Source organism: Mesorhizobium sp. WSM4842, assembly GCF_055901575.1.
The window spans coordinates 171755-228893 of record NZ_CM148372.1 but is presented as its reverse complement, the minus strand read 5'-3'; the positions used below and the strand labels follow the sequence as shown (position 1 = coordinate 228893).

51 protein-coding genes, 1 tRNA gene, 1 other RNA gene and 1 pseudogene (2 of these 54 cut by a window edge) are annotated in these 57139 nt (G+C 62.4%); 33 read left to right on the top strand and 21 right to left on the bottom strand.

What is annotated here, in order from left to right:
* On the bottom strand, positions 1-983 hold the 5' portion of the coding sequence (locus tag AC0NIE_RS01045; RefSeq protein WP_473484022.1) for a trimethylamine methyltransferase family protein. Its footprint begins 607 nt before the window's first position; the window shows 983 of its 1590 coding nt (coding positions 1-983); it begins with the start codon at positions 981-983; its stop codon lies beyond the left edge, outside the window.
* Between the two features lie 196 nt (positions 984-1179).
* Positions 1180-2673 (bottom strand): MocR-like pyridoxine biosynthesis transcription factor PdxR, encoded by a 1494-nt coding sequence (gene pdxR, locus AC0NIE_RS01040; protein ID WP_352958566.1) that lies wholly within the window; start codon positions 2671-2673, stop codon positions 1180-1182.
* A gap of 320 nt (positions 2674-2993) precedes the next feature.
* Here pdxR and pgi point away from each other — a divergent pair, with 320 nt between their 5' ends.
* Both pgi and AC0NIE_RS01030 read left to right on the top strand, forming a co-directional pair.
* Positions 2994-4637 carry a glucose-6-phosphate isomerase gene (gene pgi / locus AC0NIE_RS01035; protein WP_473484019.1) on the top strand — a complete coding sequence of 548 codons (1644 nt, stop codon included), beginning with the start codon at positions 2994-2996 and terminating at the stop codon, positions 4635-4637.
* 5 nt (positions 4638-4642) lie between these two features.
* Positions 4643-5365 carry an HAD family hydrolase gene (locus AC0NIE_RS01030; protein ID WP_135933569.1) on the top strand — a complete coding sequence of 241 codons (723 nt, stop codon included), beginning with the start codon at positions 4643-4645 and terminating at the stop codon, positions 5363-5365.
* Here AC0NIE_RS01030 and AC0NIE_RS01025 read toward each other — a convergent pair.
* From AC0NIE_RS01025 to AC0NIE_RS01015, 3 genes are all read right to left on the bottom strand, one after another.
* Positions 5349-6113, bottom strand: a complete 765-nt coding sequence (locus AC0NIE_RS01025; protein ID WP_473484017.1) for a class I SAM-dependent methyltransferase — start codon at positions 6111-6113, stop codon at positions 5349-5351. The genes AC0NIE_RS01030 and AC0NIE_RS01025 overlap by 17 nt on opposite strands.
* 7 nt (positions 6114-6120) lie before the next feature.
* Positions 6121-7983 (bottom strand): long-chain-fatty-acid--CoA ligase, encoded by a 1863-nt coding sequence (locus AC0NIE_RS01020; protein ID WP_473484014.1) that lies wholly within the window; start codon positions 7981-7983, stop codon positions 6121-6123.
* Positions 7984-8105: 122 nt separating this feature from the next.
* Positions 8106-8264, bottom strand: a complete 159-nt coding sequence (locus AC0NIE_RS01015) for a hypothetical protein (protein WP_473484011.1) — start codon at positions 8262-8264, stop codon at positions 8106-8108.
* 149 nt (positions 8265-8413) lie between these two features.
* On the opposite strand from AC0NIE_RS01015, the gene AC0NIE_RS01010 reads away from it, so the two are divergent.
* The 6 genes and pseudogenes from AC0NIE_RS01010 to AC0NIE_RS00985 all read left to right on the top strand — a co-directional run.
* Entirely contained in the window at positions 8414-10006 is a 1593-nt protein-coding gene (locus AC0NIE_RS01010; RefSeq protein WP_473484009.1) for an ABC transporter substrate-binding protein, read from the top strand.
* A gap of 58 nt (positions 10007-10064) precedes the next feature.
* Positions 10065-11072: an ABC transporter permease subunit gene (locus AC0NIE_RS01005; RefSeq protein ID WP_192357740.1), complete on the top strand. Its 1008-nt coding sequence runs from the start codon at positions 10065-10067 to the stop codon at positions 11070-11072.
* 1 nt (position 11073) lies between these two features.
* The gene (locus tag AC0NIE_RS01000) at positions 11074-11991 is read left to right on the top strand and encodes an ABC transporter permease subunit (RefSeq protein ID WP_473484007.1); all 918 of its coding nucleotides are present in this window, start codon (positions 11074-11076) and stop codon (positions 11989-11991) included.
* Positions 11992-11993: 2 nt separating this feature from the next.
* The gene (locus AC0NIE_RS00995; protein WP_473484005.1) at positions 11994-12887 is read left to right on the top strand and encodes an ABC transporter ATP-binding protein; all 894 of its coding nucleotides are present in this window, start codon (positions 11994-11996) and stop codon (positions 12885-12887) included.
* Complete coding sequence (locus AC0NIE_RS00990; RefSeq protein WP_473484003.1) at positions 12884-13714, top strand: dipeptide ABC transporter ATP-binding protein; 831 nt, start codon at positions 12884-12886, stop codon at positions 13712-13714. The genes AC0NIE_RS00995 and AC0NIE_RS00990 overlap by 4 nt, the downstream gene beginning before the upstream one ends.
* Positions 13715-13752: 38 nt before the next feature.
* A pseudogene (locus AC0NIE_RS00985) lies at positions 13753-13986 on the top strand (hypothetical protein); the annotation flags it as partial.
* Positions 13987-14053: 67 nt separating this feature from the next.
* Here AC0NIE_RS00985 and AC0NIE_RS00980 read toward each other — a convergent pair.
* The 3 genes from AC0NIE_RS00980 to AC0NIE_RS00970 all read right to left on the bottom strand — a co-directional run bounded on the left by AC0NIE_RS00980 (position 14054) and on the right by AC0NIE_RS00970 (position 15532).
* Positions 14054-14587 carry a DUF2380 domain-containing protein gene (locus AC0NIE_RS00980; protein WP_473484001.1) on the bottom strand — a complete coding sequence of 178 codons (534 nt, stop codon included), beginning with the start codon at positions 14585-14587 and terminating at the stop codon, positions 14054-14056.
* A gap of 127 nt (positions 14588-14714) precedes the next feature.
* Positions 14715-15041: a hypothetical protein gene (locus tag AC0NIE_RS00975; protein WP_473483999.1), complete on the bottom strand. Its 327-nt coding sequence runs from the start codon at positions 15039-15041 to the stop codon at positions 14715-14717.
* A gap of 65 nt (positions 15042-15106) precedes the next feature.
* A complete protein-coding gene (locus AC0NIE_RS00970; RefSeq protein WP_473483997.1) occupies positions 15107-15532 on the bottom strand; it encodes a globin family protein in 426 nt (141 codons plus the stop codon).
* 305 nt (positions 15533-15837) lie between these two features.
* On the opposite strand from AC0NIE_RS00970, the gene AC0NIE_RS00965 reads away from it, so the two are divergent.
* The 10 genes from AC0NIE_RS00965 to AC0NIE_RS00920 all read left to right on the top strand — a co-directional run bounded on the left by AC0NIE_RS00965 (position 15838) and on the right by AC0NIE_RS00920 (position 27396).
* Positions 15838-16959, top strand: a complete 1122-nt coding sequence (locus AC0NIE_RS00965; RefSeq protein ID WP_473483995.1) for a PQQ-dependent sugar dehydrogenase — start codon at positions 15838-15840, stop codon at positions 16957-16959.
* 899 nt (positions 16960-17858) lie between these two features.
* Entirely contained in the window at positions 17859-18785 is a 927-nt protein-coding gene (cpaB, locus tag AC0NIE_RS00960) for a Flp pilus assembly protein CpaB (protein ID WP_473483993.1), read from the top strand.
* Positions 18786-18825: 40 nt separating this feature from the next.
* Complete coding sequence (locus AC0NIE_RS00955; RefSeq protein ID WP_473483991.1) at positions 18826-20262, top strand: type II and III secretion system protein family protein; 1437 nt, start codon at positions 18826-18828, stop codon at positions 20260-20262.
* A gap of 17 nt (positions 20263-20279) precedes the next feature.
* Positions 20280-20528 (top strand): hypothetical protein, encoded by a 249-nt coding sequence (locus AC0NIE_RS00950; protein ID WP_473483989.1) that lies wholly within the window; start codon positions 20280-20282, stop codon positions 20526-20528.
* Between the two features lie 29 nt (positions 20529-20557).
* A complete protein-coding gene (locus AC0NIE_RS00945; RefSeq protein WP_473483986.1) occupies positions 20558-21769 on the top strand; it encodes a CpaE/TadZ family protein in 1212 nt (403 codons plus the stop codon).
* On the top strand, positions 21766-23184 hold the full coding sequence (locus AC0NIE_RS00940; protein WP_473483984.1) for a CpaF family protein: 1419 nt from the start codon (positions 21766-21768) through the stop codon (positions 23182-23184). The genes AC0NIE_RS00945 and AC0NIE_RS00940 overlap by 4 nt, the downstream gene beginning before the upstream one ends.
* A gap of 3 nt (positions 23185-23187) precedes the next feature.
* Complete coding sequence (locus AC0NIE_RS00935) at positions 23188-24153, top strand: type II secretion system F family protein (protein ID WP_473483982.1); 966 nt, start codon at positions 23188-23190, stop codon at positions 24151-24153.
* A 1-nt stretch (position 24154) separates the two neighbouring features.
* Positions 24155-25114 (top strand): type II secretion system F family protein, encoded by a 960-nt coding sequence (locus tag AC0NIE_RS00930; protein ID WP_473483980.1) that lies wholly within the window; start codon positions 24155-24157, stop codon positions 25112-25114.
* A gap of 134 nt (positions 25115-25248) precedes the next feature.
* The gene (locus tag AC0NIE_RS00925; protein WP_473483977.1) at positions 25249-25719 is read left to right on the top strand and encodes a tetratricopeptide repeat protein; all 471 of its coding nucleotides are present in this window, start codon (positions 25249-25251) and stop codon (positions 25717-25719) included.
* Between the two features lie 447 nt (positions 25720-26166).
* Positions 26167-27396, top strand: a complete 1230-nt coding sequence (locus AC0NIE_RS00920) for a TadE/TadG family type IV pilus assembly protein (protein ID WP_473483974.1) — start codon at positions 26167-26169, stop codon at positions 27394-27396.
* Between the two features lie 134 nt (positions 27397-27530).
* Here AC0NIE_RS00920 and AC0NIE_RS00915 read toward each other — a convergent pair.
* Positions 27531-27606, bottom strand: a tRNA-Thr gene (locus tag AC0NIE_RS00915).
* Between the two features lie 339 nt (positions 27607-27945).
* On the opposite strand from AC0NIE_RS00915, the gene AC0NIE_RS00910 reads away from it, so the two are divergent.
* The gene (locus AC0NIE_RS00910; protein WP_473483972.1) at positions 27946-29154 is read left to right on the top strand and encodes a hypothetical protein; all 1209 of its coding nucleotides are present in this window, start codon (positions 27946-27948) and stop codon (positions 29152-29154) included.
* A 144-nt stretch (positions 29155-29298) separates the two neighbouring features.
* On the opposite strand, the gene AC0NIE_RS00905 is transcribed toward AC0NIE_RS00910, so the two are convergent.
* Positions 29299-30897, bottom strand: coding sequence for a cisplatin damage response ATP-dependent DNA ligase (locus AC0NIE_RS00905; RefSeq protein WP_473484523.1), 1599 nt, complete (start codon positions 30895-30897; stop codon positions 29299-29301).
* 223 nt (positions 30898-31120) lie between these two features.
* Entirely contained in the window at positions 31121-32131 is a 1011-nt protein-coding gene (locus AC0NIE_RS00900; protein WP_473483969.1) for a ligase-associated DNA damage response exonuclease, read from the bottom strand.
* Between the two features lie 217 nt (positions 32132-32348).
* Between AC0NIE_RS00900 and AC0NIE_RS00895 the strand changes: the two genes are divergently transcribed.
* Positions 32349-32681, top strand: a complete 333-nt coding sequence (locus AC0NIE_RS00895; RefSeq protein ID WP_473483966.1) for a hypothetical protein — start codon at positions 32349-32351, stop codon at positions 32679-32681.
* On the opposite strand, the gene AC0NIE_RS00890 is transcribed toward AC0NIE_RS00895, so the two are convergent.
* The 7 genes from AC0NIE_RS00890 to AC0NIE_RS00860 form a co-directional block, all read right to left on the bottom strand.
* Positions 32678-33619, bottom strand: coding sequence for a 2-hydroxyacid dehydrogenase (locus AC0NIE_RS00890; protein ID WP_473483963.1), 942 nt, complete (start codon positions 33617-33619; stop codon positions 32678-32680). The two genes, AC0NIE_RS00895 and AC0NIE_RS00890, sit on opposite strands and share 4 nt — an antisense overlap.
* A gap of 33 nt (positions 33620-33652) precedes the next feature.
* The gene (locus AC0NIE_RS00885; RefSeq protein ID WP_473483960.1) at positions 33653-35284 is read right to left on the bottom strand and encodes an ABC transporter ATP-binding protein; all 1632 of its coding nucleotides are present in this window, start codon (positions 35282-35284) and stop codon (positions 33653-33655) included.
* Positions 35281-36420 carry an ABC transporter permease gene (locus AC0NIE_RS00880; protein ID WP_473483957.1) on the bottom strand — a complete coding sequence of 380 codons (1140 nt, stop codon included), beginning with the start codon at positions 36418-36420 and terminating at the stop codon, positions 35281-35283. Before AC0NIE_RS00880 ends, AC0NIE_RS00885 begins: the two co-directional genes overlap by 4 nt.
* Positions 36420-37514, bottom strand: coding sequence for a microcin C ABC transporter permease YejB (locus AC0NIE_RS00875; RefSeq protein ID WP_473483954.1), 1095 nt, complete (start codon positions 37512-37514; stop codon positions 36420-36422). The genes AC0NIE_RS00880 and AC0NIE_RS00875 overlap by 1 nt, the downstream gene beginning before the upstream one ends.
* Before the next feature lie 30 nt (positions 37515-37544).
* A complete protein-coding gene (locus AC0NIE_RS00870) occupies positions 37545-39431 on the bottom strand; it encodes an extracellular solute-binding protein (protein WP_473483951.1) in 1887 nt (628 codons plus the stop codon).
* The gene (locus AC0NIE_RS00865) at positions 39431-41308 is read right to left on the bottom strand and encodes an extracellular solute-binding protein (RefSeq protein ID WP_473483948.1); all 1878 of its coding nucleotides are present in this window, start codon (positions 41306-41308) and stop codon (positions 39431-39433) included. The genes AC0NIE_RS00870 and AC0NIE_RS00865 overlap by 1 nt, the downstream gene beginning before the upstream one ends.
* A gap of 159 nt (positions 41309-41467) precedes the next feature.
* The gene (locus AC0NIE_RS00860; protein WP_473483945.1) at positions 41468-42133 is read right to left on the bottom strand and encodes a c-type cytochrome; all 666 of its coding nucleotides are present in this window, start codon (positions 42131-42133) and stop codon (positions 41468-41470) included.
* Positions 42134-42326: 193 nt separating this feature from the next.
* Between AC0NIE_RS00860 and AC0NIE_RS00855 the strand changes: the two genes are divergently transcribed.
* From AC0NIE_RS00855 to AC0NIE_RS00840, 4 genes are all read left to right on the top strand, one after another.
* On the top strand, positions 42327-43055 hold the full coding sequence (locus AC0NIE_RS00855) for a 3-deoxy-manno-octulosonate cytidylyltransferase (RefSeq protein WP_473483942.1): 729 nt from the start codon (positions 42327-42329) through the stop codon (positions 43053-43055).
* Between the two features lie 28 nt (positions 43056-43083).
* Complete coding sequence (locus tag AC0NIE_RS00850; protein ID WP_473483939.1) at positions 43084-43947, top strand: prephenate dehydratase; 864 nt, start codon at positions 43084-43086, stop codon at positions 43945-43947.
* 44 nt (positions 43948-43991) lie between these two features.
* Entirely contained in the window at positions 43992-44792 is an 801-nt protein-coding gene (locus AC0NIE_RS00845; protein WP_473483936.1) for an alpha/beta hydrolase, read from the top strand.
* A gap of 144 nt (positions 44793-44936) precedes the next feature.
* Positions 44937-45590, top strand: a complete 654-nt coding sequence (locus AC0NIE_RS00840) for a glutathione S-transferase family protein (RefSeq protein ID WP_473484521.1) — start codon at positions 44937-44939, stop codon at positions 45588-45590.
* A gap of 53 nt (positions 45591-45643) precedes the next feature.
* On the opposite strand, the gene AC0NIE_RS00835 is transcribed toward AC0NIE_RS00840, so the two are convergent.
* Genes AC0NIE_RS00835 through AC0NIE_RS00825 form a run of 3 tightly spaced genes read right to left on the bottom strand, consistent with a single transcriptional unit; the run spans position 45644 to position 47351 of the window.
* Positions 45644-45937: a Dabb family protein gene (locus AC0NIE_RS00835; RefSeq protein WP_473483933.1), complete on the bottom strand. Its 294-nt coding sequence runs from the start codon at positions 45935-45937 to the stop codon at positions 45644-45646.
* Positions 45938-45955: 18 nt separating this feature from the next.
* Positions 45956-46897 (bottom strand): NAD(+) diphosphatase, encoded by a 942-nt coding sequence (nudC, locus tag AC0NIE_RS00830; protein ID WP_473483930.1) that lies wholly within the window; start codon positions 46895-46897, stop codon positions 45956-45958.
* 34 nt (positions 46898-46931) lie between these two features.
* Positions 46932-47351 (bottom strand): HIT domain-containing protein, encoded by a 420-nt coding sequence (locus tag AC0NIE_RS00825; protein WP_123146493.1) that lies wholly within the window; start codon positions 47349-47351, stop codon positions 46932-46934.
* 249 nt (positions 47352-47600) lie between these two features.
* Between AC0NIE_RS00825 and ffs the strand changes: the two genes are divergently transcribed.
* From ffs to nikC, 9 genes are all read left to right on the top strand, one after another.
* Positions 47601-47697: signal recognition particle sRNA small type (ffs, locus tag AC0NIE_RS00820), an RNA gene on the top strand.
* Positions 47698-47802: 105 nt separating this feature from the next.
* Positions 47803-49650, top strand: coding sequence for a DNA polymerase III subunit gamma/tau (locus AC0NIE_RS00815; RefSeq protein WP_473483928.1), 1848 nt, complete (start codon positions 47803-47805; stop codon positions 49648-49650).
* 83 nt (positions 49651-49733) lie between these two features.
* On the top strand, positions 49734-50057 hold the full coding sequence (locus tag AC0NIE_RS00810; RefSeq protein WP_023802083.1) for a YbaB/EbfC family nucleoid-associated protein: 324 nt from the start codon (positions 49734-49736) through the stop codon (positions 50055-50057).
* Between the two features lie 261 nt (positions 50058-50318).
* Positions 50319-51209 (top strand): cell wall hydrolase, encoded by an 891-nt coding sequence (locus AC0NIE_RS00805; RefSeq protein WP_473483926.1) that lies wholly within the window; start codon positions 50319-50321, stop codon positions 51207-51209.
* 83 nt (positions 51210-51292) lie between these two features.
* Entirely contained in the window at positions 51293-51898 is a 606-nt protein-coding gene (gene recR, locus AC0NIE_RS00800; protein WP_473483924.1) for a recombination mediator RecR, read from the top strand.
* Positions 51899-52067: 169 nt separating this feature from the next.
* Positions 52068-53345 (top strand): lytic murein transglycosylase, encoded by a 1278-nt coding sequence (locus tag AC0NIE_RS00795; RefSeq protein ID WP_473483921.1) that lies wholly within the window; start codon positions 52068-52070, stop codon positions 53343-53345.
* 224 nt (positions 53346-53569) lie between these two features.
* Complete coding sequence (locus AC0NIE_RS00790; RefSeq protein ID WP_473483918.1) at positions 53570-55213, top strand: ABC transporter substrate-binding protein; 1644 nt, start codon at positions 53570-53572, stop codon at positions 55211-55213.
* Between the two features lie 18 nt (positions 55214-55231).
* A complete protein-coding gene (locus tag AC0NIE_RS00785; protein ID WP_473483915.1) occupies positions 55232-56299 on the top strand; it encodes an ABC transporter permease in 1068 nt (355 codons plus the stop codon).
* A protein-coding gene (gene nikC / locus AC0NIE_RS00780; RefSeq protein ID WP_473483912.1) for a nickel transporter permease crosses the window boundary here: on the top strand, positions 56296-57139 show its 5' portion. Its footprint extends 77 nt past the window's final position; 844 of the gene's 921 nt are visible here — the first part of the coding sequence; the start codon lies at positions 56296-56298; its stop codon lies off the right edge, out of view. The genes AC0NIE_RS00785 and nikC overlap by 4 nt, the downstream gene beginning before the upstream one ends.

Genomic DNA, 57139 nt, shown 5'->3' with positions numbered 1-57139 from the left:
CCGGTCCTGAGGTCCGAGACGAACGGCCAGGTGCCGAAGATCGCCGGATGCCCGAGTTTGATGGCGTTGACGTAGACGAGGCCGGCGAGCACCTCGGCCACCGCTTGCACCACCGCACCGGCGATCGCCGCCGGCGCCGTCGCACCCGCCTGGCCGGCCGACAGCAATAGGATTGGAATGCCGCCTTCGACGCAGGCCTCGAGTACGCCGCAGGCGTCCTCGGCGAATTTCATCGGTGGCACGACAAAACAGTTCGAATTGGAGACGAAAGGCCGCGCGCGAAAATTCTCTTCGCCGCCGGCAATCGCATAGAGCATGTCGAGCGCCGGCTTGACGTTCTCGCGTACCGTGAAGGACGTGCCGACATGCTTCGACGTGCCCATCACGCAGGCGTAGAGCGTGTTGAAATCCATGTCGAGCGGATCGGGAATGTCGCGCGGCACCATCGGCCGCTGGAAGAAATGGATGTTGTCGAGCCCTTCGACGATGCGGGCGGCGTCGTAGATGTCCTGCAGCAGCGACTCGCGATAACAGCGCTTCTCGACGTCGACCAGATGCACCGCGGCGCCCGCCGTGCCGTAATGCACGCGCTTGCCCTGGATCAGCATGTCGTGCTTGGGATCCTGGCCATGCAGCGTGAAATGGCGTGCGGCCTTCTTGATGGTATCGAGGACGAGCGCGCGCGGAAAACGGATGCGGCCGTCCTCGCCGAGCGTGGCGCCGGCCTTGGTCAGCGCCTCGATGCAGGATGGGATGGCATTGGCGAAGCCGACCGTTTCAAGCAGCGTCAGCACCGCTTCGTGAATGCGCTCGCGGTCGTTTCCGTTGAGCGGCCCGTAGCTCCCGCCTTCGAGGCCGGCGCGCACCGGCTTGATGTCGTCGGCAAGTGGTGCCGCCCGCATGGCGCGGCGCGCTTCGCGCCCGCCGGAACGCCGCGAACGTTGGTCCGAGGGCGTATCCGGCTTCTCAACAGCCACTGACATGGGAGGCACTCCACCTTTAGCTGCGAAGCGGGCGGCGGTGGTTGGTCCACCAGGTGGTTGGTCCACCATCGGCCCGCTTCGTCCCCTTATGCTTCGAACTATGCCGTCGGCATTGGCACAGCCTATGAGCCAGACGGTCCCGTCGCATATGCCAGAGCGCTAAAGAACGGTGGCCGGTCCCGGCCCGGACGAGGCATCAAGCCGCCGCCGGTCTGCGCCCGGCCGCCGTCGCCAGTTCTCGGATGCCGGGCTCGATGTGCTGCAGCGCGATCGAGGAGATGCCCAGCCGCATGAAGCGTGACGGCTTTTCGGTGCGGTCGAAGAAGCGGTCGCCGGGCTCGATGATGACACTGCGCGAGGCGGCGGCCTCGGCTAGCCCGCGCGAATCGGTGCCGCGCGGCCCTTCGAGCCAGAGCGACGCGCCACCGGCGGAATCGGTCGAGCGCCACTCAGGCAGGAAGGCGGAAATCGCATGGATCAGACGCTTGCGCCGTTCGTCGAAGGCACTCGACAGCCGCCGCACCAGCGCCTCGTGATGGCCAAGCGACAGGAACAGCGCGACCGCGCGCTGGTTGTTGGCCGGCGGATGACGCAGCATGAAGCGGCGCAGCGCGCGAAGCTCGGAGATCAGCCCGGCCGAGGCGACGATGTAGCCGAGCCGCAGACCCGGAGCCAGCGTCTTCGACATCGAGCCGACATAGATGACGCGGCCGGAACGGTCGAGGCTCTTCAGCGCCTGCTGCGGCGCCTCGTCCAGAAGCTGGCTGTCATAGCCGTCCTCGATGATGATCTGGTTGTGGCGATTGGCGCGCGCCAGCAAATCCTGCCGGCGCTCCGCCGATAGCGGCACCATGGTCGGGCAATGGTGGCTGGGCGTCACGAAGACGAAGCCGGAATCGTTGGGAATAGAAGCGGTTACAATGCCGGAATGGTCGACCGGAACCGGCGTGACGTCGGCACCCGCCAACCGGAAGATCGAGCGTGCGTCGGGATAGCCGGGGTCTTCCATGGCCACCTTGGAGCCCTTGGTCATCAGCAGCGTCGCCAGCATGTAGAGCGCGTTCTGCGCGCCGAGCGTGACGATGATCTCATCGGGATTGGCGAAGATGCCGCGCCGCGGCAACAGCCGCGCCTGGATCTGCTCGATCAGCAGCGGATCGTCGCGGTCGACCATGTCGGACGCCCAGTTGCGGATCTCGAGCACGGCGAGGGCCATGCGGTTGCACTCGCGCCACTCGGCGGTCGGGAACAGCGCCGGATCGAACTGGCCATAGACGAAGGGGTAGGACGACTTGATCCAGTTGTCGTGCTTGGCTGGCGGCGGCATGTCGCTGGCCGCGATCTGCCGGCGCGCCTTCCAATCGATCTCATTGGCTTGGTCGGGCGCCTTCTGATGCGGTTTGGCCGGCGTCGCCAGCACGTCCGGATTGACGAAATGGCCGCGCCGTTCGCGCGCCACCAGGAAACCCTGGTCGACGAGCTGCTGGAAGGCCAGCACCACGGTGCCGCGCGCCACGCCGAGTTTCTCGGCCAGGATCCGGCAGGACGGAAGCGGCATCGAGGCGGCGATTTGCCGGTCGAGGATGGCGGCGACGATCGCTTGACGGATCTGCGCCTGCAGGGTCTGGCCGGATTCCGCCGAAATCCGGAACAGGCCGGACCATATGGCCGTGTCGTTTCGCTGTGGCATGGAAGGTGTTCCTCGATGGCCAGCTTTTTTCACTTGGCTGGACCAGTCGAATGTACCGGTGGCACAAGCTGTTGCGCCAATCAATTTTTCTGATCGCTGGGATTTACGCCAGTGATCCTTCCCCCGCGTGACGCAACGCGTCATCGCTGCCTGACGCCGTGCATCATCCCAGCGTGACGCAACGCGTCATCGCGGCCTGACGCAGTGCGTCATCGCTGCGCATTGAAACCAGTGGATTTCGGCTAGATAGTTTGGACGCGACGACACGCGCCGGAAACATCCGGTCTGTTATGTTGGCATCTCAAGCTCGGAGTGAGGCAGTGGATCAATCGTCCTTTCAGAAACAGCTCGACGCCCTGCGCGATCACCGCGCGGCCAAATCGGGCAGCATGCGCGAGGCTTTCGCTGCCGATCCGCAGCGCTTCGAAAAATTCTCCGCCACCGACGGCGACCTGCTGCTCGACTGGTCGAAATGCGCGGTCGATGCGCAGACGATGGATCTGCTGGAGAAGCTGGCGGGAGCCGCCGATCTCGAAGGCCGGCGCGCCGCGATGTTCTCGGGCAAGAGGATCAACGTCACCGAAGGCCGCGCCGTGCTGCACACCGCGCTGCGCAACCTGAACGGCAAGGGCATCGTGCTCGACGGCCAGGACGTGAAGGCGGAGGTTGTTGCCGTGCTCGATGCGATGGGCGCCTTCGCCGATGCCGTGCGCTCTGGCAAGGCCGCCGGCGCCACCGGCAAGAAGATCACCGACATCGTCAACATCGGCATCGGCGGGTCCGACCTTGGCCCGGCCATGGCGACGCTGGCGCTGGCGCCCTATCACGACGGGCCGCGCACGCATTACGTGTCCAACATCGACGGCGCCCATATCCACGACACGCTGAAGGGCCTTTCCGCCGAAACCACACTGTTCATCGTCGCCTCGAAGACCTTCACCACCATCGAGACGATGACCAATGCCGAGACGGCGCGCGAATGGGTGCGGAAGGCGCTGGGCAAGGAAGCGGTCGGTAAGCATTTCGCCGCCGTCTCGACGGCCCTGGACCTGGTGGCCAAATTCGGCATCGCGTCCGACCGCGTCTTCGGCTTCTGGGACTGGGTCGGTGGACGCTACTCAGTCTGGGGCGCGATCGGCCTGCCGGTGATGATCGCCGTCGGCCCGAAGAATTTTCGCGCCTTTCTCGATGGCGCGCACGCGATGGACGAACATTTCCAGACGGCGCCGCTGGCCAGGAACCTGCCGGCGCTGATGGGATTGATCGGCTGGTGGCATCGGGTGATCTGCCAATACCCCGCCCGCGCCGTCATTCCCTATGATCAGCGCCTGTCCAGGCTGCCGGCCTATCTGCAGCAGCTCGACATGGAATCGAACGGCAAGAGCGTAACCCTCGACGGCGGCACTGTGACCACGCCGACCGGCCCACTGGTCTGGGGCGAGCCCGGCACCAATGGCCAGCACGCCTTCTTCCAGCTGCTCCACCAGGGCACCGATTTCATTCCAGTCGAATTCCTCGCCGCGGCCATCGGCCATGAGCCGGATCTCAAGCATCACCACAATCTGCTGCTCGCCAACTGCCTGGCGCAGTCGGAGGCCTTCATGAAGGGCCGCACGCTGGAGGAAGCGCGCGCGCAGATGCTGGCAAAGGGCATGGCGCCCGCCGAAGTCGACAGGATCGCCCCGCACCGCGTCTTCTCCGGCAACCGGCCCTCAGTGACGATCCTCTACAGACAACTCGATCCGCATACGTTCGGACGGCTGATCGCGCTTTATGAGCACCGCGTCTTCGTCGAAGGCACGCTCTTCAACATCAATTCCTTCGACCAGTGGGGCGTCGAGCTCGGCAAGGAACTGGCGACCGGCCTGCTGCCTGTCGTGGAGGGCAAGGAGAATGCCGCAAAGCGGGACGCTTCGACCGCCGGACTGGTGGGACACATCCACCGATTGCGCGGATCGGAGTAAGCGGCTTGGCCGAGATCAAGGGAATATTGTTCGACAAGGACGGCACGCTTGTCGACTTCAATGCGACATGGCTCGGCGTTGCCGATTTCATGGCGATGGATGCGTCGGAGGGCGACCGCTGGAAGGCCGACAGGCTGCTAGCGGCGGCGGGCTACGATTTCGCCACCAAACGCTTCAAGCCCGATTCCATCTTTGCCTCCGGCACCAACATGGATGTCGTCGAGCTTTGGTTTCCGCGACTGTCCGACGAAGACCAGATGCTTGCCGTCGCTCGCTTCAACGAGATCACGTCGGTGCAGGGCTCGGCGATGGCGGTGGCGCTGCCGGGCATCGTCGAGACGCTTGGCGTTCTTCACAGGAAATCCTACCGGCTCGGCGTCGCCACCAACGATTCGACCACCGGCGCTGAAAAGACGTTGCTGACGCTGGGCGTCGCGCAGCTGTTCGACGCCGCCTATGGTTATGACGCGGTGGCCAATCCGAAACCGGCGCCCGATACGATCCTCGCCTTCTCGGACCTGACCGGCCTGAGGCCGGCCGCGATCGCCATGGTCGGCGACAATCGCCACGATCTGGAGATGGCGCGGGCCGGCGGCTGCGGTCTGGCGATCGGCGTGCTCTCCGGCACCGGCACGCGGGAATCGCTGTCGCAGATCGCCGACGTCATTCTGGATTCGGTTGCCGACCTGCCCGACTTTCTTTCGGCAAGAGTCAAGGAGACGACCTGAACTCGCAGGGCTGCTCCGGCTCGAACGAGAAGACGCCGCTCAGCTTCGTTGCCGCATCTTTTGCCTCGCCGACATCCGGCACCTGGTATTCGGCCAGCAGGCGAAGCCGCGAGCGGGGCAGGTAGGCCCGGCCCGGGTCGCCGATCAGCACATTGATGCCGGCGGCCAGGCAGCGATCGAGGAAGGAGATGACCCGGTCGGCGAGATCTTGCCCGTAAAACAAGTCGCCGGCCGCCACGACATCCACCGGCGGCGGCGGACCAGCGGTGATATCCTCGCCGACCACCGTGATCGCAACACCGTTCGCCACCGCATTGAGACCGAGCGCGGCGACCCCGTTGCGGTCGATCTCGGACGCGATCACTTGTCTGGCGCCGGCCTTTGCCGCGGCGATGCCGACGAGGCCCGAGCCGGCGCCGAGGTCGAGCACGCGAAGCCCGGCCACGGACTCCGGCCGATCGAGGATGTAGCGGGCAAGCACCGCGCCGCCCGCCCAGGCATAGGCCCAGTAAGGTGGCTGCGGCTCGGGCCCGTACTCGTCGGCTTCGGTTTCTTCTCCTTCCGGCTCGGCTGCTTGTCCTTCTTGATGCGTGAGCCGCCACAAACCGCTCGCTGGATGGGCTGCATAAAGCCGGATTTCGGGAAGCTCGGGAACAGGGGCGATACGCATGTTCGCCTTGATGAATGCCAGCGGATCGGGACGGGAAAGCGCGTCCGCCGCGTCGTCGGCAGTAAGGCAATCGCGCAAAATATCCCTATCCCCGTAGTGCCCGCCGCAGGATCTTGCCCACCGGCGTCTTCGGCAGTTCGGTCCGAAACTCGATGTATTTTGGCCGCTTGTAGCCGGTCAGGTTATCCCGGCAATAGACGGTCAGCACCTCAGCGGTCAGCAATGGGTCCTTCTTGACGACGAACAGCTTTGGCACTTCGCCTGAATGCTCGTCCGGCACGCCGATCGCCGCCACTTCGAGCACGCCCGGATGCAGGGCCACCACTTCCTCGAGTTCGTTCGGATAGACGTTGAAGCCGGACACAAGGATCATGTCTTTCTTGCGGTCCACGATCTTGGTGTAGCCGCGCTCGTCCATAAAGCCCATGTCGCCGGATTTGAAGAAACCATCCTTGGTCATCACCTTGGCGGTCTCATCCGGCCGGTTCCAGTAGCCGGCCATCACCTGCGGTCCGCGGATGCAGATCTCGCCGACTTCGCCGGGCGGCAAATCGTTGCCGTCGTCGTCGCGGATGGCGATCTCGGTCGAGGGCAGCGGCAGGCCGATCGTGCCGGTGAAGTTGCCATTGCTGAATGTGTTGGCGGTGGCCACCGGCGAAGTTTCCGAAAGCCCGTAACCCTCGGTGACCGGGCAGCCGGTCAACGCCTTCCAGCGTTCGGCGACACCCTTCTGCACCGCCATGCCGCCACCAAGCGTCAGGATCAGCGGCTTGAAGTCGAGCTTGCGGAAATCCTCATTGTTGAGCAGCGCGTTGAACAGCGTGTTGAGGCCCGGAAAGATGTGGATCGGGTATTTGCCGAGTTGCTTGACGAACCCGGGAATGTCGCGCGGATTGGGAATGAGTATGTTCTGGCCACCCAGTTGCATGCCCATCAGTGCGTTCACCGTCAGCGCGAAGATATGATAGAGCGGCAGCGCGCAGATGAAGTTGAGATGCGCCGGCTTCGGCTTGACCGTGAAGGCGTCCTCGATCCAGAGCGCATTCTGTGCGACGTTGGCCAGCACATTTCTGTGCAGCAGTACCGCACCCTTCGAGATGCCGGTGGTGCCGCCGGTATATTGAAGGAAGGCGACGTCGTCGGCAGCGACATGCACCGGCTTGAAATTCATGCCGGCGCCTGCCGTCAACGCGGCGTTGAACTTGACATGGCCCGGCAGCGACCAGGCCGGCACCATCTTCTTCACGCGGCGCACGACGAGATTGACGATCGTCCCTTTCAGGCCGCCAAGCATGTCGCCCATCGCCGCGACCACGACATGCTTGATCGCCGTCTTGGCGATCACCGCCTGCAAGGTGTTGGCGAAATTCTCGAGAATGACGATGGCTTGCGCACCTGAATCCTTGAGCTGATGTTCCAACTCGCGCGGCGTGTAGAGCGGGTTGATATTGACCACGATATAGCCGGCGCGCAGCACTGCCATCATCGCCACCGGATATTGCAGCACGTTCGGCATCATCAGCGCCACGCGTGCGCCTTTCTGCAGTCCCGTCGACTGCAGATAGGCGCCGAAGGCGGCCGATTGCCGCTCGACTTCCGCATAGGTGATGGTCTTGCCCATGCAGGTGAAGGCCGGCCGGCTGGCATACTGCTTGCAGGCGTCGGCGAGCAGATCGCCGATGGAGCCGAAGGGCAGGGCGCCGATCTCGGCCGGAACGACCTTCGGATAGCTCTTGAGCCAAGGCTTTTCCGGCGGTCCGGCGCCAACCGCTTTCGGCAATCTCGTGGCCGGACCCGGCTTCGGCGCCGATGAAACCGTTGTCGGGGCCGCTTTCGGCTTGGCAGCGGCGTCGGCCGTCGGCGCCTTTGGCTTGTCGGAGCTGGCCGGTTTTGCGGCAGTTTGGGCCTTCGCTTTCGCTGGGGCCGTTGTCCTTGGTGCTTTTGCCACCTGTCCCTCCGTCGGTTGTTCTTATTGTCTCTGCTTGCCCGCCGCGTTGCCTCCGAATGCCAGAGACGTCCTCCGCTGCTGCCGGCATCCAGGAAATCCAGCCTGCCATCTATGTATTGCGACTATCGGCAGCCGTGCAAGTCTGCCCCCGCGGCAAGACGGGAAAGAAAATCTTCCGCGCCGACGACAAGCGGAAGGTCGCAGTTGCTCACCAACGCCGGGTTGAAGATCAATAAAAAAATGCAGTCGTTAACAATCCCGTGATAGGCAGTAATTGACATTTCCTTCTCCTTTTTGGCGAGTGCGCAGAAATAAATTCTGCTTCCCATGGGGTAGGCAAACGGGGTGTTCCAAAGCCGGAAAAACGGTGCTTATATGCGCGCTTCGCGAGCCTGATAGAGGGGCTTGGAAGAACATCAGGGAGTCCTCCATGAAAAAGAAACTGACTTTTGCGGCCGCGTTGCTGGCCGCAAGCGTCCTCGGCGGCATGGCCAATGCGAAACAGCTGGTCTACTGCTCGGAGGCGTCGCCGGCCGGCTTCGACCCATCGCCGTGGAGCGGTGGCAACGACTTCGACGCGTCGTCACGCACCATCTATTCGCGCCTGGTCGAGTTCGAACACGGCAAGACCACCATCACGCCTGGCCTCGCCGAGAGCTGGACGGTTTCCGACGACGGTCTCGAATACACGTTCAAGCTTCGGCCGGGTGTGAAGTTCCAGACCACGGACTACTTCACGCCGACGCGCGATCTCAACGCCGACGACGTGATCTTCTCCTTCGAACGCCAGTGGAAGAAGGAAAACCCGTGGTTCGATTATCTGGCAGGCACCGGCTGGGAATATTTTGCCGGCATGGGCTTCCCGGATCTTCTCAAGGAAATCGTCAAGGTCGACGACCTGACGGTGAAATTCGTGCTGAACAAGCCTGAAGTCGCTTTCCTGCCGGACCTCGGCATGGATTTCGCTTCGATCGTCTCCAAGGAATATGCCGATCAGCTCGACAAGGCCGGCACCAGGCAGCAATTCACCCAGAAGCCGATCGGCACCGGTCCGTTCCAGTTCGTCGACTACCAGGTCGATGCGGTCATCCGCTATGCGGCATGGGACGGCTACTATGGCGGCCGCCAGAAGATCGACGATCTGATCTTTGCCATCACGACCGATCCGGCCGTGCGCGCGCAGAAGCTGAAGGCAGGCGAGTGCGATATCATGTCGTACCCGGCGCCGGCCGACATCGCCGGCCTGCAGGCTGACCCAAACCTCAAGGTCGACGAGCAGGAAGGCCTGAACATCGGCTACATGGCCTACAACACGACGCAGGCGCCTTTCGACAAGGTCGAGGTCCGCAAAGCGCTCAACATGGCCGTCAACAAGCAGGCCATTCTCGATGCGGTCTATCAGGGCGCTGGCCAGGCGGCCATAAACCCGATCCCGCCGACGATGTGGTCCTACAACAAGGATATCAAGGACGATCCATACGATCCGGACGCGGCCAAAAAGATGCTGGCCGACGCCGGCGTCAAGGACCTGTCGATGAAGATCTGGGCAATGCCGGTCAGCCGCCCGTACAATCCGAACGCCAAAAGGGTCGCGGAACTGATCCAGGCCGACTATGCCAAGATCGGCGTGAAGGCCGAGATCGTCAGCTACGAGTGGACCGAGTATCGCGAACGCGGCAAGCAGAAGGATCGTGACGGTGCCTTCCAATTGGGCTGGACCGGCGACAATGGCGATCCGGACAACTTCCTGTTCCTGCTCGGCTGCGATGCCATCGGCCAGTCCAACTATGCGATCTGGTGCAACCAGGAGTTCGAAGCCCTGCTGCAGAAGGGCAAGGCGACCACTGATGTCGCCGAGCGCACCAAGATCTACGAAGAAGCTCAGGTCGTGTTCAAGCGTGAGGCCCCGTGGCTGACCATCGCCCATTCCAAGGTCTTCATGCCGATGAACAAGAAGGTTTCTGGCTTCGTCATGGACCCGCTCGGCATTCATCGGTTTGACGGCGTCGACGTCACCGAATAACCCCTGAGAGATTGGACGGCGGCGCTGGACTTCCGGCGCCGCCGTTCTATGAAGTAAGATGCTCCGTTATCTCCTCCACAAGCTCGCCTTGATCATCCCGACCGTGTTCGGCATATCGCTGGCGGCGTTCGCTTTCGTCCGGCTTCTGCCGGGCGACCCGATCCTGGCCCTGGCCGGCGAGCGCGGCGTCAGCCCCGAACGCTACGCCGAGCTTATCGAGCGGTTTGGCTACAACCGGCCTTATGTCGTCCAGTATCTCGAGTATATCGGCAGGGTCCTGACCGGCGACTTCGGCATATCGATCGCCACCAAGCGGCCTGTGCTCGGTGAATTCCAGGCGCTGTTTCCGGCCACGCTGGAACTGGCGACGATCGCGCTGATCATCGCCGTACTCATCGGCATTCCCGCCGGCATCTTCGCCGCGGTCAAGCGCGGATCATGGTTTGACCAGGCGACGATGGGTGTGGCGCTGACCGGCTATTCGATGCCGATCTTCTGGTGGGGGCTGCTGCTCATCATCTTCTTCTCCGGCTATCTCGGCTGGACGCCGGTTTCCGGCCGCATCGGCCTTCAGTATTTCTTCAAGCCGACGACGGGGTTCATGCTGATCGACAGCCTGATCTCCGGCAAGAGCGGCGCTTTCAGGTCCGCCGCCAGTCACCTGGTCCTGCCGGCGATCGTGCTGGCGACGATTCCGCTTGCCGTCATAGCGCGCCAGACGCGGTCGGCGATGTTGGAGGTGCTGGGCGAGGACTACGTCCGCACCGCCCGCGCCAAGGGCCTGGCGCCGCGCCGTGTCATCGGGCTTCACGCTTTTCGCAATGCGTTGATCCCCGTCGTTACCACCATCGGCCTCCAGGTCGGCACGCTGATGGCGGGCGCCATCCTGACCGAAACGATCTTTTCCTGGCCCGGTATCGGCAAGTGGATGATCGACGCGATCGCCAAGCGCGACTATGTCGTCGTCCAGAGCGGCTTGCTGATCATCGCCCTGATCGTCATGGCGGTGAACCTGATCGTCGACGTGCTCTACGCCGTCATCAACCCACGTATCCGGGTGCAGTGAGATGACCGACCAAACCACGGCAGAAGCCACCGCCGCCGCCATCCCAGCCGGCGGCCGGCAACGCGCCTTCACCGAGTTCTGGCATTACTACTCGATGAACACCGGCGCCGTCATCGGCCTGGTTGTGTTCACTGCCCTGGTGCTGGTGGCGATTTTCGCGCCGCTGGTCGCGCCGCATTCGCCTGACGAACAGTTTCGCGATGCGCTGCTGACGCCCCCGGCCTGGCAGGAGGGCGGCAGGTCGATGTTCCTGCTCGGCACCGACGCAGTCGGCCGCGACATGCTTTCGCGGCTGATTTTCGGGGCGCGGTTCTCGCTGTTCATCGGTCTGGTCGTCGTTGTTTTCTCGCTGACCAGCGGCATCATCCTCGGCGTGCTCGCCGGCTATTTCCGCGGCTGGGTCGATACGCTGATCATGCGCATCATGGACGTCATCCTCGCCTTCCCGTCGCTGCTCCTTGCCCTGGTTCTTGTGGCGATCCTCGGACCCGGCCTGTTCAACGCCATGCTGGCGATTGCACTGGTGCTGCAGCCGCATTTCGCGCGGCTCACACGCGCGGCAGTGATGGCCGAAAAGAACCGCGAATATGTGATCTCCGCCAAGGTGGCCGGTGCCAGTCATCTCAGGCTGATGGTGAAGACGATCTTGCCGAACTGCATGGCGCCGCTGATCGTGCAGGCGACGCTGTCCTTCTCCAACGCCATTCTCGAGGCCGCGGCTCTCGGCTTCCTCGGCGTCGGCGCGCAGCCGCCAACGCCGGAATGGGGCACGATGCTGGCCACGGCACGCGAGTTCATCCTGCGCGCGCCATGGGTGGTGACCTTCCCCGGCCTTGCCATCCTGATCACTGTGCTTGCGATCAACCTGATCGGCGATGGGCTGCGCGATGCCTTCGATCCCAAGCTGAAGAGGTCGTGACCATGCCTCTTCTCGAAATCAAGAACCTTACCGTGTCCTTCGATACCGCCGCCGGACCGTTCATGGCGGTGCAAGGCATCGACCTGTCGATCGAGCCGCGCGAGGTGCTGGCGATCGTCGGCGAATCCGGCTCCGGCAAATCGGTGGCGATGCTGGCGGTGATGGGGCTGTTGCCGAACACGGCGACGGTGAAGGCCGACCGCATGGCCTTCGACGGCGTCGATCTGCTCGAGCTCAGTCCGTCCGAGCGCCGCAAGATCGTCGGCAAGGACATCTCAATGATCTTCCAGGAACCGATCGCCAGCCTCAATCCGTGCTTCACCGCCGGCTTCCAGATCGAGGAGGTGCTGCGCTTCCATATGGGCATGGACCGCGCCCAGCGTCGGGCCCGTGCCATCGAGCTGATGAAGCTGGTCGGCATTGCCGATCCGGAAGAGCGGCTGAACTCGTTCCCGCACCAGATGTCGGGCGGCCAGTGCCAGCGCGTCATGATCGCCATCGCCATCGCCTGCAATCCGAAGCTGCTGATCGCCGACGAGCCGACCACCGCGCTCGACGTCACCATCCAGAAGCAGATCCTCGATCTTTTGGTCGGCCTGCAGGCCAAATACGGCATGGGCCTGATCATGATCACCCACAATATGGGCGTCGTGGCCGAGACCGCCGACCGCGTCATCGTCCAGTACAAGGGCCGCAAGATGGAGGAGGCCGACGTTCTGTCGCTGTTCGAGCAGCCGAAGAGCAACTACACGCGCGCGCTTCTGTCGGCGCTGCCGGAAAACGCCGTCGGCGATCGGCTGCCGACCATTTCCGACATGCTGTTCGAACCGGCCCCCTCTGCTGCGGGAAACGGGCCTGCCGCGGCAACCCAGCCGGCAATGGGAGCCGCGCCATGAGTGCGACGGTTCTCGAAGGCAAGAACATCGTGCGCGACTACCATGTCGGCGGCGGCCTTTTTCGCCCCTCGCGTACGGTGCATGCGGTCAAGGGCGTCTCGTTCAGTGTCGACAAGGGCAAGACGCTGGCCATCGTCGGCGAAAGCGGCTGCGGCAAGTCAACGCTCGCCCGCATAATCACCCTGATCGATCCCGCGACGGCAGGCGAGCTCTTCATCGACGGCAACAAGGTCGACATCGCCAGGGATGGGCTGACGAAGGAGATGCGCCGCAAGGTGCAGATCGTGTTCCAGAACCCCTATGGTTCGCTCAATCCGCGCCAGAAGATCGGCGATGTGCTGGGCGAGCCGCTGCTCATCAACACCGACACGCCGGCCGACGAACGGCGCGATCTCGCCATGAAGATGCTGAAGAAGGTCGGCCTTGGACCGGAGCATTACAACCGTTACCCGCACATGTTCTCGGGCGGCCAGCGCCAGCGCATCGCCATTGCCAGGGCTCTGATGCTCAATCCGAGCCTTTTGGTGCTCGACGAGCCGGTCTCTGCGCTCGATCTGTCGGTGCAGGCGCAGGTGCTCAATCTGCTTGCCGACCTGCAGGACGAGTTCAAGCTGACCTATGTCTTCATCAGCCACGACCTATCGGTGGTGCGCTACATCGCCGACGACGTGATGGTCATGTATTACGGCGAGGCCGTCGAATATGGTTCGCGCGACGAGGTATTTGCCGACCCCAAGCACAGCTACACCAAGACGCTGTTTGCGGCGACGCCGCGCGCCGACGTCGCCAGCATCAAGGCGAGGCTGGCGAAGAAGAAGGCCGCCTGACGCCGCAATTGCGGTACCCACTCATGCTGGGTTCAGGGCGCCGGCTGATCAAAGGCTACAGCGACACCCCTGCCCGCGCCCAATCCAAGTTCCTTCGCGTGCTGTCGGCGCTCGATCTGCTCAAGGGCCGCAAGGGCCGGGAGGATGCCGCCGACTGGATCAGGCGCGTGCGCGTAGCGGCGTTGAACACGAGAGGGGGCGACATGCTCGACGGCACGGGTGCCGCTTGCGTGACTCGAACACGCGACGGCGTCGCATTCCTGCCGGTCTGATCACCGAAGCCATTTGCATTGCGTTGCTGTCGGCTATCGGTTTCGGTCGCCGGGCTTTTCGCGATACCTACGGAATGCAGTGCTTCTCGACGTCACGTGCCGTGAACTCTGCTGCTCGTCGCCACGCTTCGTCGGTATCTCCCCGGTAAGTCAGGTATCGATCGCAGACAGGTTTGTTGTTGCTCAAATCCAGCACTGCAAACTTCACCCAGCCGACCAGCGTGCTCATCTTGTGCATCTGACCGATCAGGAGATATTTCGCGCTGGCTGTTCTTGCCTGTTTCGAAAGATCGACAAGGCCGGGGTCCTTGATGGTGCACTGTTCTGCCTGACAGGGTAACGCGACGAGCTTGATCTTCTCCGAAAGGCCATCCTGCAACGCTACCCCAAATGCCTTCAGTCGCGCTTCGTGTTCGGCGGTCTGGTCCCTTACTTCGCCTGACGTATCCCTGAACTCGAAATCCGCGACGGCGAGGGTCGCTGGCTCGACGACATCGGCAAAAGCGGCCGACGCAAGTAGACCAGCGCCCATCAGGATCAGGAAAAATTGTCCACACTCAAAAAGTCGAAATCGAACTTCCGCACTTTGCACCTTGAGCATCTCGTTTCTCCGAGGTTAGGACGATAACCATCCCAAAGACGGTGCCGATTTGTCTCTTCGCGCTGTTGGAAAACGCGGAAGCAGGCGCAGACTACCCGGTTGCGTCGCAACGTCAATTTTCCGCCCGCTACTGGGTGGACTCCACCTTCGCGACGACGAGCTTGCCCTGGGTGCGCGAGATTTCGAGTGCCTGGCCGGCCCCTGTCAACGCGCCCGGGACCGAGATTACCATCGCCTGGCCCTCGGTGAGCGTCGCGACGAAGCGTACGGGCAAACTTTCTTCGCCCGCCGCCATCGTGGTGACCACCCGGTAGCCGTCATCCGCCTCCGTGTAGTAGACGACCCCGTGAAAGTTGCCGAGATCGACGGTCCCACCCTGACGGGCGGTGAGTTCGCCGGCGGAAGCGGAACTTGCCACGACGCAAAGCGCTGCAAGAGCTGTGTATCTGAACATGGTGTTTCTCTCCATTTGGCATTGTCGTTCGGGTGGATGGTCGCCTGCGGCTGCGTCCCAAAAAATCACGCGGCAAGCTGATCCTCACGGGCAGCCGCGATCATCACACTTGCGAGCAACCCGTAGGCTGCCTCCCAAGCCTCGCGGACAGCCGGCGTAAATGCCGTGCCGAGGCCGGCCGCCAGCGTCTCGATGAGCGCTTGCCCGACGATCGGGTAATGACGCTCCTCGACGCCGTAGGTCACGTGACGCTTGGCGAGCACGCGCACCGTCGGGAGGATGGTGTCGGCACGGTCCAGCCCGTGCACGACGAAGCCCAGGCTCGCCATCAGCTTGGCGCCTTGCTTGGTCATGTCTCTCACCGGAAACAGCGCGCGAAGATCCGCGTCGATGGCGAACAGGCGTTCATAGAACAACGCCGCGGCGGCCACGCGGATCGGGACGACTTCGCGAAAACTGTCCTGGACAAGTCTGATTTGGTCGGGTGTCATCGGCGACGCTCCTGCGTTCCTGGCTTGGGGGTGACCATCGCCCCAAAGCGTTTCGCGTGCATGTCGCCTGCGCGTAGATGTGTTTCAGTTGTGTCTCAATTAGTTTCAGTTCGCGCTCATTTGGCTTCTTTTTCTGTAGATGCGTGCTGAAGGTGTCACATGCGCCGGGCTCATCTCGTCGGCAAGGACATGGTCATAGCTGAAAACATGGGCGCGCCTCGCCAGCTTGGAACCGCATCGGCAGTTGGTCATTATATCGGGGAGCCGGCGGCTCCTCCCTATACCTCCCTTCGGATGGAGAAATCATGCTGCGGATACTCATTGCTTCGTCTGTTCTTCTTGCCTTCGGTGCGCCCTCGCTCGCGCAGGACAGCAGCGTCGAGAGCGAAACAGGCCGCATTGCGGTCGAGACCTTTGCCGAAGGGCTCGAACATCCCTGGGGCGCGACCTACCTGCCCGACGGCGCGTTGCTGGTCACCGAGCGTCCGGGGCGCCTGCGGCTCGTCTCGACCGACGGTGCCGTTTCCGATCCGATCGACGGTGTGCCGGACGTCCTCGCCGGCGGACAAGGCGGCCTGCTGGATGTGGCGCTCGATCCGGACTTTGCCAACAACCGGACGGTTTATCTCTCCTACTCGGAGGAACGGGGCGGCGGGGCGGCCACGTCCGTCGGCCGTGGACGTCTGGACGAGAACGGCAGCGCGCTCTCGAACTTCGATGTGATCTTCCGGCAGGAACCGGCCGTCTCCGGCCGGAACCACTACGGCTCCCGCCTGGTATTCGCGCCGGACGGCAAGCTCTTCGTCACGCTCGGCGAGCGCTTCAAGATGCGGCAGGCGCAGGACCCGAACAATCATCTCGGGACGATCGTCCGCATCAATCCCGATGGTTCTGTGCCTGACGACAATCCTTTCGTCGGCAAGGACGGCGCCGACGAGATCTGGTCCTACGGCCATCGCAATGTGCAAAGTGCTGCGCTCCATCCCGAAACCGGCGTGCTCTGGACGGCGGAAATGGGACCGCTCGGCGGCGACGAGCTGAACATTCCGGAAGCAGGCAGGAATTACGGCTGGCCCGTGGTCAGCTGGGGCCGCCACTATTCGGGCGAACGCATCCCCGATCCGTCGACGAGGCCGGAGTTTGCCGGCTCCATCCATAGCTGGACGCCCGTCATCTCGCCTTCCGGCATGACCTTCTACACCGGCGACATGTTTGCCGATTGGCGAGGCGACCTCCTGATTGGCGGACTGTCGGCGGAGGGCATCGTTCGCGTCAGGATTGACGGAAAGCAGGTCGCCGGCGAGGAAGTCCTTGCTCTCGGCAGGCGTATCCGAGACGTGGTGCAGGCTCCCGACGGCGCGGTGATGGCGTTGACCGACGAGCCAGCCGGAAGGATATTGCGACTGTCACCGGCAGCGTCGCAGTGACCCCATGCCGCGCGACAGACGTGATTTTCTGAAACGTTGGGGCTGATCGCGCTGTGACATCCAAAGTCTTGGAGGCCGGCTCTATCTAAGTGATCGAGTTAAGGACGGTCGTCACGGAATACTTCAGACACGACGTGGGCAACTTTCGTAGAGCAGCGCCAAATTAAAAGCAAAATCATTACCATCGAGAGCACGGAAACAGAGAATAGCGAAAAGAATCCTAGTACAGCTAGAAAAGGATCCGATGCTATCGTCAGTCTTGTCTCGTCCGAAAACAATTTTGAATACGATATTTTCGTTCTAATAGAGTCCATGTTGAAAAATAAGATGACGATCGCGCACGTAAATACAATTAAGAAGATGGCGACGGAAAGCGTGCGCTCTAATTTATTACCGTCACTGTACAAGATCGGTTTCGCCATGGGTCAGCCCGGATATCCAACTGCATGTTCCGTGTAGTCGAAACAGCCTGCACGCCGAGATAAAACGCCAGAAAGTCCTGCCACCGGCCGTGATGTAGACACCGGTTCCGGCGCGCTGGGTCTTGACGAGGCCGATCACCGAACGGGGACCCGGGCGCTCACGGTAGCGACGCCATCGGAGATTAGATGGCGAACCATTTCACAGAGGCCTGATGAAACTGTCGATTGCTTCTGGCCGCATTGACCGTGTGGGATAACCAACAACGTGACGGCGTGCCGGAAACGTCGAAGCCAAGTGAAGTTCGACCCAAAAGCAAATGGCGCTCACTCAAATTGCGGAAAAAGGTCCAAGGGTTCGGTAACCAGACGCAACGATAGCACAAATTCGAATAAGCGAAGTTTCTAATTGTTCAGAATCGCCCGGTAGCGTCCGGCCAAAGACAAAAGACAAGAAGGGTGCATTTTGGGGTATCGGGCGTGAAGGGCAAAGCCATTACAATGATCGGCATCGCCGCGGTGTTCGGCGCGGCCTCGATCTTTGCCGCCGATCTCTGGATTAAGAGCGAAGCAAACGCTCGTGCCGGAGGGATTTCGCTCGCAGTTCCGACACCCGCGCCGCCGGCGATGCAGTTTCAGACGATCGTCGTCGCCAGGGCGCCGCTGCGCTTCGGCATGGCGCTAGAGCGGACGCAACTGGCGGAAATTCCGTGGCCGCAGGATTCGCTTCCGCAGGGCGCCTTCACGACGATCAACGAAGCTTTGGCCGAGGGAAGTCGTGTCGTGCTTTCACCCCTAGAGATCAACGAGCCGCTTTTGCTTGCAAAACTGTCGGGTCCCAATGGGCGCGCGACGCTGTCGAACCTGCTTTCGCCCGGCATGCGGGCGGTGACAATCCGCACCGACGAAATAGCCGGCGTCGGCGGCTTCGTTATGCCCGGCGACCATGTCGACGTGGTGCTGACGCGCGACGCCGGCGCCATCACCGAAGTCGCGAAAAATGCCGAAGGCGCGGCCGGTTCGACGCTGACCAGCGAGATCGTGGTCGAGAGCGCCAAGGTGCTGACCGTCGGCCAGGGCGCCGACGAGCGGCAGATCAGTCCGCAGATCGCTAATTCTGTGACCATCGAGGTCAATGCCGAGGGCGCGCAGAAGGTGGCGCTGGCCCGCACGGTGGGCACGCTGTCGCTGTCGCTGCGCGCCTCAAGCGAAGGCGGTGGTTCGACAGACGGTTTGACGACCATCTCTTCATTCGGCGGCTCGGTGGCGGCCGGCGCGTCGGATGCTGCGGGCGCAGTCATCGAGGCGATCGCCGCAGAGGGGCCGGAAGCGCAAAAATTCAAGACCGTGATCGTGACGCGCGGCACCAACCCGCAATCCTATCAGGTTGTTGCGCCGGACAAGTGACACGACACCGGCAGGGGTGCCGGATTTTTGGGGACAGGCAATGTTTGGGTGGGTGGGCAATTTGTGTCGGAGCGGCGCGCATGCTGCCGGAATAGCCTTGCTGGCGATCTCGTTTGCGGCGGGACACTTTCTGGTTGGCGTTGGAAACGCTGAGGCCGGCAACGGCGTGGTTTACATTACCTCGACCAAAAACATGTCGATCAAGCTCGCCAGGGGAAAGCCCAGAACGATCAAGACCGATGTGCCGTTCTACGAGATCGTCATCGGCGATCCAGAGATCGCCAACGTCAAGCCGCTGACGGACCGCTCCTTCTACCTGCTCGGCAGTAATCTCGGCACCACGGGCATCGCTCTCTTCGACGAAAACAAGAAACTGGTCGGTACGATGGACATCGAGGTGACGCTCGACACCGACCGTTTGGCCAGCACCATCCGCGACAGCGTGCCGGGGGCCAACATAAAGGTTAGCTCGGCGAATGGCCGGCTTGTTCTGTCTGGCTCAGCCGAAGATGCGTTGGCGGCTGATAAGGCGACTCGGATCGCCACCAATTTTTCGGGCGAAGAAACGGTCATCAACTCGGTCAATATTTCCTCGTCGCAGCAGGTTCAGCTGAATGTGCGCTTCGTCGAAATCAATCGGCAGGTGGGACAGGAACTCGGCACCAAAATCGGCGTGACATACATCGGCAGCAATGGCGGCGTCTCATTCAACTCCACTCCTTCGGTTTCTAAGGCGGCTCCCGCGGCACAGATCATCGGCGGCCTTCTCTCCAACGGCGTGTCAATCGATGTCGCCATCAAGGCTCTGGAAGACCGCGGTGTCGCGCGACGTCTTGCCGAACCGAACCTGATTGCGCGCTCGGGTGAAAAAGCGAGCTTCCTGGCGGGCGGCGAGTTTCCGATCCCAGTCTCGGAAGAGGACGGCAATATCTCAGTCGAATACAAAAAGTTCGGCGTCAGTCTTGACTTCACACCGACCGTGCTCAGCGACGGCCTGATCGCTCTCGACATCGAGCCGGAGGTCTCCTCGATCGATAGATCGGCTTCCTACAATATCGGCAACATCTCCATCCCGGGTTTCGTGGTGCGGCGCGCGCACACGTCGATCGATCTGAAAAGCGGTCAGAGTTTCATGATGGCGGGCTTGCTGCAAAGCGAGAACGACATGGTTCAGCAGCGCGTTCCAGGTCTGGGCAAGTTGCCGGTGCTCGGCCCGCTGTTCAGTTCCAGAGCGTATCAGCGGCGCGAAACGGACCTGGTCATCATCGTCACGCCGTACCTCGTTAAGCCGATGGACCCATCGAAGAAGCCGCTGACGCCGGCTGACGGCACCTTGCCGGCAAGCAATGTCGATTATTTTCTGGGCAATGTGGAGGAGGTGAAAACCGCCGACGCCGCCCACAATGGCGGGACCGCAACCGACGCTGCCGCTCCAGCCACAAAAGTCGGCCACTTCCTCGATCTCCCAAGGGAATGAGCATGCGAACGCTTTCAATGATCGGCGCCGTCGCAATGCTTGCCTCTGCCAGCGGTTGTGCCACCGAGGAGACGATGCGTCTCGACGGGCTGACCCAAGGCGCGGGCAATGCGATGGCGGCCAACACCGTGATGCAGATGGTCGATCCGTGGCCTGAGGGCGTCGAACGCACCCGGCTTCGGGTGCCAGCAAACCGCGGCGCCCAGCCAAGCGCGGCCCCGAAAGCGGTCGAGGAAAAAGCATCGCAACCCACGGCCGGTTACTGATCAGGCCACCAAACGCGCGGGCGAGAAGAATGGCAAATCCCGGAAAAACCAAGCGGATCGTGCTTGTTTCCACCGACAAGAGCTTTGTGCAGAAAACGAGGACGGCGTTCGCCTCGTCGGAGGGGGTTGCGCTTGTTACGGTCGAGAAGAACGTCACCGAGTTACGCGGCGAAATCCAGGAGGCTGATTGCAGCGCGGTGATCGTCGACATGGATGCGGCCAAGCTCAACGAGATCGAGGCGCTGCAGCGCATTACGCGGCGGCTCGAGAGGCGCGCTGCAATCATCGTTGTGACTCAGGAATTCAATGCGTCCGCCGCGCGCATCCTGGTTCAGCTTCAGGTCGCCGATTTTCTGGTCAAGCCGCTGACCACCGCCGATCTTGTTCGCTCCTGCGTTCGCGCGCTTGAGGGACCGGGGCGCGAAGAGAACACTGAGTCGCAAATCTACACGTTCATGCCCGCCGCCGGGGGGGTAGGCACCACCACGCTGACGCTGCAAACCGCGTTCCAGCTCCACCATTCGGTAACGCGCGGATCGTCGACCTGCGTAGTCGATCTCAATTTCCAGCAAGGCTCATGCGCCGAATATCTCGACCTCGAGCCACGCTTCGACATCAACGAAATCGATAATCAGCCGGAACGCCTTGACCGCCAGCTTCTTGACGTGATGCTCTCGAAACATGCGAGCGGTCTCTGCGTGCTGGCTGCGCCTGCGCGGCCAGCGGAGATGCGCACGTTCAACGCCGACGTGGTTGTCCGCATGCTGGACCTCGTCTCCGCCTATTTCGACAATGTCGTCATCGACATGCCGCGCACGTGGTTTCCCTGGACGGAGACCGTGCTGCTGGGCTCAAACAAGCTCTACATCGTCGCCGAAATGACCGTGCCGTGCCTGCGCCATACGCAGCGGCTGATCCAGGCCGTTTATGAGACGGTGGGCAAGGAGGTGAAGCCAAACGTCATTGTCAACCGCTTCGAACAACGCCTGTTCGAAAGCGGCATCAAGCGGGCCGACGTCCAGGCATTCCTCGGCGAGCATTTCGTCGGCGGCATCTCGAACAATTACAAGCTGGTGCGCGAGGCCGTCGATCGCGGCGTTCCGCTGCACGAGATCGACCCCAACGCGAATGTCGTCAACGATCTCAGGCGAATAGTCCTGCCTGATGAAGTCGTGGCGGAAACGCGGAAAAAGCGTTCACTGTTCGGGCTCGGCAAAAGTCTTTTGAGGAGAGCCGGGTGATCAGCCGATTTTCGACGCTCCAGAAACGCGATGCCACGCCGGAAAGCCGGCAGGAGCAGGCGCCAATCCAGCATCGGCCGGTCGTCATCCCGACGACACGCAAGCCGGCACCGCCGAAACCCGAGGTGGGACCGGCAAAGCCCACGAAGGTCCTCGACGCCAGAATGCGCATTCACCGCATGCTGATCGAAGAGATCAACCTCGTAGCGCTCGAGCGCCTGCCGCGCGACGAGATGCGGCGGCAGGTGCATGATTTCGTCTCCGAGAAGGCGCGCGGCGAACGGCTTGCGGTCAATGTCGCCGAACTCGACGCGCTGGTGGATGACATCGTCGACGAAATGGTCGGCCTCGGCCCGCTCGAGCCGTTGCTGAAAGACCCAGCCATCAACGACATCCTGATCAACGGCCATCGCAGTTGCTTCGTCGAGCGGCATGGCAAGCTCGAGCAGGTGCATATTCCGTTCAAGGACGAAGCTCACCTCATACGCATCATCAACAAGATCGTTGCGGCCGTAGGCCGCCGCGTCGATGAATCCCAGCCGATGGTCGACGCGCGCATGCTCGACGGCTCACGCTTCAATGCCGCCATCCGACCGGTCGGTGTCGACGGGCCGCTGGTATCCATCCGCAAATTCTCCAAGAATAAGCTCGGTCTGCATAAGCTCGTTGAATTTGGTGCGGTCACGCAGAACATGGCCGAGGTCCTTGCCGCCGCAGTCCATGCCCGCAAGACGACGATTATTTCCGGCGGCACCGGCACCGGCAAGACGACGATGCTGAACGCGCTGTCGGCCTTCATCCCCGAAGACGAGCGCCTGATCACCATCGAAGACGCGGCCGAACTGCAATTGCAGCAGCCGCATGTGGCGCGCATGGAGACGAGGCCGGCCAATATCGAAGGTCACGGCGAACTCAAGCAGCGCGATCTGGTCAAAAACGCGCTGCGCATGCGGCCGGACCGCGTCATCCTCGGCGAGTGCCGCGGAGAGGAAGCCTTCGACATGCTTCAGGCGATGAACACCGGCCACGAAGGCTCGATGGCGACCATTCATGCCAACACGCCGCGCGACGCGATTTCCCGTCTCGAACAGATGCTCGGCATGACCGGAATGCCGATGACCGTGCAGTCGATCCGCAGCCAGATCGCAAGCGCGCTCGACATCATCGTGCAGCTTACCCGGCTTTCCGACGGCAAGCGCAAGGTCACGAGCGTCGCCGAAGTGACCGGGATGGAAGGCGACGTGATCCAGATGCAGGAGATATTTCGCTTCGTGCGCACCGGCATAGAGGCGGACGGGACGATCCTTGGCCACTTCGAGGCGACGGGCCTGCGCCCGCGCTTCCTCGAAGACCTGAAGGCGATGGGCATCGAATTTCCTGGGCGATATTTCGAGCCTGGCAGACAGCAGGAATAATCAATGCTCGAGGGATTCAGCGCCATCTATGTGATTTATGCCGGCGCCGGTCTGACCGGCATCATGATCGCCGAAGCGTTTTACCTGCTTTACGCCGGGCACCGGGATCGCCGCATGGCGATCAATCGGCGAATGAAGCTGCAGGAGAAAAAGCTCAGCCAAGAGCAGGTGCTGATCCAACTGCGCAAAGAGCGTGGGATGGAAGGCGGTGCTTCGATGCTTTCGCTCGACCGGATTCGGGAGCTGCGGATCCAGTCCGGCATGGTCCTACCACTGCCGAAATTTCTGCTGATCACGTCGGGTCTGGCGCTTGGCCTCTGCCTGTTTGCCGTTTCCTACGGCCTGCCGCTGATCATTGCACTGGCAGTGCTTCCGGTCATGTGTTTGGTCTTCCCGATCATGACCCTGCGGGTCCTGCGCAAGCGGCGGCACAAGATGTTCGGAATGCAGCTTCCAGAAGCTCTGGAACTCATCACGCGAAGCCTCAAGGCAGGGCATCCGGTTCCGGTGGCGATCTCGATGGTGGCACGTGAAATGGCCGATCCGATCGGCACCGAATTCGGCGTGATCGTCGACGAAGTGACCTATGGCTCCGACCTGGTTTCCGCGCTGCATTCGCTGTTCGAGCGCGTCGGACACGAGGACCTGCCACTGTTCGTCACCGCTGTGTCGATCCAGAGCAGCTCAGGCGGCAATCTGCGCGAAATCCTGGATGGTCTGTCGTCGATCATCCGCGAGCGCGGAAAGCTGCGGCGCAAAGTGCGAGCAATCTCGACCGAGGGCCGCATGTCGGCCTACATCCTGACCGCCGTACCGGCGCTGCTGATGGTCGGCATCATGGTCATGATGCCGCAATTCTACGAGAGCGTCTGGGGCGAGCCGATGACTTGGTATCTGTTGGGCGGCTCGATCTCATGGCTAATGCTGGGCAACGCCATGATGTTCAAGATGTCGAACTTCAAATTCTGACATGGAAACCCTGATCGGTCTCCTTGCCTCCCTTCGCCCGACGTCGCTGGCGCTTTTGCTGCTCGCCGTGGGAGGAGGAGCGATCCTCTGGCAATGGAGTACCGCGCGTGGAGGACGCGGCGACTTGAAGCGCCGGCTCAAGGTCGAAGTCTCAGAGGTTGCGGAGGCACCCAAGCCGACCGCCGCGCCGAAACGGAACGCCAGCGCCGTCCGCGACAAGGCGATGAAAACCGCCCATGAATTCTACGCCAAAAGCGATCCGGAAAACGTTGCGCGGCTGCGGATGAAACTCATCCAGGCTGGTCACATGGATCCAGGCGCGGTCGGCAGTTTTTTTGTCATCCGCTTTGTCGGCTTCCTGGCTGGAGCCGTTGTTGCGTTTCTGGTCGTCCGCTGGTTTGGCGGTGAATCGGCAGTTCCGAGCCGCTGGACTTTTATCATCATGTCCGGTGGCGCCGGTTATTTTCTGCCGGGTCTTGTATTGACCTCGCAGGTCCGTACGAAAATGCGGGAATACCGCAATGGCTTTCCCGATTTCATGGACCTGATGATCGTCTGCGCGGACGCCGGCATGAGCATGGAGGCCGGGATCGAGCGGGTGTCGAAAGAGCTCTTTATCACTTATCCCTCGCTCAGCCAGAACCTTCAGCTTGTCTCGCTCGAACTCAGGGCGGGGCGCAGCCTTGACGATGCGCTGAAATCGTTGGCTGATCGCCTGAGCCTCGACGAGGTACGCTCCTTCGCCACGCTGCTTCAGCAATCGAAGGAGCTTGGCACCAGCCTTTCGGGCGCGCTTCGGGTTTATTCGGACGAAATGCGTCACAAGCGCATGTCGATAGCTGAGGAAAAGGCGCACGCGCTGCCGGCAAAGATGTCGGTGCCGGTTACGGTCTGCATCCTGCCAGTCGTGCTGATGATCGCCATCATCCCGATCATCGTGAAAATGACGGCAGGCGACTGATCCGCTCCAGTCGATAGTTAATCCAATATGTTCGGCTTTCCTAATATTTGCTCGAAACCCGCCACCGAAGCTTAAGCCGAGCCCGCTATTATGCTTGATGAGACGGCCCGCCAAGCGGCCGGATGGGGCAGATTATGGGGCAATCGAAATTCGCCGCGTTGGCTGCGGTCGCAGTCGTGACGATTGTGACGGGATGCACGACGAGCAGCGTCGACGTCACCGAGACCACGTCGATCGCTCCGGCGACGACCGACATCAGCAGGGCTGATCTCGTATCTGGCAAGACGCAGTTCCGCGAAGCCAATTATGGGTTGGCGGAAAAGCACTTCCGCAAGGCGGTGGAACTTCGGTCCGACAATGCCGAGGCATGGCTGGGACTTGCCGCCTCCTACGACCAGCTCGGCCGCTTCGATTTTGCCGACCGCGCTTACGATCAGCTTGTTGTGGTTGCCGGCCGCCGGGCCCACATCGTCAACAATATGGGGTATTCGCAATTGTTGCGCGGCAACAAGAAAAAAGCCCGCGAATTGCTTCTGGAGGCCAAGGCAGGAATGACCGATACCTCGTTGGTCGATGCCAACCTCGCACTGATGAACAAGCCGTAGCAGCGTTCGAACCGTCGCCGGATCCAACGAATTGCAGTTGGCTTACAGACCGCCGCGGGGTCCACCGTGAATAATTGTAGAAGCCTGGCTAGATCGGTTCTGGAGCGAAATGGTGGCGTAGAACGGATCTGGCATGTTGTTCAGCGCCAGAACTTACCCTTCTAAACTGGAATTGGTCACGAGGGGTGCTGGCGATCACCCATTTCGAATGTTTATTTTTCAATAGAATTAGCGACGGGTAACCGTTCCGCGCTGTGCACAGTCGAGCGATACCTGCATCCGCTCGCTGAGAGCGCTCTGCATTCGCGGCCACGGAACGGCGGCATCCTCCATCCGGACAGCGGTTTGACCGTCCGGCAGCTTTTCTGTGAGGACGAATTCCGTCCTACTTAAGAGTTTAGTGATCAATGAAACAACTTCTTTGCCGCAGGGATGCATTTTGCCGGCATGATGCACCAAATTCTGCTTTTGAAACGGTTCTGTCGAGACAGCCGCGGTAACTTTGCGACCGGTCTCGTTGTCATGCTGCTTCCTATGATTGCAGCAGTCGGCGCCGCGGTGGATCTCGCGAACATGAACCGCGAGAGGAGCAGGCTTCAATCGGCTCTGGATGCAGCAAGCATGGAGATCGCCGTTAAGGTCAACTCGGGCCTGAGCGACGGTGAGCTACAGGCGCTTGGCGACAAGCTACTCAAAGCCAACTTGGCATCGGTCGATGCAAGCGCGGATAACATACCCTCGCTCGTCTATCACGGTCTGGCGACGGAAAACGACGGAAGCCAGAGCCTCAGGACTGAATCCAGCCTCAACTACACCTATCTCATTCCGCGCTCAATCGGCGGCGATGGACCGTCATCGACCAACATTCTCGTCCGGTCCCGCATTACGTCCAGCAATGGTGATACCGCGTGCGTCTATGCCCTCAACCGGGCCGCGCCGCGCGCCTTCGAAGCGGCCGGAAGCACCACAGTCATCATGGATGGCTGCGTTATCGCTTCCAATTCGTCGGCTCCGGATTCCATCTATGTTGGCGGCGACGCGTCCCTTGAGGCGGACTGCATTCAATCATCTGGCGGAATAGTGGCGACCAGCGGACTGATCACCGATTGTGAGCAAAATCGCGTCAATGCGTGGCGACTGCCTGACCCATGGGGTAACCTGGTGGAACCGGTACCACCAATCTTGTATCCTAATCCGAACGCTGGCGACTTGACAGTCAGTCCAGGGCGGTATCGAAATCTCGATCTGAGCGGCGACAAAACCCTGGAGCCGGGCCTCTATTATGTCGAAGGTTCTCTTTCCGTCAAAGGCACAGTGACCGGCGCCGGTGTGACCATCTTCATGGCTGATGGCGGTATAACAGTGAACGGCAACGGCTCGCTGTCATTGAGCGCGCCGCAGACAGGCGACTATGCCGGCATGCTGATGATGTCGGCACGAGCGAACACATCGTCCCACCTGTTCAATGGGAATGGCGCCACTGATCTGAACGGCGTCCTGTACTTCCCCTATGGCGACCTGACCTACAATGGTAACAACGGAACTAGCAGCACCTGCCTGCGAATCGTTGCCGACACGATCAAGATGAGCGGCAATTCGAACATCAAGTCCGACTGCAGTGCGGAACTGGGGGGGCGCGAAGCTAGAGTGGCAGGCCCGTTCTACTTTTCGATGTAAGGCAGTTGCGAACGTTCGAGACCTCCCATTGGCCCACGCACCACCGACGCTCGGTTTTGTGTCCCGAAATGTGTCCTGATCTCGAATTTGCGGTGTGGTGAGGAGCGCTTTGGGCCCGCAACCCTTGGAAAGATTGGTGCCGCTTAGGTGACTCGAACACCTGACCCCATCATTACGAATGATGTGCTCTACCAACTGAGCTAAAGCGGCCCGGGAAGCCGGGGCCTCCAAGATGCGCTGGGTGATAGACGCAACCCGCCACAAATTCAAGATGGGACTTGGCATTTCGTGTCGGCTCATTCCGGGCCTATAAGCGACCGCCGCACCGATCGGCCATGCGGCTGTGCGAAAACCACTCCGGCAGGTTGCGCGACGTCGCGTTGGCGCTGCATCGGGAATCGGCGAAAAATGTTGATTCCTTTACCGAAAACCGCCGAAATGAGCTTTGGATGCGTCACGAAGACAGAATGCGGCCGCTGGCCCGTTGATTGATTGATCGCCTGCGGCTAACGATCATGACATGTGACCGTAGGTGCAGAGGGATCCAGCTTGGACGCGATCGAAAAAGCGATCCGGAATGCCTTCGAGAAAGGCAATGCCGAAGACCGCGCGTTTCGCGAGCGGGTCTATCGATCGGCCTTCGCCGCACTTGATCGTGCCCTGCAGGCCAACCCGGGCGTGACGGTGGAACTCGCCATCAAGCGCCGCAAGGCGGTGCAGGCCAAGATCACCGAAATCGAATCCGAATTCCTGCCGGCGGTTCCCGGCGTCGGCCCACAGACCGATGATGACGCTGCAGCACCGGCGGTGGAGCAGCCGGCTGACAGCGCAGCAGAAGTTGAGGCCGAACCGGATGCCGACGCCGATGCCGAACCAGCGCCGGCGCCTGACGTCATTGTCGACGGTCCGGCGGAGTCTCCCGCTTCCGACGTGCACCTTGCCGCCGACGCGCCCCCTGCATCCGACGCGCCGCGCTCGCGCGTCCTGCCGGTCGTTCCCGATATCATGCCCGAAGCGGCTTTTCCCGATGCGCCGGAGATCGACCTGTCGCCTCCATCAACCGAAGACGACGCAGAGGTGCTGCCCGACCGCGACGACAGGCGGGTGAGAGGCCCCCGCCTGCCTCTCACCGCGATCTTCCTCGGCGTGACGCTGCTCGCAGCTGTCGGTATCGGCCTCTATTTCGCTGCGCAGACCGGCGTCTTCAAGTCGGCGGCCGAACTCGACACCGCCCCGCCGCAGACGGAACCGACGGTGGAGGACGATGATTTTACGCCGCCAAGCGACACCGCCTCGCCGCTGAACGCCGGCGAGGCGGAGCGCGACTGGATCAATGTGTTTTCGCCGAGCGACCCGGCGCTTGTCAGCGCGCCTTCGGATGCCAAGGCCGAAGTCATGCAGGACGACAGCGGTTCCTTCCTGCGCATCCGGTCGGGCGCCTCCGGTTCGGCGATCAGCTTCGACGTCGGGCAAGGCGTCTTGGAAAAACTCGCCGGCAAGCATGCCACGTTCGACATCATCGCCCGCTCCGAGGAGGGCCAGGAGACGCAGATCTCCGTCGACTGCAATTTCGGCGAACTCGGCGACTGCGGCCGCAAGCGCTACGCGGTCGGCCACGAGCGCAACGAATATCTGTTCGACGTGCGGTTTCCCGACAAGCGTCCGGGTGCTGCCGGCACCATCGCCATCAATTCCGACTTCGACAAACAGGGCAAGTCGGTCGACATCTACGAGATCCGCGTCTCGATTGTCCCTTGATTTCTGGAGCGAAACCGCTGGACCGCTGCACTCCGTAACCACTGTTACGGCATGGATCATCCATGCCGTGGTCTTCGAGCCTCGCAGTGATGAATGGCAGAGCAGCACGTTGACCCCGCACCCTTTTGCCTTCCCTCATCCGTCCTAATCGAGCAGCGCCTGCAACGTCTCGATGCGGTCGGCTTCGGCCGCCGGCTTGTCCCAGCGCAGCCGTGAAATGCGCGGAAAGCGCATGGCGACGCCGGATTTGTGCCGTGTCGAGCGGTTAAGCCCTTCGAACGCCACCTCCAGCACCAGGCCTTGTCTGCGGTCGGCCCGTACCGAGCGGACCGGGCCAAAGCGCTCGATGGTGTTGTCGCGGACATATTTGTCGATCTGCCTCAGTTCCTCGTCGGTGAAGCCGAAATAGGCTTTCCCCACCGGCACCAGTTCCTCCGATCCTTCCGGGCCGGACCAGACGCCGAACGTGTAATCGGAATAGAAACTCGAACGCTTGCCGTGGCCGCGCTGGGCATACATCAGCACCGCGTCGACCGTGTGCGGATCGCGCTTCCATTTGAACCATGGGCCTCTCGGCCGGCCGGTGAGATAGGGCGAATCCCAGCGCTTCAGCATTACGCCTTCAATGACCGGATGCAGCGGCTTGCGGCGCAATTCCTCCAGCGCCTGCCAGTCGGTGAATTCGACCAGGGGCGACAGATCGAAGCGGCTCGGATCGAGCGTCTGCACGAAGGCTTCGAGGCGGCCGCGCCGCTCGCGGAAAGAGCGCGCGCGCAAGTCCTCGTCGCCGATCTGAAGCACGTCGTAGCAGCGCATGAAGGCCGGGTATTGCTGCTGGATCTTCGGTGTCACGCTCTTGCGATTCAGCCGCTGCTGCAGGTCCGAGAACGTGCCGGTCGCCTGCAAGGGATCGCCGACCAGAAGCTCGCCGTCGAGGGTGGCAGAAAAATCCATCGCCTCTGCGAGGTCCGGAAAAGCGCCGGAGACGTCGTCGCCCGTGCGCGAATAGAGCCGGCGAATGCCGGCTTCCGATACGGCCTGGACGCGGATGCCGTCCCATTTCCACTCGGCGGCATAGTCGGCCGGGTCGAGCTTTTCGAGGTCGCCGTCACCGATCGGGTTCGATAGCATCACCGGCCGGAACAGCGCCAGCGCTGTCTTTTTGGGTTTTTCTGCCTTGCCTTCCAGCCAGGCGAAGAGCTCGGCATAGGGCGGCGTCAGCCCATGCCAGAGTTCTTCGATCTCGGCGACGTCGACCTTGCCGAGATCGGCCAGCGCCTGCTTGGCCAGCCGCGCCGAGACGCCGATGCGCAGGCCGCCGGTGACCAGCTTTATGATGGCGAAGCGAGCCGAGATGCTGGCGCTGTCGAGCAGCCGGGCCAGCACCTTCGGCCCGTCGGAACGGCTCGCCGCCTGTAATTTCGCGACGACCTCGGCGAGCGTCGGCTCACGGTTGGCGATATCCGCGGGCGATTGCGGCCAGACCAGCGACACCGTCTCCGCCAGGTCGCCGACATAGTCGTAGGAATAGCCGAACAGCACCGGGTCCATGCGTTCCATGACCAGCATGCGCAGCATCGCCGGCTTGACCGCCGCGATGGTCAGGTCGCCGGTAATAGCGGCCAGCGCCAGGCCGCGATCCGGATCCTCGACGCTGCGGAAATAATCGCTCAGCAGCGTCAGCTTGCCGTTGCGCGACGGCGTCAGCACGAGGCGATCGAGGAGTTCGGCGAAGCGGTTCATGAGGAGAACCATGGCCGAGCGTCGCGTTCTGTCGCGCCCCCCTCTGTCCTGCCGGACATCTCCCCCACGAGGGGGGAGATTGGCAGTTTCGTTCTTGCCGCCCGTCTTACAACGTCAGCGATTGGCGAAAGCCGGCGCAACATCCGATCTCCCCCCAAGTGGGGGAGATGGCCGGCAGGCCAGAGGGGGGTGCCAAAGAGCGCTACGTCGGCCATGAGCACCATCAATCGCCCTCATCCTCGTAGCCGACGAGATGCAGCGGCCTGGCGGCGATGCCTTCGAGTTCGCACCAGCGCACCAGCGCTTCCTCGCGACCATGCGTCACCCAGATTTCCCCGGCGCCAGTTTCCCTGATCGTGGCGGTCAGCTCGTCCCAGTCGGCATGGTCGGAAATGATCAGTGGCAGCTCGACGCCGCCCTGCTTGGCGCGCTGGCGGATGCGCATCCAGCCGGACGCAAAACACGAGATCGGATCGGGAAAGCGTCGTGCCCAGCGGTCGGCGAAGGCCTGTGGCGGGCCGACGACGATGGCGCCGGAGAAATCGTCCTTGCCACCGCTTTCGACGGTCGCCGGCTCCAACGTCCCGAGGTCGATGCCCTGGCTCTGGTAATAGTCGCTGAGCCTGGCCAGCGCGCCATGGATGTAGATCGGCCTGTCGTAGCCGGCATCGCGCAGCAACCGCATGACGCGCTGCGCCTTGCCGAGCGCATAGGCGCCGACCAGATGCGCGCGTTCGGGAAACTGCGCCGTCGATTTCAGCAGGCGGGCAATCTCTTCGGTATCGGGCGGATGGCGGAACACCGGCAGGCCGAAGGTCGCCTCGGTGATGAACACGTCGCACTTGACCGGTTCGAACGGCTCGCAAGTCGCGTCCCTCTGGCGCTTGTAGTCGCCCGAAGCGACGATGCATGAGCCCTGATGCACAACCTCGATCTGTGCCGAGCCGAGCACATGGCCGGCCGGATGGAAGGTTACGGCGACGCCGTTCAGCGCAATCGTCTCGCCAAGTGCTGCCGCTTGCGTGGTCCCGGCAAAGCCCTCGCCGTAGCGCAGCCCCATAATGTCAAGCGTCTGTTGTGTGGCCAATACCGAACGGTGGCCGGAACGGGCATGGTCGGAATGGCCGTGCGTGATCAGTGCCTGGTTGACCGGCCGCACCGGATCGATGAAGAAATCGCCGGGTGGGCAATAGAGGCCCTCGGGCCGGGGGTGAAGCAGGTCGCTGGCGCGCATGGCTCCAAGATAGTTGCTAATTCCGGCGCGGGAAGCCTGTTGCAAGTGACTGCTGACTCGGCATACAGGCAACTGCCGGCGGGATCTCCATCACGAAACCGCATCAGGCCTCGTCCGGCGACGCTTTTCGTTCATCTGCGCCACACCTGGCGGCGGCTGCGAAAAAGCCTGGATTCACATGCCCGAAAGGGCAGGACACCAACACGGAGGACCTTGCATGCGCTGGAACTTGGTGGTCTTGGCACCTTGCCTGGCACTGGCCGGCTGCGTTGGCACCTCGATTGCCGAGCGGCAGGACGCGAATGTCCAGTCCTCGCTGCAATATGATAGCGTGCCTTGCAATCAATTGCTGGCGCAACGCAACCGGCTGGCGCAGCAATACCGCCTTCCGCAGGATGCCAAGCCGTCTTTCTCCGATCCCGGGGTGGGCCTCGGCCCGTTCACGCCGGACGCCCGTTCCAAGGCCCAGCGCGATCTCGAACAGGCCAGCGGCCGGATCGACGCCATGAACCGGTCGATCGCCCGCCGCGAATGTGGCAAGCCGGGTTAATATCCCGCGTTGCGATCCACGACATTCTCAAGCTTCTCGCCGCGCTCGAAGGCGGCCATCTGGCGCAGCATGATCGGCACCAGATGCACGGGATCGGAGGTCGCCGCCGCATGCGGCGTCACGAACACTTTCGGGTGGCTCCACAGCCGGCTGGTCTTCGGCAGCGGCTCGACCTCGAACACGTCGAGGCTCGCTTCCTTGAGCGTGCCGCCCTCCAGCGCACGCAGAATGTCGGCGTCTTTCTGCAACTTGCCGCGTCCGGCATTGATCAGCACCGAGCCGCCGAGGCCGTTGCGTTTCCTCAACTCCTTCAGCACGCCGTAATTGATGATGCCTTGCGTCTGCGGCGTGAGCGGCAAAAGCACCACCAGAATGTCGGTGGCGTTGAGGAAGGGGATCAATCCTGCCTCGCCGGCATAGGTCGAAACGCCTTCCATCGGCCGCTCGCTGCGCGACCAGCCATTGACCGCAAAGCCGAGCGACAAAAGCACCGACGCCGCTGCGCGGCCAAGCGTGCCGAGCCCCATGATGCCGACGGAGATGTCGCCGGCCGGCCGCTGCGGCGGCTCGTGCCAGATCTTCTTTTGCTGCTGCGACCGGTAGAGCATGCCCTGGCGATGGTGATCGAGCACCCGCCAGACGACATATTCGGTCATGTATTGGGTCAGGTTGTCGGCCACGACCTTGACGATCGGAACGTCGGGCAAAGTGGGATCGGCGAAGATGTGGTCGACGCCGGCGCCGATCGAAAAGACAGCGCGCAGATTGGGCAGCGACGACAGAAGGTTCGGCCGCTGCTTCCAAACCACCGCATAGGTGATCGAAGGATCGCTGGCGCCGTCCGGCTCGAGCACCACCTCGCGTTCGGCCGACAAGAGTTCGCGCCAACGGCGTGGATGGATACCGGTGAGGGCAAGCAGGACACGGCCTTTTTCCATTGCGGATTCTTTTTTCCTCTATGCGGTACGGCCTTACTCGCTGACGATGCCGACCGGCGCCGTCTCGATCCTGAACGCGGCCGAGATCAGTGCCTTGGTATAGTCGGTCTGCGGCCGTTCGAAAATCTGTTCGGACGGGCCGGCTTCGACGATCCTGCCATTGCGCATGACGATGACGTCGTTGGCAAGCGCACGGATGACCTTCAGATCGTGGCTGATGAACAGATAGGCGAGGTCGTGCTTCGCCTGCAGGCTGCGCAGAAGGTCGACCACCTGCGCCTGCACGCTCATGTCGAGCGCCGAGGTCGGCTCGTCCAGCATGACGAAGCGCGGGTTGAGCACCATGGCGCGGGCGATGGCGATGCGCTGGCGCTGGCCACCGGAAAACTCGTGCGGATAGCGATTGCGCGTGGCGGGTTCGAGCCCGACTTCCCCGAGCACCTCGACGATGCGCTTGTCGCGTTCATCGGGCGACAGTTTCGGCTCGTGGATCTTCAATCCTTCCTCGATGATCTCGGAGACCGACATGCGCGGGCTCAAGGATCCGAACGGATCCTGGAAGACGATCTGCAGCTCGCGCCGCAGCGGCCGCATGGCATTGAAACTCAGCTCGTTGATATCACGCCCGTTGAACTGAATGGTCCCGGTCGACGAGATCATCCTGGCCAGCGCCAGGCCGAGCGTCGTCTTGCCAGAGCCGGATTCGCCGACGACGCCGAGCGTCTGGCCGGCGCGCACGGTGACGTCGATGCCGTCGACCGCCTTTACATTGTCGACGGTGCGCCGGAAAAAGCCTTTCTTGATCGGAAACCAGACTTTGACGTCCTGGCCGGTCATGACCGGCTTGGCGGCAGCGTTGGCGGCGGGCGGCTTGCCCTTCGGTTCGGCAGCAAGCAGATGCCGCGTATAGCTGTGCTGCGGCTTGGCGAAGATTTCTTTCGTCGGCCCGGTCTCGACGATCTTGCCCTTGGTCATCACGCAGACCCGGTCGGCGATCTTTCTGACGATGCCGAGATCATGGGTGATGAACAGCATCGACATGCCCTTGCGGCTCTTCAGCTCCGCAAGCAGTTCGAGGATCTGCGCCTGCACGGTGACATCGAGTGCCGTCGTCGGCTCGTCGGCGATCAGCAGTTCCGGCTCGTTGGCCAGCGCCATGGCGATCATGACGCGCTGGCGCTGGCCGCCGGAAAGCTGGTGCGGGTAGGCGTCGAGCCGCTTCTCCGGCTCGCGGATGCCGACCTCGTTGAGCAGCTCCAGGGTGCGCGCCTTGGCTTGGCGGTCCCCCAGCCCCTGGTGCAATGTCAGCACCTCGACGATCTGCTGCTCGATCGTGTGCAGCGGGTTGAGCGAGGTCATCGGCTCCTGGAAGATCATGGTGATCTTGTTGCCGCGCACGCGGCGCAATGCCTTCTCGTCGGTGGCGAGCAGGTCGGCGCCCTGGAACAGGATCTTTCCCGACGGATGGCTGGCGGCCGGATAGGGCAGCAGCTTCAGCACCGACAGCGCCGTGACCGACTTGCCGGAGCCGGATTCGCCGACCAGCGCCACCGTCTCGCCCTTGGCGATGTCGAAGGAGATGTGGTCGACGGCCATCGACTGGCGGCCTTCCTGCGCGAAGGCGACGCTGAGGTTGCGCACGGAGAGGAGAGGGGCTTCGCTCATCTGAACGTCTTGCGCGGATCGAAGGCGTCGCGGGTCGCCTCGCCGACGAAGACCAGCAGCGACAGCATCAGCGAGATGACGACGAAGCCGGAAATACCCAGCCATGGCGCGTTGAGGTTGCGCTGCGCCTGCTTGAGGAGCTCGCCCAGCGAGGCCGAGCCGGGCGGCAGGCCGAAGCCAAGGTAGTCGAGCGAGGTCAGCGTCGAGATCGAGCCGCTGAGCAGAAACGGCAGGAAGGTCAGCGTCGCCACCATGGCGTTTGGCAACAGATGCCGGAACATGATGGTGCCGTTGGGCACGCCGAGCGCGCGCGCGGCGTTGACATATTCGAAGTTGCGGGCGCGCAGGAACTCGGCTCGCACCACGCCGACCAGCGCCACCCAGGAGAACAGCAGCATCAGCCCGAGCAGGATGAAGAAGCCGGGCGGCAGGATGGCGGCGACGATCAGCAAGAGATAAAGCACCGGGATCGCCGACCAGATTTCTATGAAGCGCTGGAACAGAAGGTCGGTCCAGCCGCCGAAATAGCCCTGCAATGCACCGGCCGTCACGCCGATCACCGCCGAGCCGGCGGTGAGGATCAGGCCGAACAGCACCGAGACTCTGAAACCGTAGATGACGCGCGCCAGCACGTCGCGCGCCTGGTCGTCGGTGCCCAGCCAGTTCCAGTTGCCGACGACGCAATTGGGGTCGGCCGCACCTTGCGGATACTGGTTGCAGCGTGTCTTGACGTCATAGAGCCAGGACGGCTTGGTCGGTGCGGCCTCGGGAATGGCGTTGTTGACGGTCCGGTAGGAGTAGCGGACCGGCGGCCAGATCATCCAGCCATGGGCATTGATCTCGTCCTGGATGACCGGGTCGCGATAGTCGGTGACCGCATAAAAGCCGCCGAACTTCTCCTCGGGATAAGCGACCAGGACCGGAAACAGGATCTCGCCCTTGTAGGAAACGAGGACCGGCTTGTCGTTGGCGATCCATTCGGAAAACAGCGACAGCACGAAAAGCACGAGGAAGATCCACAACGACCAATAGCCGCGCCGGTTGGCCCTGAAATTCTGCAGGCGCCGCTGGTTGAGCGGCGACAGCCAGGGTCGGGCGATCCGGCCCGGCGCCGTTTCGGCTGCGGCCCCGGCCATCAGACGTCTCTCCGCTCGAAGTCGATGCGCGGATCGACCCAGGTATAAATCAGGTCGGACAGGAGCCCGACAATCAGGCCAAGCAGCGAGAAGATATAGAGGTTGGCGAACACCACCGGGTAGTCGCGCTCGACCACCGACCTGAAACCGAGCAGGCCGAGGCCGTCGAGCGAAAAGATGTTCTCGATCAGCAGCGACCCGGTGAAGAAGGCCGAGATGAAGGCGCCCGGAAAGCCGGCAACGACGATCAGCATGGCGTTGCGGAAGACGTGCCCGTAGAGAACCTGCCGTTCCGACAGACCCTTGGCGCGCGCGGTCACCACATACTGTTTGCGGATTTCCTCGAGGAACGAATTCTTGGTCAGCAGCGTCGTGGTGGCGAAGGCCGACAGCACCAGCGCCGTCAGCGGCAAGGTCATGTGCCAGAGATAGTCGACGATCCGCGCCGGCCAGGACAACTGGTCCCAATTGTCGGACGTGATGCCGCGCAGCGGGAACCAGTCGTAGAACGATCCGCCGGCAAACAGCACCATCAGCAGTATGCCGAAAAGGAAGCCTGGAATGGCGTAGCCGACGATAACGACGCCGCTGGTCCATACGTCGAATGCCGAGCCGTCCTTGACTGCCTTGCGGATGCCGAGCGGGATCGAGATCAGGTAGGACAGCAGCGTGATCCATAGCCCGATCGAGATCGACACCGGCATTTTCTCCAGGATCAGCTCGATCACCGAAATGTCACGGAAATAGCTGTCGCCGAAATCGAACCGGAAATAATTCCACAGCATCATGCCGAAGCGCTCGAGCGGTGGCTTGTCGAAGCCGAACTGCTTTTCCAGCTTGGCGATGAATTCGGGGTCGAGCCCTTGCGCGCCGCGATATTTCGAACCGACGTCGCCGGCCACGTCGACATTGGTGGCGCCGGCGTCACCACCGCCGCCGCCAAGCCGATCGCTGCCGCCCTGGTTGGTCAGCCTGGCGATGACCTGCTCGACCGGCCCGCCCGGTGCAAACTGGATGACGGCGAAGGACACCGCCATGATGCCGAACAGGGTCGGGATCATCAGCAGGATGCGGCGCAGGATATAGGCGCCCATCAGGCTCTCTGCCTTGCTTGAGCGAAAATCTCAGGCTTTGCCAATCTTTGCCGCCTTGTCCTTGTCGAACCACCACAGCGCCTCGACCGGAAAGCCGAAATCGGGCTTCTGCTCGGGAAAGCCGAACATGTCCCAATAGGCCACTCGGTGATTCGCGAGATAATATGTTGGAATCCAGTCTAGCCGCGCGCGCAAGACCCGATCGAGCGCTTTGAGCGCCGTGACCAGTTCTATCCGGCTCTGCGCCCTGCCGGCTGCCTCGATCAGCGCGTCGACGGCTTTGCTTTCCGTACCGGGATAATTGCGCATTCCCGGCGTTTTCGCCATCCGCGAATCATAGAGGATTTCCAGGCCGTCGGCAGTCGGCGTCGCCCCGATCGACCATGCGAGCAGGTTGAAATCGAAGTCGAAATTGCTCTGCCGCTGTTCATATTGCGTCGAATCGACCTGCCGGATCGAAGCGTCGATTCCGATCGTTTTCATGTTCTCGGACCACGGGGTGAAAAGCCGAACGATGCCATCGTCCTCAGCCAGCATTTCCACCCGCAGCCGCTCACCCTTTTCATTGACGACGAAATTGCCGGCTCGCTTCCAGCCGGCTTCGGCAAGCAGTCTCGAAGCCGCGCGCAGCAGCTTGCGGTCGTGGCCCGAACCGTCGGAGACAGGCTGCATCACCGCTTCGCCGAAGGTTTCCGGCGGCAACTCGGCTCGGAACGGCTCCAGCAGGGCCAATTCCTCGGGCGAGGGCAGGCCCTCGGCCCTGTAATCCGACCGTTCGAAGTTCGATTGCGAGCGCTCGTAGGCGCCGTAAAACAGAACCCGCCTGGTCCATTCGAAATCGAAGCAATTGGCGATCGCCCGTCTGACGCGCACATCGCGGAATTGCGGACGACGCTGGTTCAGCGCGACAGACTGCATGGATGGCGTTTTCTCTCCGGGAAATTCGCGTTTGACGACCCTGCCGTCCTTCAGCGCCGGAAAATCGTAACCGGTCGCCCATACCCGCGAGGTAAATTCCTCGCGAAAATGCGTGTCCCCCTTTTTCAGGGCTTCAAACGCAGCCTGGCGATTGATGTAAAAATCGATGCGGATGCGGTCGAAATTGTAGAGGCCGCGGTTCACGGCCAAATCCCTGCCCCAATAGTCGGCGACACGCTCATATTCGACGGTCTGTCCCGCGGCCACGCGCCCTATTTTGTAAGGTCCGGAGCCGAGCGGCGGTTTCATCGTCGAGGCATCGAAATCATTGACCGTATAAAAGGCTTTGGACACGATCGGCATGGCGACGACCGCAAGGATATTCTGCGCCGACTGTTTGCCGTTGAAGGTGAGGTCGACGGTTGCCGGATCGACTGCGACCGCCTCCGTCATATGACGCAACGCCTGGGAGAGGTTCGGATGGCCCTTGTCCTTGTAAAGCTTCAATGCGAAGGCGACGTCCTCCGCTGTCAGTGGCGAGCCGTCGTGGAAGCGCGCCTGCGGTCGCAGGCTGAAGCGGAAGCCATTGCGGTCCGGCGACAAGGTAACGGACTCGGCAAGCCGGCCATAGACCGCATCCGGCTCATCGAGAGCGCTTGCCATCAGCGAATCGAAGCAGAGTTCGGTGCGCGGCGGCGATTCCCCCCTCAACACAAGCGAATTCAACGTGTTGAACGTCAGGAAGCTCTGATTGAAGGTGGAGTTCGGCGGTGCGAAATTCATCTGGCCGCCCTTGGCCGCGTCCGGATTGACATAGGCGAAATGCCTGAAACCTGGGGAATATTTGAGGTCGCCGAAGGCCGACAGGCCGTGCAGCTTTACGCCGGTCGCGACGGCGGCGAAGGCCCGGCCGGGCAGCAAAGCTGCCGCCGTGGCAGCGGCGCCCAGGGCCAGAAAGTCGCGGCGGGCCAGAGCGGCGCGGCGGGGGAGCGCCGCCATCAATTGCCGCTCTTGTATTTTGCCGCCAGCGCCTTTTCCTTATCCGGATCGATCCACCAGGAATTCTGGTCGACGCCGCTATAGGCCGGTTGCTTCTCGGGGATGCCGAACTTGTTCCAGTAGGCTATCCAGACCGCCGACCGATGGTGTTGCGGCACTACATAGTAATTCCACAGCAGCACCCGGTCGAGCGCATGGGTGGCAGCAACCAGATCGTCGCGGTCGGTGGCAAAGATGACGCGGTCGACCAGCGCATCGACGACCGGATTCTTGATGCCGGCGTAGTTGCGCGATCCAGGCGTGTCAGCGGCCTTGGAGCTCCAGAAATCACGCTGCTCGTTGCCCGGCGAATCCGACTGTCCCAACTGCGATATGGTGACGTCGAAGTCGAAATTGTTGATGCGGTTGATGTATTGGGTCTGGTCGATCAGCCGCAGCGTGGCGTCGACGCCGATCTTGCGCAGATTGGCGATGTAGGGACTGGAAAGGACCTGGTCGGTGTCGTTCCAGCCGAGGATTTCGAACTTGAAGGGCTCGCCCGTCTTGGCATTGACCATCTTGCCGCCCTTGATCACCCAGCCCGCCTTGGCGAAGAGATCGACCGCAGTCTTGAGATACTTGCGCTCCGCCTGTGGCGAATCGTAGACCGGCAGCTTGAATTCCTGGGTGAAGACTTCGGGCGGCAGCTTGTCGCGATATTGCTCGAGGATTTCCAGCTCCTTGCCTTGCGGCAGGCCGCTCGATGCCAGTTCGGTGCCTTGGAAGTAACTGCTGGTACGGGTGTTGGAACCGAAGAACAAGGTACGATTCATGGTCTCGAAATCGAGTGGGTAAGTCAGCGCGGCGCGCACCAGACGATCCCCAAACAGCGGACGCCTCGTGTTGAGCATGAAGGCCTGCATCGGCTCGGGTGAGGCGGTCTTGAATTCCTGCTTGATGACGTCGCCGGCCTGGACTGCCGGGAAATTATAGGCCGTGTTCCAGCGCCTCGAACTGTTTTCCGGCCTGATGTCATGCAGTCCGCCCTTGGTGAAGGCTTGCCAGGCCGCATTGTCGTCGAGAAAATAGCTGAAACGCTGCCTGTCGAAATTCTCGCGGCCGATCTTCACCGGCAGTTTGGCAGCCCAGTAGTCCGGAACCCTCTGCCAGATGATTTCAGAGCCAGGCTTGAAGCTGGCGATCTTGTGGGCGGCCGAGCCGAGCGGCGGCTCCAAGGTCGGTCTGGTGATGTCGCGCTTCTTGCCGGTGGCGTCGGTGCCTTCCCACCAGTGCTTCGGCAGCACGACGAGATCGCCGAGAATTTTCGGCAACTCCCGGTTGCCCTTCTGGTCGAAATGGAATTCCACCTCGCGGTCGGAAACCGCAATCGCCTCGGTGACATTCTCGAAATAGCGGCTGTACATCGGGCTGTTGGCCTTCAGCACCTGAAACGACCAGATCACGTCGTCGGTGGTGATCGGCTTGCCGTCATGCCATTTGGCCCGCGGATCAAGACGGTAGGTCGCAGAGGAATAGTCGTCCGGATGTTTGTAGGCGTCGGCGATCAGCGGATGGCTGACGCTGCCTTCGTCGGTCGCCTGCTCCATCAGCGTGTCGTAGAGCAAGCCGCCGCCGAATTGGGCAAAACCGGCTGCCGGCGAACCCTGGACGATATAGGGATTGAAGCTGTCGAACGTGCCGAGCACCACCGAATTCAGCGTGCCGCCCTTCGGCGCGTTCGGATTGACATAGTCGTAGTGCTGGAAGTTATTGCCATATTTGGATTCGCCGATCAGCGACGAGGTGGTGCGCCATTCGTCCGCGAAGGCTGCTTGCAGGCCGCCGGCAAAAGCCGCCACAACCAGCATCGATCTGAGAAACGTTCGGCCAACCGTCATGCCTTCTCCTCTGCGCGATAGCTGTTAGCGGACAATCTAGTTCATTTGACGCTCATGAAAACCGCGACAGCCCGGCTTTGTCGCCGCACATGCGATTTTCCCATTGAAAAAGCCGGGCTGAACCCGGCTTTTTCAAGGAATGTTTCGATTACAATTGCGTTATTGCGCCGGAGCTGGTGCGGGAGCAGCAGGCGCCGCAGGGGCGGCCGGTGCTTCACCCTCTGCCGGCTTGGCCGGCGCCGCGCCTTCGGCCGGTGCGGCTGCTGAAGCGCCAGCCGTCGGCAGCGGCTTCGGACTGTCCGACAGCGTGCGCAGATAGGCGATGACGTTGGCGCGGTCCTCGTCCTTCGGCAGGCCGGCGAAGCCCATCGCCGTGCCCTTCACGAACTTCTTCGGCGAGAGGAGGAAGTGATTGATGTTGTCGTAGGTCCACTTCTCGGCGCCGCCCTTGGAAAACTCCTTCATGCCGGCCGAATAGGCGAAGCCCGCATGCTCGGCGACGGGACGGTCGATGAGATCCCAGAGGTCGGGGCCGACCTTGTTCGGTCCGCCCTTTTCGCCGGTGTGGCAGGCCTGGCACTTCTTGAACACGGCGGCGCCCGCCTCGACATTGGCGTTGGCCAGAAGGTCGGCGATCGGCTTGGCTTCTGCAGCGGGGGCTGCCGGGCCGCCCTCGGCAGGCTCCTCGGTCGCCTCGATGGCAAAGCCGGGTTTTTCCGGTGTGGGGGAGGCGAACAGCGCATCGGATATGATGCCGATCGAGAAGACGACGAACACGGTTCCGAGCAGGCCGCCGATCAGCTTGTTGATTTCGAAAGAGTCCATACGCCCCAGGCTCCCTTTTCCGGCGGACCGATCTGTCCACTCTGTCCGTCGGTAATCGTGAACCACCCCGCGAGGCGGTCAAATCGGGCGGAAACTAGGTCTTTTGCTCTGGCGTTGCAACACCTATAAGGGCGCTGCCAGTGAGACCTTTTGCCACTTTTCCCTTCCTCTTTTTCGGACGCTTCATCACCCGATGTCCACGCTCATTCTCATCCCGGCCCGCATGGCCTCGACCCGCCTGCCGGGCAAGCCGCTGGCCGACATCGCCGGCGTCCCGATGATTGTCCATGTCGCCCGCCGCGCCGCCGAAGCCGGGCTCGGCCGGGTGGTGGTCGCCACCGATACTGAAAGCGTGGCGGAGGCGGTGCGCGCGCACGGGTTCGAGGCGGTGATGACGCGGGTGGGCCACGAATCGGGCTCAGACCGCATCTTCGAGGCGCTGGCCACGCTGGATCCCGGGCACAAGATCGAAACGATCGTCAACGTGCAAGGCGACCTGCCCACCATCGATCCGGCCATCATCAATGCCGCGCTGAGGCCTTTTGAGGATGCGACAGTCGACATCGCCACGCTCGGCATCGAGATCGTCCGCGACGAGGAAAAAACCAATCCGAATGTCGTCAAGATCGTCGGCTCGCCGCTGTCTGAGACACGGCTGCGGGCGCTCTACTTCACCCGCGCCACCGCGCCATGGGGCGAGGGGCCGCTCTATCATCACATCGGCCTCTATGCCTATCGCCGCTCAGCGCTCGAGCGCTTCGTCGCGCTGAAGCCGTCGCCGCTGGAACGGCGCGAGAAGCTCGAGCAGTTGCGGGCGCTGGAGGCCGGCATGCGCATCGATGCCGAGATCGTGCAGTCGGCGCCGTTCGGCGTCGACACGCCGGACGATCTCGAACGCGCCAGAACCATCCTTTCAACCTGAGACATCTGGTCAACCTGAGACATTTGGCATGCCTGAAAAAACCAACAGAATAGCCTTCCAGGGCGAGCCGGGCGCCAATTCCGACACCGCCTGCCGCAACATGTTCCCTGATATGGAGCCGTTGCCGTGCCCGACCTTCGAGGATGCTTTCAATGCGGTCGAGACCGGCAAGGCCGACCTCGCCATGATCCCGATCGAGAACACGATTGCCGGGCGCGTCGCCGACATCCACCACCTCCTGCCGGAATCGAAGCTGCACATCGTCGGCGAATATTTCCTGCCGATCCATTTCCAGCTGATGGTTCTGCCCGGCGTCAGGCGCGACGAGGTCAGGACCGTGCACAGTCACATCCATGCGCTCGGCCAGTGCCGCAAATATATCCGCAAGAACGGCTGGAAGCCGGTGGTCGCCGGCGACACGGCGGGCGCCGCCAAGCTGGTCGCCGAGCTGAAGGACCGCACCATGGCGGCGCTGGCGCCGGCGCTGGCCTCGACGCTCTACGGGCTCGACATCATCGAGGAGAATGTCGAGGATACCGACAGCAACGTCACCCGCTTCGTCGTGCTGACCAGGAACAGGCAGTGGGCAGAACGCCCTTCCGCCGACGCGAGGATGATGACGACGTTCATCTTCCGCGTCCGCAACGTGCCGGCCGCGCTCTACAAGGCGATGGGCGGCTTTGCCACCAACGGCATCAATATGACCAAGCTGGAGAGCTACCAGCTCGGCGCATTCACCGCGACCCTGTTTTATGCCGATATCGAGGGCCATCCCGACGACCCGCTGGTAAAACTGGCGCTCGACGAGCTTGCCTTCTTCTCGCGCGAAATGCGGATTCTGGGCGTCTATCCGGCCAGCCAGTCGCGCGAGCAATGGAAGGTGGCGGACTAGCTCAGCGCCTTGCCAGGTGACGGGCGCCGGGCGACATTGCTGCGATGTGGCTCCTGAAACTGATGCTCGCAGTCGCTGGATTGTATGCGGTCTTTGTCGCCGTCGTGTATGTGCTCCAGTCCTGGCTGATCTTTCCGGCCGGCCTTGCGGCGTTCGGACCCGACCTGCCGGCCGGGGCCCGTCATGTCGAGCTGGCGACGGAGGATGGCGAGCGCGTCGTTCTGGTACGCCTGCCGGCAGGACAGGCGGCCGAGCCACGCCCGGTCCTGCTGGGATTCGCCGGAAACGCCTGGAATGCCGACGCACTTGCCCTGATGCTGCACCAGCTATTTCCCGAACACGAGGTCGCTGCGCTGCATTACCGCGGCTATGCGCCGAGCGGCGGAAGCCCGTCGGCCGCCGCCCTGTTCGAGGACGCCCGACGCGCCCATGACCACCTGGCCAGCGATGCCAAAGCCGGCATCGTCGCCATCGGCCTTAGCGTCGGCGCTGCGGTCGCGGTCGATCTGGCGACGGCCCGGCCCCTGCGTGGCATCGTCATGGTTACTCCCTTCGATTCGCTGAAAGAACTCGCCGCTCATCACTATGCCTGGCTGCCGGTGCGCCTCTTGCTGCGGCACCGCATGGAGACGGCAGAAACGCTGCGCGACCTCGATGTGCCCACGGCCGTCATCGTCGCCGAGAACGACACCATCGTTCCTGCGGCACGTTCGGCACTTCTGCGCGAGGCTGCGCGTGACCTGCGCAGCCACATCGCCATAGCGGCTGGCCACAACGACCTCTATGGCCATCCCGACTTCGCCGGAGCGCTACGCGCCTCCGTTGCGGCGGTCACACGCGATTGACGAGCAGTTCCCAGATGTCGGAATACCGGCTCGACGTTCGTCCTTTGGTTGCCACGATCGAAGAAGGGAGACGACGAGATGAGGAAACTGATCTCAATCGACGATGTGACGCACGATGGCGTCATGCAATCACTGGAGCCGCCAATGACCCCTACCATCACCGCCTTTGAACGGTCGCCCGATCGCGGCAAGGGACTGGCGCGTGACATGCGCGTTCGCTGGGCGCTTGAAGAAGTCGGCCAGCCCTACAACGTTCGTCTTGTTTCGTTCAAAGCGATGAACGAACCCGCGCATCTCGCGCTTCATCCTTTCGGGCAGATTCCGACCTATGACGAAGGCGATCTCGCCCTGTTCGAGTCGGGGGCGATCGTGTTCCATATCGCTGAGCGCCATGGTGGCCTGCTGCCAGACGATGCGAATGCCCGGGCGCGCGCAATCTCATGGATGTTTGCCGCGCTAAACACCGTGGAGCCGCCGATCCTTGAACGCCAAACCGCCGTGCTCCTGGAGCGCGACGAGACCTGGCACGAACAGCGCCTGCCTATGGTCGAGGATCGCATCCGTGACCGGCTGGGCGAACTTTCCGGTCGCCTTGGCGATGCCGACTGGCTCGATGGCGCGTTCAGCGCGGGGGACCTGATGATGGTGCACGTGCTGCTAAGGTTGAGCGGGTCGGGTATACTGGACGAATATCCGAACCTCTCCGCCTATGTCGCCCGCGGCGAAGCCCGGCCGGCCTACAAGCGTGCTTTCGCCGCTCAACTGGCGGTTTTCACTGGCAAGTCACCGACCGGCTGATAAAGGTCCGCAATGGGTCGAACTTGCTCGTTCAGAATGATTGAACTCTGATCCTAGCTCAGCGGCGCGTAGTCGATCTCGAGAAATGCCTCGACCTCCGGGATCCAGCGGTCGCGGACAAAGGCGACGTGGTCGGGATGGTCGTTATAGCCTGAATAGGCGGCCTGGTCGGCGAACTCCATCGAGAAGCCGAAACGAAAATCGTTCTTCGGGCTGACCTGACGCAGCTGCTCGAACTTTTCGACGCCCGGTATCGCCGCCAGTATTTTCGCGTCGACGAGGAATTTTGCCTCCTCGGCCGAGCTGTCTTTGTGCTTTAGCCTGAATACCACTGTGTGACGGATCATTTTGCTCCCCTGTAGGTTCTATGCGCTGTCTGCCCAGGCGCGGATGAGATTATAGGCGATCGCCCCTTTCGGCGGGGTGACCAGGCCGCCCGGATGCTCGCGGGCCAGCATCGACAGCACCTCGTCGCGAAAGAACCAGCGGCAGTCTTCCAACTCGTTGAGGTCGGCCTGGATGTCGTCGTTGAGCGGCTCGCCAAAGCAGCCGATCATCAGCGAATAGGGAAACGGCCAGGGCTGGCTGGCGTGGTAGACGACGCGGCCAAGCCTGATGCCGGCTTCCTCCAGCGTTTCACGGCGCACCGCTGCCTCGATCGTCTCGCCGGGTTCGATGAAGCCGGCAAGTGCCGAATACATGCCCGGCGCGAAATGCCGGCCGCGGCCAAGCAGGCATTTTTCACGCGTTGCGGTCAGCATTATCGCCACCGGGTCGGTGCGCGGAAAATGCTCGGTGGCGCAAGCCGGGCACAGCCGCTTATAGCCGCCGGCCCGCATCTCGGCTTCAGCGCCGCATTTGCTGCAGAAGCGGTGGCTGGCATGCCAGGCGAGCAATGCAGCGCCTTGCGCCATCGCGCCGGCGGCCGCCTCGTCGATCAGCCCCTGTATATAGACCGAGCGATAGTCGATGGCCTTGATCGTCTCCGGCAGTTGTTCGGGATCGAGCCCGGCCGGCACCGCGAGCACCGGGCCGCTGTCGGAAAAACCGAGCAGGACGCCATGGTCGAGCGACGCCCGGAGCGGCCGGCTTTCCTCGGCGCCGAACCAGGGGTCGAAGTCACCATCCCTGAGCTTCAGGTAGAGCCGCCCGCAATGCATCAGCAAAAGCCTGGCCGAGGGATCGGCGAGGGCCTTTTCGACGGAATCGTCGGCGCGGTTTTCCGATTGCCGGTCGATCATGTTGCCGGCGAAGCCGACGAATTGGCTCGGCTCACGCAAGGGCGCGTCAAACAGGCGGAAGCTCATGGGGACTCAACTTCAGGATGGACACGGGACAGGCTTATAGCGCCGCCTTTATCTGTTGCGCAAACCGGCGAAGGTCCGACCGCTGGTAGGGCTCGCGCATGCCGTGCCCCCACACCGGGCCCGGCCAGCCGGGATCCCCCTCCGAGCGCGCGATGACATGGACATGCAACTGGCGGACGATGTTGCCAAGTGCGCCGCTGTTTATCTTGGTGCAGCCGGTCACGCTTTTCAGCGCCTGCGCCACCATGTTGGTCTCGAAGGTCAGCATCGCCTGGTCGAGCGGCGTCAAATCATGGATTTCCTCCGCGCCCGGCCGCTGCGGCACCAGGAGCAGCCACGGCCAGCGGCGGTCGTTCATCACCCGCAACTCGCACAAGCCGAGCCACATCAACTGCTCGCTGTCCGCCTCCAGACGAGCATCCAGCGTGAATCCGGCCTCGAGGCCCGGCGACATCGGCGTTTCCTTCACTTTTGTCGTGTTTTTTAGACTTTTGAACGCTAGAGCGGCTGCCGGTGGCCCGCAAGAGGCGGCAAGCGAATCGTTGCTTTGTGACGGCAGTTATGCTACTGGTTTGGGCATGGTGCTGATTTGCGCCAATAACCCGCCCCGAGGCGGGTTTTTTGTTTCAGCTTTCGACGCCACTCCCGGCTGATTGATCCTGCGCCCTTGCATTTCATCGCCGAATTGCCGATATGGAAAGCGGGAGGTTGGTGGTGGACGGTCCACTCGCCAACCGGGTCAGGTCCGGAAGGAAGCAGCCCTAACGAGCCCGGAACGGGTCATTGTTCCAGCCTCCCACCTCTTCGCCTTTCTCCCGCGACATTGACGGCGCTAAGCCCTGCGGGCGAAACTATGCGCAGGAATCGGCCGCCTGCAGGCGCGGCCCTTGGAGCTTTACGGGCGAATGAGCGAAGCCGGAAATTCGGGAACGGAAAAGGCCGCCGCCTATCGCGTTCTGGCGCGCAAATACCGTCCTGCAAATTTCTCCGAACTGATCGGCCAGGAGCCGATGGTCCGCACCCTCACCAACGCCTTCGCCACCGGCCGGATAGCCCAGGCCTGGATGCTGACCGGCGTGCGCGGTGTCGGCAAGACGACGACGGCGCGCATCCTGGCGCGGGCGCTCAACTACAGGACCGCTGCCGTCGACCAGCCTTCGGTCGATCTTGCGGTGCTGGGCGAGCATTGCCAGGCGATCATGGAAGGCCGCCATGTCGATGTCATTGAGATGGACGCCGCCTCGCACACTGGCATCGACGACATCAGAGACATCATCGAGCGCGTGCGTTACGCGCCGGTATCTGCGCGCTACAAGGTCTACATCATCGACGAAGTGCACATGCTCTCGACCCAGGCCTTCAACGGCCTGCTGAAGACGCTGGAGGAGCCGCCGCCGCACGTCAAATTCATCTTCGCCACCACCGAAATCCGCAAAGTTCCGATCACCGTTTTGTCGCGCTGCCAGCGCTTCGACCTCAGGCGTATCGATGCCGGCACGCTGGTCGCGCATCTCTCCTCGATCGCCGCTAGGGAAGGCATTGCCGTCGACGACGACGCGCTGGCCATGATCGCCCGCGCGGCCGAAGGCTCTGCGCGCGATTCGCTGTCCATTCTCGACCAGGCGATCGCCCATGGCAGCGGCGCGGTCAGCGCCGAAGCGGTGCGCGCCATGCTCGGGCTCGCCGACCGCGCCCGCATCGTCGACCTGTTCGAATATGTGATGAAGGGCGACGTGGCGGCCGCACTGGCCGAATTCCGCAACCAGTACGACACCGGCGCCGATCCGGCCGCGGTGCTGACCGACCTTGCCGAGTTCAACCACCTCGTCACCCGGTTGCGCTTCGTGCCGACCGCGCTCGAGGACGCCTCGCTGTCCGAGGACGAGCGACGACGCGGCGCCGATTTCGCCAAGGCGCTGTCGGTCAGGGTGCTGTCGCGGACCTGGCAGATGCTGTTGAAAGGCATTCCCGAGGTGCAGTCCTCCAACCGGCCGGTCAGTGCCGCCGAAATGGTGCTGATCCGGCTGGCGCATGCCGCCGGCCTGCCGACACTGGACGAGGCGCTGAAATCGCTGGAGGGGGGAGCGTCGATGCCGGGTGGAGCGCCACGCTTGAATGGTGCGCCGGCAAGCTCTGGACCGGCAAGTCCCGGCCCAGCAAATTCTGGCCCCGCAAATCCCAGCAACGGCGGCGCCAGCGCCGTGGCGCAGACGCGGATGCCAGCGGCCAATGGCGGCGCGCAGACGATGCGGCTGGTCGAACCCGAGCCGATGCCTGCGGCTTTCGTTCCGGCGCCGGAGCCGGTCGCGGATGCGCCGGTGCCGGTGCCGGTGAAGTCGCTGGCTGACATCGTCGCCCTTGCCGACGCCCAGCGCGACATGGCCTTCAAGGTGCTGGTGAAGCGCTGCGTGCGCCTGGTGCGCATCGAGCCGGGCCGCATCGACGTGAGCTTGACCGATGACGCGCCGAAGATGCTGCTCAACGATCTGACCGCCAAATTGCGCGCCTGGACCGGCCGCAGCTGGCTGGTCTCGCTGTCAAAGGAAGAGGGCGGCCAGACGCTGGCCGAGATGGAATCGACCAAACGCGAAAACGCGCTCCTCGATGCCAGGAGCGACCCGACCGTCGCCGCCATCCTGGCGCGTTTTCCCGGCGCTAAGATCATCGACGTGCGCATTCCCGACGCACCGGAAGCCGATGCGGTGGAGGCCGAGGTTCCGATCGAGCCGGCCACAGACGACGACGAAACCTAAGCATGATCCCGAAAAGTGGGAGCCGGTTTTCGGAGAAGATTATGCTCAAACAAGAAACCAGATCAATCGTAGAGGACCACGCGATGAAAGATCTTCTCGGCCTGATGGGCAAGGCGAAAGAAATGCAGGCCAAGTTCCAGGCCATGCAGGACGAGATCGCCACGTTGGAAGCCACCGGACAGGCCGGCGGCGGCCTGGTCAGCGTGACGCTGACCGGCAAATTCGAGATGAAGTCCCTGAAAATCGACCCGTCGCTGTTCAAGGAGGACGAGGTCGAGATTCTGGAGGATCTGCTTCTCGCCGCCCACAATGACGCCAGGGCCAAGGTCGAGCAGATGATGCAGGAAAAGACCCAAGCATTGACCGCAGGACTGCCGATACCGCCGGGAATGAAGCTGCCGTTCTAAGGTGTGTTGATAGCTATGCCGGTCGACTGAGCCCATTGCTCCAGCCTTGGGGAAGCCCCTCCTGTGGAGATCCTAAGATAGGATCCATGCCGTTATAGTGGCCATGGAGTGCCATGCCGCGATCCGGCGGTCGCTTGCTCCACCGGTGTGTCCATTCGGCAACTCCGCACACTTAATAACGCTTTAGCCATCTTTTTGCCTGAAAGTGTCTCATTCTTGCCGCAACCAGGGGCGGGCTGGCGACAAAATGAGGGGATATCTTTGATCGCGACCCGATGGAAGACGCCGTTGCTGCTCGGCGTCATCACCTCTCCGCTGTTTTTGGCCGCCTGCAGTCAGACCACGCACGGCCTGTCCGTGGCCAGCCTGACCGATGCCGTCAGGTCCCGGCCCTACAGCCACACAGCGAAGGACAAGGAGTGCCTCCAGCGCGCGATGTTCTTCGAATCCAACCGGTCGAGCCGTGACGGCATGATTGCTGTCGGCACGGTGGTCGTGAACCGGCTGCGCTCCGGCAAGCACGGCAACACCATCTGTGAGGTAGTCGGCGAGCGTGGCCAGTTCGCGCCGGGCGTGATGACACGGCGGATGAATTCGAAGGCGATGCCCGATGTCGAGGAAGCCGCCGAGGCGGTGCTCAAGGGCGAGCGCAAGGCCAAGCTGAAGAACTCGATGTTCTTTCACACCGCCGGCCTGCGTTTCCCCTACAAGAACATGCACTACACCATGGTCGCCGGCGGCAACGCCTTCTACGAAAAGCGCGGCCGGAACTGGAAACCGTTGCCGGACGAGCCCACGGTCGCCATGGCACAGTCCGCACCGCGGAATTCGGCGCGCGCCGCACCGGTGACGCTCGTGGCCTCCGCGGCGCCGGCCGCCAAGGCAGAATTCGCCAAGGCAACCTACGTGACCGCAATCGCATCGCAACCGGCAAAGGCGACGCCAGAGAAGACGACGCCAGAGAAGACGACGCTTGTGGCGATGCAAGAGCCGGACGCGGCCCGTTTCGGCGGCACCGCCGGTGCGCGACCGGTCACGTCATTCCCGGCGGCGCCGGCCGAGCCGACGATGTCGTTTGAATCGACGCCCGAGAACACCGACGCCATCGGCGCGATGATCGCCGGCCAGGGCAGGCCGCTGGAAGCCTACTGACGGCAGCAGCATCCTTACGCGTTGAACAGGCCGCTCGCCGCAGGAGTGTTCCAAAGCGTGCGGAAAAATCATAAACCGATGCGATGTCGAAGCGAATCGCCGGTCCCGAGATCGAACGCCTGATCCAGCTTCTGGCCAAGGTGCCGGGGCTCGGGCCCCGTTCGGCAAGGCGGGCAGCGCTTCACCTCATCAAGAAGAAGGAGCAGTTGCTGTCGCCGCTGGCCGCCGCCATGAGCGAGGCGGTCGACAAGGTGCGCATCTGCTCGACCTGCGGCAATGTCGATACGTCCGATCCCTGCATGATCTGCACCGATCCGCGCCGCGACGCCGGCACGCTCATCGTCGTCGAGGATGTGGCCGATCTGTGGGCGCTGGAGCGGGCGGCCGCCATGAATGTCCGCTATCACGTGCTCGGCGGCTCGCTGTCGCCGCTTGACGGCATCGGCCCCGAGCAGCTCAACATCCGCTCGCTGGTCGACCGCGTCGCCTGTGGCGAGGTCAAGGAGGTGATCCTTGCCGTCAACGCCACGGTCGAGGGCCAGACCACCGCGCATTATCTCACCGATCAATTGTCCGGCTTCGATATCAAAGTAACGCGGCTGGCGCATGGCGTCCCGGTCGGCGGCGAACTCGACTATCTCGACGAAGGCACGCTGGCCGCCGCGCTGCGCTCGCGAACGGCGTTTTGAGGAAGGGGGGCCTATTGAGATGATTGCATTCCGTCGCGCCCCCCTCTGTCCTGCCGGACATCTCTCCCACAAGGGGGGAGATCGGCTGTCATCGAAGGCTTCGCCTATCTCCAGCGTTGAAGAGAACGCGCTGTCATCAAAGCTGCCAATCTCCCCCCAAGTGGGGGAGATGTCCGGCAGGACAGAGGGGGGCGCGACGGAATGGCAACCTTTCAGATTGGTCCTGCTCTCGCTCTTTGCAGCCCTTGTTGGCCTCCTCTTCGCCACCCCCGCTTCCGCCGCAAAAATCGACGACCAGTTCCACGCCTGGCTCAGCAGCGATCTCTGGCCTGAAGCCAGCGCCAAAGGCATCTCCAGAAAAACCTTCGACGCCGCCTTCGACGGTGTCAAACCGAATCTCAAACTGCCCGGCCTGGTGATGCCGGGCAAAAAGGCGAAGACGCCGCAGAAGCAGCATCAGGCGGAGTTCGGTTCGCCCGGCGCCTATTTCGCCGAAAAGACGGTTCGCGCCGTGACCGCCGGTGGCCGCACGCGCAAGGCGGCCAATGCCAGGACGATCGCCGCGATCGAGAAGCGCTACAGCGTGCCGGGCGAGGTTCTGCTGGCGATCTGGGGTCGCGAGACCGGCTTTGGCGCGGCGAAGATGCCTTACGACGCTTTCGAAGTGCTGGGCACCAAGGCGTTCATGGCGACTAGGAAGGATTTCTTCCGCACCGAGCTTATGGCGGCGCTCGAAATCATCGAGCGTGGGCTGGCACCGGTCGGCGCGATGAAGTCGTCATGGGCAGGCGCGCTCGGCCAGCCGCAGTTCATGCCAAGTTCGTTCCTCAGACATGCCGTCGACTTCGATGGCGACGGCCGGGCCGACATCTGGAACTCGGTGCCGGATACGCTGGCCTCGATCGCCAATTATCTTGTCAACTATGGCTGGGTCAAGGGCCGCGGCTGGGGCTTCGAGGTGACGGTCCCGGAAGCGGTCTCCTGTTCGCTCGAAGGGCCGGATCAGGGCAAGAGGATTTCCGAGTGGGCTGATATGGGCATCGAACGTGCCACGGCAAAGCCGTTTCCGGCGCGCGAGTTGAAGGCCGAAGGCTTTCTTTTGATGCCGGCCGGGCGCAGCGGTCCGGCCTTCATCGTCACGCCCAATTTCTACGTGCTTAAGCAATACAACACCAGCGATCTCTACGCCCTGTTCATCGGCCACGGCGCTGACCGCATCGTGAATGGCGACAGCAATTTTTCGGGGCGCTGGGGCGCGGTTGGCGGGCTCCACAGGTCGGATATCGCCGCCCTGCAGCGGGCGCTGGAGGCCGAGGGCTACGACGTCGGCAGCGCCGACGGCCTGCCCGGTTTCAAGACACGCCGGTCGATCGGCAAATGGCAGGCCAGGAAAGGTCGCGCCGCCACCTGTTTTCCCGACGCCGACCTGATCACCGCGTTGAAATAGCTGCGCTCCGGGTTGTTGCTTCCGGCGGTGGTGGCTGCCTGATCTGGTCCAACAAACAGCTTTGCAAATGCTCGTTGCCGCGCCTGAAACCGCCGGATATGGTGAGGCCGAACTGGATAAAAATCACCAAGACGACCGGTTCAGGGTCACCGTTCGATTTGGCAAGTAAATGCCAAAACCCTGAGCCGGGAACTCAGGTCAACAAAAACAGGGAACAGTTACAAATGATGATGGAAAAGTTTGCTCTACGCTCCCGCATCTTGCTCGCCGGCGCAGCCATGTCCGCGTTGCTTCTGGCCGGTGCGCCTGCCCTTGCCGTCACGCCGGCCGACACGCTGGTCGAGGGTTTCGCGATCGACGACATCATCTCGATGGATCCGGGCGAGGCGTTCGAGCTGTCGACCGCAGAGGTCACTGGCAACACTTACGATCTTCTTGTCCGCCTCGATCTCAGCGATACGTCCAAGGTCAAGGGCGATCTCGCCGAAAGCTGGACTGTCTCCGACGACGGCCTGACCTACACCTTCAAGCTCAAGCCCGGCCTGAAATTTGCCTCGGGCAACCCGATCACCGCGGCGGACGTCGCCTATTCGTTCGAGCGCGCCATCAAGCTCGACAAGAGCCCAGCCTTCATCATCGGCCAGTTCGGCATCAATGGCGACAACGTCACCGAGAAGGCCAAGGCTGTCGATGACACGACGTTCCAGTTCACCGTCGACAAGACCTATGCGCCGAGCTTCGTCCTGAACTGTCTGTCGGCAACCGTCGCCTCGGTCGTCGACGCCAAGCTGGTCAAGGAACATGTCGCCGCGGTGACGCCCAGCGCCGACTACAAATACGACAATGACTTCGGCAATGCCTGGCTGAAGACCGGCTATGCCGGCTCCGGCGCCTTCAAGCTGCGCGAATGGCGGGCCAACGAGGTCGTCGTGATGGAGCGCAACGACAATTATCACGGCGAAAAGGCCAAGCTTGCCCGCGTCATCTACCGCAACATGAAGGAAAGCTCGGGCCAGCGCCTGGCGCTGGAGGCCGGCGACATCGACGTTGCCCGCAATCTCGAGCCGAACGACCTCGACGCCATCGCCAAGAATGCCGATCTCACCACCACCAGCGCGCCGAAGGGCACGGTCTTTTACATCAGCCTCAACCAGAAGAATCCGAACCTCGCCAAGCCCGAGGTTCGCCAGGCCTTCAAATATCTTGTCGACTATGATGCCTTGAGCTCGACTATCCTCAAGGGCATCGGCGAGATCCACCAGACCTTCCTGCCGAAAGGCGTGCTTGGCGAGCTAGACGAGAATCCGTTCACCTTCGATCTCGCCAAGGCCAAGGAACTGCTTGCCAAGGCCGGCTTGGCCGACGGCTTCAGCGTCACCATGGACGTACGCAACACCCAGCCGGTGACCGGCATGGCGGAATCGTTCCAGCAGACGCTGGGACAGGCCGGCATCAAGCTGGAGATCATTCCCGGCGACGGCAAGCAGACGCTGACCAAATACCGCGCCCGCAACCACGACATCTATATCGGCCAGTGGGGTCAGGACTACTTCGATCCGAACTCCAATGCCCAGACCTTCGCCAGCAACTCCGACAATTCGGATGAAGGCAAGACCAAGACGCTGGCCTGGCGCAACGCCTGGGATATTCCGGAGTTGACCAAGCAGACGGAAGCGGCGTTGCTCGAGAAGGATGCTGCCAAGCGCGCCGCAATGTACCAGGACCTGCAGAAGAAGGTCCTCGAAACCAGTCCTTTCATCATCATCCACCAGCAGCTGGAAGTGGCCGGCCTGCGCAAGAACCTCAAGGGCTTTGAGCTCGGCCCGAGCTTCGACACCAACTTCGTCGGCCAGATCTCCAAGGAGTGATGCCGGCGGACGCGCCGCATGAGCACGGTTGATAGCGAAGCGACGGCAGGGCGCGACAGCGCCCGTGCCGTCGCTGTCGCGTCGGCGATCGCCCGCTTCCTGGTCATCGCGATAACCACCTATCTCGGTCTTCTCGCGGTGACCTTCTTCATCGGCCGGGTGATCCCCATCGATCCGGTGCTGGCGGTGCTCGGCGACCGAGCGCCGGCCAATGTCGTCGAGCGGACGCGCCGCGAGATGGGTCTCGACCTGCCGCTGATCGAGCAGTTCTACATCTATGTGAAGAATGCCCTGAACGGCAATTTCGGCACCTCGGTGCTGACCACCAACCCGGTGATGACCGACATTCGCCGCGCCTTTCCGGCGACGATCGAGCTGGCGACGCTGGGAACGCTGATCGGTGCATTGCTTGGCGTGCCGCTCGGCGTGCTGGCTGCGGTGCGGCGCGGCAGCATCATCGACCAGATCGTGCGGATCATCGGCCTGGTCGGCTATTCCGTGCCGATCTTTTGGCTGGGACTGCTGGCGCTCGTGCTGTTCTATGCCAGGCTGCAATGGGTGGCTTTTCCCGGCCGTCTCGACATCGTCTACGAATATACCTTCACGCCGATCACCGGCTTTTATCTCTTGGATGCGCTGTGGCAGCGGCAGTGGGATGTGTTTCGCGATGCCTTCCGCCACATCATCCTGCCGGCCTCGCTGCTTGGCTATTTCTCGCTCGCCTACATCAGCCGGATGACGCGATCGTTCATGCTGAACGAGCTTGCCCAGGAATATATCGTGGCGGCGCGCGCCAAGGGCCTGTCGGAAACACGCATCATCTGGGGCCACGCGCTGCGCAACGCGGCGGTGCCGATGGTCACCGTGATTGCGCTCTCCTATGCCGGCCTGCTCGAAGGCTCGGTGCTGACCGAGACCGTGTTTTCATGGCCGGGCATCGGCCTCTACATCACCAATTCCCTGCAGAACGCCGACATGAACGCGGTGCTCGGCGGCACCATCATCATCGGCTCGGTTTTCATCGGCATCAATCTCCTGTCCGACCTGCTCTACCGGGTGCTCGACCCAAGGACCAAGGTACGATGAGCGCAGAAGCGATACAAAGCCGTCGCGACTGGCTGCTCAGCGAGCGGCCGGCTTCGCGCATGCAGGCAAGGCTCGGCCGTGCCTATGTGGCGTGGCGGCGCTTTTCCGCCAACCGGCTGGCGTTTCTCGGCCTGCTCATCATCATCGCTTTGCTGGTGGTCGCCGCCTTTGCCGATGTGCTGGCGCCCTATTCGCCAACATTCGGCGACCTCAAGGGCTCGCGGCTGCTGGCGCCAAGTGCCGAGCACTGGTTCGGCACCGACGACCTCGGCCGCGACATCCTTTCGCGCGTCATCTTCGGCTCGCGCTGGACGCTTTACGTCGTCATTCTCGTCGCCATCATCGCCGCCCCTATCGGCCTGCTGGTCGGCACCGTCGCCGGCTATGCCGGCGGCTGGATCGATGCGATCCTGATGCGCATCACCGACATCTTTCTGGCGTTTCCGAAGCTGATCCTGGCGCTGGCATTCGTCGCGGCACTCGGCCCCGGCATCGAGAATGCGGTGCTCGCCATCGCCGTCACCTCCTGGCCGCCCTATGCCCGTATTGCTCGTGCCGAAACGCTCACCGTGCGCAATTCGGATTACATCAAGGCGGTGCAATTGATGGGTGCTTCGCCGTTCCGCATCGTGCTGCGCCACATCATGCCGCTCTGCATCTCGTCGCTGATCGTCAGGGTGACGCTCGACATGGCCGGTATCATCCTGACCGCCGCCGGTCTCGGCTTCCTCGGCCTCGGCGCGCAACCGCCACTGCCGGAATGGGGCGCGATGATCGCTTCGGGCCGCCGCTTCGTGCTCGACCAATGGTGGGTGGCCGGTGCACCGGGCTTTGCCATCC

Excerpts from the sequence above, each read along its gene's own strand:
- pdxR (WP_352958566.1), bottom strand. The coding sequence starts at position 2,673 with ATGCCACAGCGAAACGACACGGCCATATGGTCCGGCCTGTTCCGGATT.
- AC0NIE_RS01015 (WP_473484011.1), bottom strand. The coding sequence starts at position 8,264 with ATGTCAATTACTGCCTATCACGGGATTGTTAACGACTGCATTTTTTTA.
- AC0NIE_RS01010 (WP_473484009.1), top strand. The coding sequence starts at position 8,414 with ATGAAAAAGAAACTGACTTTTGCGGCCGCGTTGCTGGCCGCAAGCGTC.
- AC0NIE_RS01005 (WP_192357740.1), top strand. The coding sequence starts at position 10,065 with ATGCTCCGTTATCTCCTCCACAAGCTCGCCTTGATCATCCCGACCGTG.
- AC0NIE_RS01000 (WP_473484007.1), top strand. The coding sequence starts at position 11,074 with ATGACCGACCAAACCACGGCAGAAGCCACCGCCGCCGCCATCCCAGCC.
- AC0NIE_RS00995 (WP_473484005.1), top strand. The coding sequence starts at position 11,994 with ATGCCTCTTCTCGAAATCAAGAACCTTACCGTGTCCTTCGATACCGCC.
- AC0NIE_RS00990 (WP_473484003.1), top strand. The coding sequence starts at position 12,884 with ATGAGTGCGACGGTTCTCGAAGGCAAGAACATCGTGCGCGACTACCAT.
- AC0NIE_RS00980 (WP_473484001.1), bottom strand. The coding sequence starts at position 14,587 with ATGCTCAAGGTGCAAAGTGCGGAAGTTCGATTTCGACTTTTTGAGTGT.
- AC0NIE_RS00975 (WP_473483999.1), bottom strand. The coding sequence starts at position 15,041 with ATGTTCAGATACACAGCTCTTGCAGCGCTTTGCGTCGTGGCAAGTTCC.
- AC0NIE_RS00970 (WP_473483997.1), bottom strand. The coding sequence starts at position 15,532 with ATGACACCCGACCAAATCAGACTTGTCCAGGACAGTTTTCGCGAAGTC.
- AC0NIE_RS00965 (WP_473483995.1), top strand. The coding sequence starts at position 15,838 with ATGCTGCGGATACTCATTGCTTCGTCTGTTCTTCTTGCCTTCGGTGCG.
- AC0NIE_RS00955 (WP_473483991.1), top strand. The coding sequence starts at position 18,826 with ATGTTTGGGTGGGTGGGCAATTTGTGTCGGAGCGGCGCGCATGCTGCC.
- AC0NIE_RS00950 (WP_473483989.1), top strand. The coding sequence starts at position 20,280 with ATGATCGGCGCCGTCGCAATGCTTGCCTCTGCCAGCGGTTGTGCCACC.
- AC0NIE_RS00945 (WP_473483986.1), top strand. The coding sequence starts at position 20,558 with ATGGCAAATCCCGGAAAAACCAAGCGGATCGTGCTTGTTTCCACCGAC.
- AC0NIE_RS00935 (WP_473483982.1), top strand. The coding sequence starts at position 23,188 with ATGCTCGAGGGATTCAGCGCCATCTATGTGATTTATGCCGGCGCCGGT.
- AC0NIE_RS00930 (WP_473483980.1), top strand. The coding sequence starts at position 24,155 with ATGGAAACCCTGATCGGTCTCCTTGCCTCCCTTCGCCCGACGTCGCTG.
- AC0NIE_RS00925 (WP_473483977.1), top strand. The coding sequence starts at position 25,249 with ATGGGGCAATCGAAATTCGCCGCGTTGGCTGCGGTCGCAGTCGTGACG.
- AC0NIE_RS00920 (WP_473483974.1), top strand. The coding sequence starts at position 26,167 with ATGATGCACCAAATTCTGCTTTTGAAACGGTTCTGTCGAGACAGCCGC.
- AC0NIE_RS00905 (WP_473484523.1), bottom strand. The coding sequence starts at position 30,897 with ATGAACCGCTTCGCCGAACTCCTCGATCGCCTCGTGCTGACGCCGTCG.
- AC0NIE_RS00900 (WP_473483969.1), bottom strand. The coding sequence starts at position 32,131 with ATGCGCGCCAGCGACCTGCTTCACCCCCGGCCCGAGGGCCTCTATTGC.
- AC0NIE_RS00895 (WP_473483966.1), top strand. The coding sequence starts at position 32,349 with ATGCGCTGGAACTTGGTGGTCTTGGCACCTTGCCTGGCACTGGCCGGC.
- AC0NIE_RS00890 (WP_473483963.1), bottom strand. The coding sequence starts at position 33,619 with ATGGAAAAAGGCCGTGTCCTGCTTGCCCTCACCGGTATCCATCCACGC.
- AC0NIE_RS00885 (WP_473483960.1), bottom strand. The coding sequence starts at position 35,284 with ATGAGCGAAGCCCCTCTCCTCTCCGTGCGCAACCTCAGCGTCGCCTTC.
- AC0NIE_RS00880 (WP_473483957.1), bottom strand. The coding sequence starts at position 36,420 with ATGGCCGGGGCCGCAGCCGAAACGGCGCCGGGCCGGATCGCCCGACCC.
- AC0NIE_RS00875 (WP_473483954.1), bottom strand. The coding sequence starts at position 37,514 with ATGGGCGCCTATATCCTGCGCCGCATCCTGCTGATGATCCCGACCCTG.
- AC0NIE_RS00870 (WP_473483951.1), bottom strand. The coding sequence starts at position 39,431 with ATGGCGGCGCTCCCCCGCCGCGCCGCTCTGGCCCGCCGCGACTTTCTG.
- AC0NIE_RS00865 (WP_473483948.1), bottom strand. The coding sequence starts at position 41,308 with ATGACGGTTGGCCGAACGTTTCTCAGATCGATGCTGGTTGTGGCGGCT.
- AC0NIE_RS00860 (WP_473483945.1), bottom strand. The coding sequence starts at position 42,133 with ATGGACTCTTTCGAAATCAACAAGCTGATCGGCGGCCTGCTCGGAACC.
- AC0NIE_RS00855 (WP_473483942.1), top strand. The coding sequence starts at position 42,327 with ATGTCCACGCTCATTCTCATCCCGGCCCGCATGGCCTCGACCCGCCTG.
- AC0NIE_RS00850 (WP_473483939.1), top strand. The coding sequence starts at position 43,084 with ATGCCTGAAAAAACCAACAGAATAGCCTTCCAGGGCGAGCCGGGCGCC.
- AC0NIE_RS00845 (WP_473483936.1), top strand. The coding sequence starts at position 43,992 with ATGTGGCTCCTGAAACTGATGCTCGCAGTCGCTGGATTGTATGCGGTC.
- AC0NIE_RS00840 (WP_473484521.1), top strand. The coding sequence starts at position 44,937 with ATGACCCCTACCATCACCGCCTTTGAACGGTCGCCCGATCGCGGCAAG.
- AC0NIE_RS00835 (WP_473483933.1), bottom strand. The coding sequence starts at position 45,937 with ATGATCCGTCACACAGTGGTATTCAGGCTAAAGCACAAAGACAGCTCG.
- nudC (WP_473483930.1), bottom strand. The coding sequence starts at position 46,897 with ATGAGCTTCCGCCTGTTTGACGCGCCCTTGCGTGAGCCGAGCCAATTC.
- AC0NIE_RS00825 (WP_123146493.1), bottom strand. The coding sequence starts at position 47,351 with ATGTCGCCGGGCCTCGAGGCCGGATTCACGCTGGATGCTCGTCTGGAG.
- AC0NIE_RS00815 (WP_473483928.1), top strand. The coding sequence starts at position 47,803 with ATGAGCGAAGCCGGAAATTCGGGAACGGAAAAGGCCGCCGCCTATCGC.
- AC0NIE_RS00810 (WP_023802083.1), top strand. The coding sequence starts at position 49,734 with ATGAAAGATCTTCTCGGCCTGATGGGCAAGGCGAAAGAAATGCAGGCC.
- recR (WP_473483924.1), top strand. The coding sequence starts at position 51,293 with ATGTCGAAGCGAATCGCCGGTCCCGAGATCGAACGCCTGATCCAGCTT.
- AC0NIE_RS00795 (WP_473483921.1), top strand. The coding sequence starts at position 52,068 with ATGTCCGGCAGGACAGAGGGGGGCGCGACGGAATGGCAACCTTTCAGA.
- AC0NIE_RS00790 (WP_473483918.1), top strand. The coding sequence starts at position 53,570 with ATGATGATGGAAAAGTTTGCTCTACGCTCCCGCATCTTGCTCGCCGGC.
- AC0NIE_RS00785 (WP_473483915.1), top strand. The coding sequence starts at position 55,232 with ATGAGCACGGTTGATAGCGAAGCGACGGCAGGGCGCGACAGCGCCCGT.